37 protein-coding genes and 1 pseudogene are annotated in these 45,283 nt (G+C 68.5%); 21 read left to right on the forward strand and 17 right to left on the reverse strand.

Translation table 11 applies throughout. The features are described from left to right. Positions 1–606, reverse strand: a 606-nt coding sequence (locus tag ACFKCF_RS57345; RefSeq protein WP_394505402.1) for an ABC transporter permease, incomplete at its 3' end; no start/stop codon positions are given. Beyond that, entirely contained in the window at positions 607–1,662 is a 1,056-nt protein-coding gene (locus ACFKCF_RS57350) for a sugar ABC transporter ATP-binding protein (RefSeq protein WP_394505404.1), read from the reverse strand. A 299-nt stretch (positions 1,663–1,961) separates the two neighbouring features. Here ACFKCF_RS57350 and ACFKCF_RS57355 point away from each other — a divergent pair, with 299 nt between their 5' ends. From ACFKCF_RS57355 to ACFKCF_RS57385, 7 genes are read left to right on the forward strand one after another with little or no spacing between them, the layout of a single operon-like run. After that, positions 1,962–3,095 carry an inositol-3-phosphate synthase gene (locus ACFKCF_RS57355; RefSeq protein ID WP_394505406.1) on the forward strand — a complete coding sequence of 378 codons (1,134 nt, stop codon included), beginning with the start codon at positions 1,962–1,964 and terminating at the stop codon, positions 3,093–3,095. Continuing rightward, on the forward strand, positions 3,092–3,937 hold the full coding sequence (locus ACFKCF_RS57360) for an SCO3242 family prenyltransferase (RefSeq protein ID WP_394505408.1): 846 nt from the start codon (positions 3,092–3,094) through the stop codon (positions 3,935–3,937). Before ACFKCF_RS57355 ends, ACFKCF_RS57360 begins: the two co-directional genes overlap by 4 nt. Next, positions 3,934–4,800, forward strand: a complete 867-nt coding sequence (locus ACFKCF_RS57365) for a sugar phosphate isomerase/epimerase family protein (protein WP_394505410.1) — start codon at positions 3,934–3,936, stop codon at positions 4,798–4,800. Before ACFKCF_RS57360 ends, ACFKCF_RS57365 begins: the two co-directional genes overlap by 4 nt. Then, positions 4,745–5,251 carry an EboA domain-containing protein gene (locus ACFKCF_RS57370; RefSeq protein ID WP_394505412.1) on the forward strand — a complete coding sequence of 169 codons (507 nt, stop codon included), beginning with the start codon at positions 4,745–4,747 and terminating at the stop codon, positions 5,249–5,251. The genes ACFKCF_RS57365 and ACFKCF_RS57370 overlap by 56 nt, the downstream gene beginning before the upstream one ends. Next, positions 5,252–6,097: a TatD family hydrolase gene (locus tag ACFKCF_RS57375; protein ID WP_394505414.1), complete on the forward strand. Its 846-nt coding sequence runs from the start codon at positions 5,252–5,254 to the stop codon at positions 6,095–6,097. It begins immediately after the preceding gene. 2 nt (positions 6,098–6,099) lie between these two features. Next, positions 6,100–7,212 (forward strand): metabolite traffic protein EboE, encoded by a 1,113-nt coding sequence (gene eboE, locus ACFKCF_RS57380; protein WP_394505472.1) that lies wholly within the window; start codon positions 6,100–6,102, stop codon positions 7,210–7,212. After that, on the forward strand, positions 7,212–8,543 hold the full coding sequence (locus ACFKCF_RS57385; protein ID WP_394505416.1) for an alkaline phosphatase family protein: 1,332 nt from the start codon (positions 7,212–7,214) through the stop codon (positions 8,541–8,543). The genes eboE and ACFKCF_RS57385 overlap by 1 nt, the downstream gene beginning before the upstream one ends. A 35-nt stretch (positions 8,544–8,578) precedes the next feature. On the opposite strand, the gene ACFKCF_RS57390 is transcribed toward ACFKCF_RS57385, so the two are convergent. From ACFKCF_RS57390 to ACFKCF_RS57400, 3 genes are all read right to left on the reverse strand, one after another. Next, entirely contained in the window at positions 8,579–10,327 is a 1,749-nt protein-coding gene (locus ACFKCF_RS57390; RefSeq protein WP_394505418.1) for a ThuA domain-containing protein, read from the reverse strand. Positions 10,328–10,338: 11 nt separating this feature from the next. Then, positions 10,339–13,164, reverse strand: a complete 2,826-nt coding sequence (locus ACFKCF_RS57395) for a lectin (protein WP_394505420.1) — start codon at positions 13,162–13,164, stop codon at positions 10,339–10,341. 94 nt (positions 13,165–13,258) lie between these two features. Next, the gene (locus tag ACFKCF_RS57400; RefSeq protein ID WP_394505422.1) at positions 13,259–15,643 is read right to left on the reverse strand and encodes an RICIN domain-containing protein; all 2,385 of its coding nucleotides are present in this window, start codon (positions 15,641–15,643) and stop codon (positions 13,259–13,261) included. Between the two features lie 335 nt (positions 15,644–15,978). On the opposite strand from ACFKCF_RS57400, the gene ACFKCF_RS57405 reads away from it, so the two are divergent. Further along, positions 15,979–16,716 carry a FadR/GntR family transcriptional regulator gene (locus ACFKCF_RS57405; protein ID WP_394505424.1) on the forward strand — a complete coding sequence of 246 codons (738 nt, stop codon included), beginning with the start codon at positions 15,979–15,981 and terminating at the stop codon, positions 16,714–16,716. 302 nt (positions 16,717–17,018) lie between these two features. Beyond that, positions 17,019–18,521 carry an arabinofuranosidase catalytic domain-containing protein gene (locus tag ACFKCF_RS57410; protein ID WP_394505426.1) on the forward strand — a complete coding sequence of 501 codons (1,503 nt, stop codon included), beginning with the start codon at positions 17,019–17,021 and terminating at the stop codon, positions 18,519–18,521. Positions 18,522–18,574: 53 nt separating this feature from the next. Here ACFKCF_RS57410 and ACFKCF_RS57415 read toward each other — a convergent pair whose 3' ends face one another. The 4 genes from ACFKCF_RS57415 to ACFKCF_RS57430 form a co-directional block, all read right to left on the reverse strand. Continuing rightward, complete coding sequence (locus ACFKCF_RS57415) at positions 18,575–19,738, reverse strand: mandelate racemase/muconate lactonizing enzyme family protein (RefSeq protein ID WP_394505428.1); 1,164 nt, start codon at positions 19,736–19,738, stop codon at positions 18,575–18,577. 1 nt (position 19,739) lies between these two features. Then, positions 19,740–20,567 (reverse strand): carbohydrate ABC transporter permease, encoded by an 828-nt coding sequence (locus tag ACFKCF_RS57420; RefSeq protein WP_394505430.1) that lies wholly within the window; start codon positions 20,565–20,567, stop codon positions 19,740–19,742. Further along, complete coding sequence (locus ACFKCF_RS57425; RefSeq protein ID WP_394505432.1) at positions 20,567–21,394, reverse strand: carbohydrate ABC transporter permease; 828 nt, start codon at positions 21,392–21,394, stop codon at positions 20,567–20,569. Before ACFKCF_RS57425 ends, ACFKCF_RS57420 begins: the two co-directional genes overlap by 1 nt. A 139-nt stretch (positions 21,395–21,533) precedes the next feature. Further along, positions 21,534–22,811: an ABC transporter substrate-binding protein gene (locus ACFKCF_RS57430; protein WP_394505434.1), complete on the reverse strand. Its 1,278-nt coding sequence runs from the start codon at positions 22,809–22,811 to the stop codon at positions 21,534–21,536. Between the two features lie 208 nt (positions 22,812–23,019). Here ACFKCF_RS57430 and ACFKCF_RS57435 point away from each other — a divergent pair, with 208 nt between their 5' ends. The 3 genes from ACFKCF_RS57435 to ACFKCF_RS57445 all read left to right on the forward strand — a co-directional run bounded on the left by ACFKCF_RS57435 (position 23,020) and on the right by ACFKCF_RS57445 (position 28,419). Further along, on the forward strand, positions 23,020–23,709 hold the full coding sequence (locus tag ACFKCF_RS57435) for a FadR/GntR family transcriptional regulator (RefSeq protein WP_394505436.1): 690 nt from the start codon (positions 23,020–23,022) through the stop codon (positions 23,707–23,709). 368 nt (positions 23,710–24,077) lie between these two features. Next, positions 24,078–25,433 carry an RICIN domain-containing protein gene (locus tag ACFKCF_RS57440; protein ID WP_394505438.1) on the forward strand — a complete coding sequence of 452 codons (1,356 nt, stop codon included), beginning with the start codon at positions 24,078–24,080 and terminating at the stop codon, positions 25,431–25,433. Between the two features lie 199 nt (positions 25,434–25,632). Beyond that, positions 25,633–28,419 carry a glycosyl hydrolase family 95 catalytic domain-containing protein gene (locus tag ACFKCF_RS57445; RefSeq protein WP_394505440.1) on the forward strand — a complete coding sequence of 929 codons (2,787 nt, stop codon included), beginning with the start codon at positions 25,633–25,635 and terminating at the stop codon, positions 28,417–28,419. Between the two features lie 86 nt (positions 28,420–28,505). Here the strand turns inward: ACFKCF_RS57445 and ACFKCF_RS57450 are convergent, their stop codons facing one another. Continuing rightward, complete coding sequence (locus ACFKCF_RS57450; RefSeq protein WP_394505441.1) at positions 28,506–29,936, reverse strand: endo-1,4-beta-xylanase; 1,431 nt, start codon at positions 29,934–29,936, stop codon at positions 28,506–28,508. 291 nt (positions 29,937–30,227) lie between these two features. Beyond that, the gene (locus ACFKCF_RS57455; protein WP_394505443.1) at positions 30,228–31,238 is read right to left on the reverse strand and encodes a LacI family DNA-binding transcriptional regulator; all 1,011 of its coding nucleotides are present in this window, start codon (positions 31,236–31,238) and stop codon (positions 30,228–30,230) included. A gap of 216 nt (positions 31,239–31,454) precedes the next feature. Between ACFKCF_RS57455 and ACFKCF_RS57460 the strand changes: the two genes are divergently transcribed. The 5 genes and pseudogenes from ACFKCF_RS57460 to ACFKCF_RS57480 all read left to right on the forward strand — a co-directional run. After that, complete coding sequence (locus ACFKCF_RS57460) at positions 31,455–32,771, forward strand: ABC transporter substrate-binding protein (protein ID WP_394505445.1); 1,317 nt, start codon at positions 31,455–31,457, stop codon at positions 32,769–32,771. Positions 32,772–32,812: 41 nt separating this feature from the next. Further along, complete coding sequence (locus ACFKCF_RS57465) at positions 32,813–33,766, forward strand: carbohydrate ABC transporter permease (protein ID WP_394505447.1); 954 nt, start codon at positions 32,813–32,815, stop codon at positions 33,764–33,766. Positions 33,767–33,818: 52 nt separating this feature from the next. Then, positions 33,819–34,634, forward strand: a complete 816-nt coding sequence (locus ACFKCF_RS57470; RefSeq protein WP_394505449.1) for a carbohydrate ABC transporter permease — start codon at positions 33,819–33,821, stop codon at positions 34,632–34,634. 43 nt (positions 34,635–34,677) lie between these two features. Next, positions 34,678–36,294, forward strand: coding sequence for a beta-xylosidase (locus ACFKCF_RS57475; RefSeq protein ID WP_394505451.1), 1,617 nt, complete (start codon positions 34,678–34,680; stop codon positions 36,292–36,294). Between the two features lie 104 nt (positions 36,295–36,398). Beyond that, positions 36,399–36,494 (forward strand): annotated as a pseudogene (locus ACFKCF_RS57480) (hypothetical protein); the annotation flags it as partial. A gap of 60 nt (positions 36,495–36,554) precedes the next feature. On the opposite strand, the gene ACFKCF_RS57485 reads toward ACFKCF_RS57480, so the two are convergent. From ACFKCF_RS57485 to ACFKCF_RS57510, 6 genes are all read right to left on the reverse strand, one after another. Further along, entirely contained in the window at positions 36,555–38,135 is a 1,581-nt protein-coding gene (locus ACFKCF_RS57485; RefSeq protein WP_394505453.1) for a lectin, read from the reverse strand. A gap of 64 nt (positions 38,136–38,199) precedes the next feature. Continuing rightward, positions 38,200–39,264: a lectin gene (locus tag ACFKCF_RS57490; protein ID WP_394505455.1), complete on the reverse strand. Its 1,065-nt coding sequence runs from the start codon at positions 39,262–39,264 to the stop codon at positions 38,200–38,202. An 823-nt stretch (positions 39,265–40,087) separates the two neighbouring features. Next, positions 40,088–40,726, reverse strand: coding sequence for a hypothetical protein (locus ACFKCF_RS57495; protein WP_394505457.1), 639 nt, complete (start codon positions 40,724–40,726; stop codon positions 40,088–40,090). Between the two features lie 52 nt (positions 40,727–40,778). Then, entirely contained in the window at positions 40,779–41,030 is a 252-nt protein-coding gene (locus tag ACFKCF_RS57500; RefSeq protein ID WP_394505459.1) for a hypothetical protein, read from the reverse strand. Next, a complete protein-coding gene (locus ACFKCF_RS57505) occupies positions 41,030–41,296 on the reverse strand; it encodes a hypothetical protein (RefSeq protein WP_394505461.1) in 267 nt (88 codons plus the stop codon). The genes ACFKCF_RS57500 and ACFKCF_RS57505 overlap by 1 nt, the downstream gene beginning before the upstream one ends. Next, a complete protein-coding gene (locus tag ACFKCF_RS57510; RefSeq protein ID WP_394505462.1) occupies positions 41,296–41,814 on the reverse strand; it encodes a MauE/DoxX family redox-associated membrane protein in 519 nt (172 codons plus the stop codon). The genes ACFKCF_RS57505 and ACFKCF_RS57510 overlap by 1 nt, the downstream gene beginning before the upstream one ends. 79 nt (positions 41,815–41,893) lie before the next feature. Between ACFKCF_RS57510 and ACFKCF_RS57515 the strand changes: the two genes are divergently transcribed. The 4 genes from ACFKCF_RS57515 to ACFKCF_RS57530 all read left to right on the forward strand — a co-directional run. Further along, entirely contained in the window at positions 41,894–42,829 is a 936-nt protein-coding gene (locus tag ACFKCF_RS57515; protein WP_394505464.1) for a M36 family metallopeptidase, read from the forward strand. Between the two features lie 824 nt (positions 42,830–43,653). After that, positions 43,654–43,902 carry a hypothetical protein gene (locus ACFKCF_RS57520; RefSeq protein WP_394505466.1) on the forward strand — a complete coding sequence of 83 codons (249 nt, stop codon included), beginning with the start codon at positions 43,654–43,656 and terminating at the stop codon, positions 43,900–43,902. Positions 43,903–44,255: 353 nt separating this feature from the next. Next, on the forward strand, positions 44,256–44,504 hold the full coding sequence (locus ACFKCF_RS57525) for a hypothetical protein (RefSeq protein ID WP_394505468.1): 249 nt from the start codon (positions 44,256–44,258) through the stop codon (positions 44,502–44,504). Then, positions 44,501–45,283: recombinase family protein (locus tag ACFKCF_RS57530; RefSeq protein WP_394505470.1), on the forward strand; the 783-nt coding region annotated here is incomplete at its 3' end. The genes ACFKCF_RS57525 and ACFKCF_RS57530, both read left to right, overlap by 4 nt.

Consider the following 45,283-nt stretch of genomic DNA (forward strand, 5'->3'; position numbering starts at 1 on the left):
GGTCCTGCTCAGCAGGAACCAGGCCACGACCGCCACGCCCGCCCAGAGCAGGGCGGAGACGGGGATCGGCCCGATCCGGGAGTAGCCGAGGATCTGGAACGACTCGGGCACCTTGCCGGCCGGACCGTCGTACAGGTGGTCGACGATGCCCCTGATGATCAGGGCGACGCCGAGCGTGGCGATGAAGGCGTGGACCTGGAGCCTGGTGATGACCAGCCCATTGATCAGCCCCACCAGCGCGCTGACGCCCAGCACCGCCGCGACCGCCGGCAGGATGTTGCCGTCCTGGCCCGCCATGATCTCCGCCGCGATCAGCGAGGTCAGGCTGATCAGGTACGCCACGGACAGGTCGAGCGAGCCGGCCAGGATCGCCAGCGTCTGCCCGATCGCCACGATGCCGAGGGCCGCCGAACGCTGCTGGATGCCGACGACGCTCTCCGTGGTCAGGAACTGGCCGCCGTCGAGTGCGACGAGGACCCAGCCGGCAGCGATCAGGCCGAGCAGCGCGAGGAACACCACGTGCGTGGGCTCACGTAAACGGGCCGCCAGGCCGCCTCGTGCCTCGCTGCCGAGGGCGGGACGGCGACTGCGTGAGAGGGTGTCCATTCAGGCCACCTCTCCCGCGGCCAGGCGCATGATGGCTTCCTCCGTAGGCCCGGCCGGCAGCGCGCCCGCGATGCGGCCGTCCCGCAGGACGACGATGCGATCGCTCATGCCGATGAGCTCGGGCAGCTCGGAAGAGATCATCATGATGGCCATGCCGTCGTCGGCCAGCTCACGCATCAGGTCGTGGATGGCGGCCTTGGCGCCGACGTCGACACCCCGGGTCGGTTCGTCGAACAGCAGCACGCGCGGCGCCATGGTCATCCATTTCGCCAGCACGACCTTCTGCTGGTTGCCTCCGGACAGGTAGCGGACCTCCTGTTCCTGGCGCGGAGGCGAGAGGCGAACCCGTTCGAGCAGGTCACGGATGCCGTCCCGGCCCTTGACGCCCACCGCGCGGGCGACGAGCAGGGCGTTGTCGCGCACGGACTGGCGCAGCGCGAGCCCTTCGGCCTTGCGGTCCTCGGTCACCAGCCCGATGCCCATGGCCACGCCCTCCCGGACCGAGCGGGGGCGCGACGGGGTCATCTCACCCGTGGTAAACGGCTCCGCACCGAAGATCGCCTTGGCCAGTTCCGACCGGCCGGACCCCTGCAGGCCCGCGATGCCGACGATCTCCCCGGCCCGCAGCTCCAGATCGATGTCGCGGAGCTTGTGGTTACCCGCTCCGCGCAGGCTGAGCCGTACCTCGCCGGTCGCCGACGACCGTGCCGGAAAGTAGGTACCGAGATCACGGCCGACCATCAGGCGGATCAGCTCGTCGGACGACACCTCGCCGATCGGGAGCGTGGTGACGAGCTTGCCGTCCTTGAGCACGGTGACCCGGTCGGCCAGGTCGAACACCTCGCGTAATCGGTGGGAGATGTACACGACGGCGACGCCGCGTTCCCGTAGCCGCCCGATCAGCCGGTAGAGCAGCTCGACCTCGTGCTCGGCGAGCGCCGCGCTGGGCTCGTCCATGACGACGAGCCGGGCGTTCACCGACAGCGCCTTGACAATCTCGACGATCTCCCACGCCATGAGGGTAAGCCTGGGGCCGTTGGCAAGTTTCGGGCTCATGTCCCTCATGCTGCGGGATGCTAAGCGGGCTTATATCGATGGTCAAGCAAAAGTTGTCACCGGAGCGACATAATTGCGCGGAGATCGCGGTAGACGCCGGACGCTCCTGGGCGAGGGGAACGGTGCTCGAGGAGCCCGAGGCGGGGGAGCAGGCGGTGACGGCCACAAGCGGCGGATCATAAGACGACTATTAGCCCACTTATAGTTGACCATCGGCAAAAATAGCTCTTACCATCACGGAGACTTACATACCGGATGCCTTCCGCATGCGGGGGTAGTCCCGACACGATGGAGCCTTCATGGGCAAGCTCGGTGTGTGGCTTATCGGGGCACGAGGATCCGTGGCGACCACCGCCATCGTGGGCGCCTCGGCCATCAGGGCGGGGGCCGTGACCCCGCAAGGATGCGTGAGCGAGTCCCCCGGCTTTCCCGGGCACCTGGTTCCGCTGACCGACCTGGCCTTCGGCGGCCATGACATCACCGAGACCTCTTTACGCAAGCGCGCCGAGCAGCTGGCCAGAGCAGGGGTCATCTCCCCGGACCTCCCGAAGCTGCTCGCGTCCGATCTGGACGCCGCCGACGCCGAGATCCGGCCCGGCCACGTCCCCGGCGACGGCGGCCGGGCCGCGACCCGGCTGATCGACGACATCGCCGGCTTCCGCGCCCGGCACGGGCTGGCCCGGGTGGTCGTCGTCAACGTGTCGTCGACCGAGCCCCCGGTGGATTCGCGCCCGGAGTTCGAGAGGCTGGCCGATCTCGAGGAGCGGCTCGCCGCGGAGGACGACGTCCTGCCGCCGAGTTCGCTGTACGCCTATGCGGCCTTCCACGCCGGGTGCGGCTATGTGGAGTTCACGCCCTCCACCGGGCCGGCCCTGCCCGCCCTGGCGGAACTGGCCGCCCGGCGGGGCGTGCCGTACGCGGGACGCGACGGCAAGACCGGCGAGACCCTGGTCAAGAGCGCCCTGGCGCCCATGTTCGCCGACCGGGCGCTGCGGGTCCGCACCTGGTCCGGGCTCAACCTGCTCGGCGGCGGCGACGGGGCGACTCTCGCCGATCCGGCCGCCAGGTCCAGCAAGCAGCTCTCCAAGGACCAGGTCGTCGCGAAGGTCCTGGGAGGACCCGTCGAGGGTGAGACGCACATCGACTACGTCCCGGACCTCGGAGAGTGGAAGACCGCCTGGGACCACGTGAGCTTCGAAGGCTTTCTCGGCGTGCGGATGACGCTGCAGTTCACCTGGCAGGGCTGCGATTCGGCGCTGGCCGCTCCGCTCGTCCTGGACCTGGCCCGGCTGGTCGCCCGTGCGCACGAGAAGGGGCGGTACGGCGTCCTGCCCGAGCTCGCCTACTTCTTCAAGAGCCCTCTGGGGACGGACGAGCACGCCCTGGCCGCCCAGTACGCCCGGCTGCGCGCCTTCGCCGAGGAGCTGTCATGAGGGCGCTGCTCGAACTGGTACGCGCACCGGCCGCCCTGTCGGTGCCGGGGGACACCATGGCGGGGGCCGCCGCCGCGGGGCGGCGTCCGGCGCCCGGCCTGGCCCTGGCGTCGGTGCTCATGTACTGGTCGGGGATGGCGCTCAACGACTGGGCTGACCGTGAGGCGGACGCCGTCGAACGTCCTGAGCGCCCGATCCCGTCAGGCCGGGTCCGCCCCGGCGCCGCGCTCGGGCTCGCGGCCGCCCTGACCGGCGCGGGCCTGGCCACCGCCGCCCTCGCCGGGGGCCGTCGCGGTCTCACCGTCGCCGGCCTGCTGGCCGGCGCGGTGTGGGCCTACGACCTGGGTCTCAAACGGACTGCGGCGGGACCGGCGTCGATGGCGGCCTGCCGCGTGCTCGACGTGCTTCTCGGCGCGGGCGAGCAGGCCAGGGCCGCCGTGCCGACGGCACTGGCGATAGGCGCGCACACCTACGGGATCAGCGTCCTGGGCCGGGCCGAGGTCGCGGGGGCGGCACGCGGGACCGCCGAGCGCGCGCTCGTGGCGAGCACCGCGGCGGCCGGGCTGGCGGCCGCCTCCTGCGTGCGCAGCCGAGCCGCCGCCCGGGCCGGAGCGGGCGTCCTCATCGCCGGCTATCTCGCCTTCACCCTCCCGGTCCAGGCCGGGTTGCGGGCCCGTCCCGACCCCGAGAACGTACGGCAGGCCGTCCGCCTCAGCATCCTCGGCCTGATACCGCTCCAGGCGGCGTCGGTCGCCGGTGGCGGGCGGTTCGCGACGGCGGGCGCGCTGCTGTGTTCGCTGCCCCTGGGAAGGTGGCTCTCGTCCCGGCTGGCGACCTCGTGAAGTGGGCCTACTGCACCAACGGCTTCGCCGACCACCGGCTTCCCGAGGCGCTCGCGATCCTGGCCGACCTCGGGTACGCCGGTGCGGCGATCACGCTCGACCACGGTCATCTCGACCCCCACTCCCCCGGCCTGGCCGCGGAGGTGTCGCGGATCGCCGGGCTCCTCGAACGCCACGGCCTCGAGGCCGTGGTCGAGACGGGCGGGCGTTACACCCTCGATCCCCTGCGCAAACACCATCCGACCCTCATCAGCGACGACGCCGAGCGCAGAGTGGAGTTCCTGACCACCGCGATGCGGGTCGCCGCCGATCTGGGCGCTCCCGTGGTGCACCTGTGGAGCGGGGTCCGGCCCGACGGCGTGCCGGAGGCGGAGGCGTACACGCGGCTGGCCCGCCAGTGCGCACGGCTGCTGGACGAGGCCGACCAGGTGGGCGTCACGCTGGGATTCGAACCCGAACCCGGGATGCTCGTCGCCGGGCTGGACGGCTTCGAGCGGCTGCGTGCGATGCTCGGCGCCCATCCCCGGTTCGGTCTCACCCTCGACATCGGGCACTGCCACTGCGTGGAGCCGGACGACCTGGTCACCTGCGTCCGCCGGGCGCTGCCGTACACCGTGCACGTGCAGATCGAGGACATGCGCCGGGGAGTCCACGAGCACCTGGAGTTCGGCGAAGGCGAGATCGACTTCGTGCCGGTGCTCGCCGCCCTGCACGGCTACTCGGGTCTGGTGGCCGTGGAGCTGGCCCGGCACAGCCACGCGGCCCCGCAGGTCGCCCGCCGCTCGATCGACTTCTTGAGGAGGGCACATGAAGGAGCCGGCGCAGGAGTGGCTGGCACAGGCCGTCCGGCAGGTCGAGGCTGACCCGTACGCGATCCACCGGCTCTTCCCGCAGGCCGAACGGCGGGGCGGCCCCGGGGCCCGGCCCGCGCTGCTCGGCGCTCTGCACGGCGACCACGCGGTGGTCCGCGGCCTGTACGAGGCCGGCGACAGCGGCGAGCGGCTGGCGATCCTGACCGTCCTGCATGAGCTCGATGCGGAAGGCACGGCGGTCGGGCTGGTGGAGGACGCGCTGCGCACCAATGACGCGCGGCTGGTCGCCGCGGCCCTCGGCCCGTACGGCTCGGCGTGGCTGGACGACCACTCCTTCCGTCAAGGGGTGCTCAAGTGCGTCTTCATGTCGATCCCGCTGGCGGTGGTGGCCGAGCTGGACCGCCGCTTCGACGCCGAACTGGCCCGGATGCTGTCGGACTACGCGGCGGAGCTGCGGGCGGCCGGCCGGCCCGTCCCGAGCGACGTCCTGGAGAGGATCTGAATGCGCATCTTCGACCCCCACATCCACATGACCTCCCGCACCACCGACGACTACCAGCGCATGCATGCCGCGGGGGTCCGGGCCGTCGTCGAACCCGCCTTCTGGCTGGGGCAGCCGCGTACCAACGTGGGCAGCTTCCTGGACTACTTCGACGCGCTGCTGGGCTGGGAGCCGTACCGCGCCGCGCAGTACGGCATCCGCCACCACTGCGCGCTCGCGCTCAACCCGAAGGAGGCGAACGATCCGCGATGCGCGGGGGTGCTGGCCGAGTTGCCGCGATACCTGCTGAAGGACTCCGTCGTCGCGGTCGGCGAGGTCGGCTACGACTCGATGACGGCGGAGGAGGAACGGGCCTTCGAGGCCCAGCTCGCCCTCGCGCAGGCGAACGATCTCCCCGTGCTCGTGCACACTCCGCATCGGGACAAGGCCGCGGGCACCCGCCGGACCCTCCACGTGGTACGGGACACCGGGATACCCCCCGAACGGGTGCTCATCGACCACCTCAACGAGATGACCATCGGCATGGTCGCGGACTCGGGCTGCTGGATGGGGTTCTCGATCTACCCCGACACCAAGATGGACCCGGACCGGATGGTGGCCCTGCTCAAGGAGTACGGCACGGACAGGATGCTGGTGAACTCGGCCGCCGACTGGGGGCGGAGCGACCCGCTCAAGACGCGCGAGGTAGCGGACGCCATGCTCGCGGCCGGCTTCGGCGAGGACGAGGTGGATCGGGTGCTGTGGCGCAATCCGGTCGCCTTCTACGGGCAGAGCGGCCGCCTCGATCTCGAGACCGGCTCGCAAGCCGGTCCCGACCACGCCGGCAACACGATCAAGCGGGGGTGACCATGCGGCTGCGCCATCCGGACGGCTCGACGGTGCACCTGTCCTACTGCACCAACGTCCACGCCGCCGAGGATCTCCCCGGCATCCACGCTCAGCTGTCCGGCGTCGCCGCGCGGGTCAGGCGCCTGCTCGGCGTCGAACGGCTCGGGCTCGGGCTGTGGCTGTCCCATCACGCCGCGGCCGACCTCCTCGCCCGGCCCGGGGAGCTCGCCGGGCTGCGCGAGCGGCTGACCGCGCTCGGGCTGGAGGTCGTGACCCTCAACGGATTCCCCTACCGCGGCTTCCACGACGAGATCGTGAAGTACCGCGTCTACACCCCTGACTGGGCCGACGCGGAGCGGCTGCGCTACACGCTCGGGCTCGCCGAGATCCTCGCCGCACTGCTTCCGGACGACGTCACCGAGGGCACGATCTCGACCCTCCCCCTCGCCTGGCGGACCGGGTGGACGAAAGAGAAAGCGGCGGCTGTCATGGCCAATCTCGACGCGGTCGCCCAGGGCCTGCGCGCGCTGACCGGCCGTACCGGCAAGGTGATCCGGCTGGGCTTCGAGCCGGAGCCCGGTTGCATCGTCGAGACGACGCCTCAGGCGACCGCCCTGCTGAGCGACCTGGATCACGACCACCTCGGCCTCTGCCTGGACGCCTGCCACATGGCCGTGGGTTTCGAGGAGCCCGGGGCGGGCGCCCGCACCGGGCTGCCCATCGTGAAGCTCCAGGCGTCGTGCGCCTTGGTGGCCCCGCCGGGGGCACAACGGGCGCTGGCCGCGTTCGACGAGGCCCGTTTCCTCCACCAGACGCGCTCCGCCAACGGATACGTTGACGACCTGGGCGAGGCTCTGGCCGGCGGCCTGCCCGCGGACGAGAGCTGGCGCGTGCACTTCCACGTCCCGCTGCACGACGCGCCGCCCCCTCCGCTCGCCACCAGCGCCCCCTACCTGCGTGACCTGCTGAACGTGCTCCTCGGCGGGGAACGGCCGCTGACCAGGCACGTCGAGGTGGAGACCTACACGTGGAACGTGCTTCCCGGCGCGCCGGCCGACGTCGCGGAAGGCATCGCCGCCGAGCTCGACTGGATGCGGGGGCAGCTCACCGCCCTCGGGCTGAAGGAGACGTGATGGCACCGCTGATCGTGGTCAATGTCGTCGGGCTCACCCCGCGCCTGCTCGCGCACATGCCGAACGTGGCGAAGGCGGGCGCGGCGGCCGCGCTGCGGCCCGTGCTCCCGGCCGTCACCTGCTCGATGCAGGCCACCCTGCTGACCGGTTCGATGCCCCGCGCCCACGGCATCGTCGGCAACGGATGGTACTTCCGCGACCTCGGCGAGGTGCTGCTGTGGCGCCAGCACAACGCGCTCATCCAGGGCGAGCAGCTGTGGACCGCCGCGCCCGGCCTGCGCACCGCCAACGTCTGCTGGTGGTACGCGATGGGTGCGCCGACCGACCTGCTCGTCACCCCGCGCCCCGTCTACCACGCCGACGGCCGCAAGTCGCCCGACTGCTACACCCGCCCGCCCGCACTCCATGACGACCTCGAGGCCGCGCTGGGGCCGTTCCCCCTGTTCACCTACTGGGGCCCCAACGCGGGGATCGCCTCCTCCGCGTGGATCATCGCCGCGGCCCGCCGCATCCTGGCCCGCGAACGGCCGGATCTGCTGCTGGTCTACGTGCCACACCTCGACTACGACCTCCAGCGGTACGGCCCCGACGGGCCCGAGGCGATCGCAGCGGCCCGCGCCGTCGACGCCGCTCTGGCTCCGCTCCTCGCCGAGGACGCCCAGGTGGTCGTGCTCTCGGAATACGGCATCACCCCCGTGTCCCGTCCGGTGGACATCAACCGGGCGCTGCGCGCCGCGGGTCTCCTGGAGGTCCACACCCAGGCCGGGATGGAGTACCTAGACCCGTGGACGTCCCGGGCCTTCGCCGTCGCCGACCACCAGGTGGCCCACGTGTACGTGCGCGACCCCGCCGACCTCGACCGCGCCCGAGCCGTCATCGCCGAGCTGCCTGGCGTGGACGAGGTGCTCGACCAGGCGGGGAAGGCGAAGTACGGGCTCGACCACGAACGCGCCGGCGAGCTCGTCGCCGTTGCGGAGCCCGACGCCTGGTTCACCTACTACTACTGGCTCTCCGACGACCGCGCCCCGGATTTCGCCAGGCTCGTGGACATCCACCGCAAACCCGGCTACGACCCCGCCGAGCTGTTCATGGACCCGAGTGATCCGTTCGTCAAGCTCCGTGCGGCGGCCGCGCTGGCCAGGAAGAAGCTGGGCTTCCGCTACACGATGCGGGTGGTACCGCTCGACCCGGCGCCGGTGCGGGGCAGTCACGGCCGGCTGCCCGACCGCCCCGACGAGGGCCCGCTGATCATCGGCCCCTTCGACCGTGAATCCTACGAGGCGACCGAGGTCAAGGCGCTCCTGGCCGGCCTGGCCCGGCGAAGCCGCTGAGCGCGCGCCCTCGCCGGGGTGTGGACGGGTAGGCCTCAGACGCGGGTCCAGCGCTGGTTGGTTCCTCCGGTGCAGGTCCAGATGCGCGCCTTGGTGCCGTTGGCGGTGCCGCCGACGTCCAGGCACTTGTTCGCCCCCACCGCCGTGATCGTGCCGTCGGCGTTGAGGCGCCACTTCTGGTTGCCCTGTCCGTTGCAGTCCCAGATGATCACGCTGGTGCCGTCCGCCGTCCCGGCCCCGTTCACGTCCAGGCACTTGCCGCCGTAGACCCGCAGCTCGCCGGAATCGGTGGAGGTCCACTTCTGGTTGGCCTGACCGTTGCAGTCCCAGATCTGCGCCTGCGCGCCGTTGGCCTGCGAGGCTCCGCTGACGTCCAGGCACCGCCCGGACCCCGCACCCTTCAGCGCGCCCGTGCCGCCCGGTGTGCTGGTCGTCTCCTTGATGCGGATGTTGCGGAATGACACCACGTCGCCGGGGCCGTGGTTCTGGATGCCGAGGTAGCCCTGCTGGAGCGAGCGGACCGGATCGGTGTTGGTGAAATCATTGATTCTGGTGCCGTTCAGGAACACCTGCAGCCGCTCACCCTCCACCAGCAGCTCGTAGGTGTTCCACTGGCCCGGCGGGTTCAGCGCCGCGTCGCGGGCGGCGATGTCGGCGCTCTTGAACCCGTAGATCGCCCCGGTGGTCTTGTCCGGGGTGTCGGTCGCGTCGATCTGCACCTCATATCCGGTGTTGAGCGCCGCGTCCGGATCGCCCGTGGCCGGGAAACCGACGATGACGCCGGAGTTGGAGTCGCCGGTCATCTTCCAGTCGAGCTTGACGGAGTAGGAGCGCAGCTCCTTGGCGTTGTACCACAGCATGCCCATGCCCCCCTGGGAGGTCAGCGTGGCGTCGCTGTTGGCGAACGATCCCGGCCCGGCCTGCGACCAGCCCGTCGTCGAGCCGTTGTACAACGTCGTGTACCCGGTCTCCGGGCGGCAGTCGGCGTTGGTGGCCTTGGCCGCGTACCGGATTCCGCCGAGCAGCAGCGTGCGGAAGTTCGGATCGGCGTACGACTCCTTGGTGTGCCCCAGGCCGGTGTAGAACGAGCGGCCGGAGGACTGGGGGTGGCACCAGGTGATCGGGTGGTCGCCCATGCCACCGCCGCTGTAGCTGCCCTCGTCCAGGCTCTGCAGCACCCGGACGTTCGGCCGGGGGTTGGTGCGGTAGTTGTACCACTCGTCGGTGCGTGACCAGGCCGCCCCCAGGTGAGCGGTCGCGGCGTGCGCCCGGTCCTCGTTCCGCACGGTGGCCTGCTGGATCGCCGGGTGGTTGTTGAACCAGGCCCCCATCAGCTGCCCGTAGTACGGCCAGCTGTACTCGGTGTCCGCGGCCGAATGCACCCCGACGTAGCCGCCCCCGCCGTCCACGTACGTCTGGAAGGCGGCCTGCTGGTTGTCGTTCAGCACGTCACCGGTGGTGCTGAGGAACACCACCGCCTTGTACTGGGCCAGGTTGGCCGTGCTGAAGGCGTTCGAGTCCTCGGTGGCGTCGACGGCGAAGTCGTTGGCGGCCCCCAGGTCGCGGATGGCCTGGATCCCGTTGGGGATCGAGTCGTGCCGGAACCCGGCCGTCTTGGAGAACACCAGCACCTTGAAGGCGGCGGCCTGGGCGGGGATGGCGGGGATCACCGTCGCGGCGGCGGTGATCGCCGCCACCGTCACTGAGAGGCGTCGCAGCACGGATGTCCTCCGGTCGCTCCCCGCGATGCGCCCGAGCGCGGCGGGGGTGAGATGTCGCAGCATGGGGTGTCCTTTCAGACGCGGGTCCAGCGCTGGTTGGTTCCTCCGGTGCAGGTCCAGATGCGCATCTTGGTGCCGTTGGCGGTGCCGGAGCCAGTGACGTCCAGGCACTTGTTCGCGCCCACCGCGGTGATGGTGCCGTCGGCGTTGAGGCGCCACTTCTGGTTGTTCTGCCCGTTGCAGTCCCAGATGATCACGGCGGTGCCGTCCGCCGTCCCGGCCCCGCTCACGTCCAGGCACTTGCCGCCGTAGACCCGCAGCTCACCCGCGGCGGTCGACGTCCACTGCTGGTTCGACTGCCCGTTGCAGTCCCAGATCTGCGCCTGCGCGCCGTTGGCCTGCGAGCCGCCGCTGACGTCCAGGCACCGCCCCGACCCCACACCCTTGAACGCGCTCGTGCTCCCCGCGGGCGGGGTGCCGGTGTCGAAAGTGAAGGCGTCCACGTCGAACAGGTAACCCTGTCCGGTCGGGCCGCGGAAGACCAGATAGAGCGTCGTCGTGCCGGCGGGGGCGCCGCTGAGGTTGGCCGAGACGTCGGTGAAGGTGTCCCAGCTGCCGGTGCTCGCCACGTTCACCGTTCCCAGCAGTGTGCCCGTCGCCGAGCCCGCGCGCACCTCGATCCGGCCGCCCGCGCCCGCCGAGGACACCCGGGCGGTGATCCTCGTCGCGTTGCCCAGGTTGTACGGCTGGAAGGAGATCCAGTCGCCGTCGTCGGTGAAGCCGACCGTCTTGCCGCCTTCCGCCGTGGCGTGGTCGGCCGCCTGGATGCCCTGCTGGGCGCCGAAGTGCTCGGCCTGCCGGTGCCGCGGCTGGAGCGTACGGTCGCTTGTGGAGGTCAGACCGCCCTTGTCGGTGTAGGAGGCCTCGAAGACGCCGTAGATGTTGGCCGCGGTGTCATGCTCACCGTCGGCCGGCAGCGCGATGGAGCCCGAGCAGCCGGTCTGAGAGGTGATCTTGTGGCGGTGGCTGTCGTGGCCGAGGAAGTAGGCGACGGTGACCCCGGCGCAGTCGATCGTGCCGTCCTCCGGGTCGCTGACGGTGACCTGGAAGGGCACGGTGTCACCGAAGGAGAACAGCTGCCCGTCGGCAGGGGTGGTGAGGACGACCGTCGGCGCGGTGTTGCCGACGTTCACGATCACGTTAGCCGTGCCGGTGAGACCCTGCGGGTCCCGGACCGTGAGCGTCGCCGTGTAGGCGCCGTTCGTGCTGTAGGTCTTGCTCGGATTCGCCGCCGTGGAGGTGGTGCCGTCGCCGAAGTTCCACGAGTACGTCAGCGCGCCGCCCTCCGGGTCGGAGCTGCCCGCCGAGGAGAAGTTCACCGTCAGCGGAGCCGGTCCCGACGTCTTGTCGGCGGACGCCTTGGCGATCGGATTGCGGTTGGCGCTGCCGATGTACTCGATGCGGTACAGCGCCTGGTTGTTGTTCCCGGTGCCGTAGTCGAGGACGTACAGGGCCCCGTCAGGACCGAAGGCCATGTCCATCACCTGCGTCCCCGACCAGGGGAACGCCGAGATCTCCCCGTAGGCGCCGTCCGCCTTGACCTCGATCGCCTTGATCCAGCGCCGGCCGTACTCGCCCGCGAAATACCGCCCGTCGAGCGCCTGGGGGAACTTGACGGCCGAGTTCAGGTTGGGGTCGTAACGGTAGACCGGACCGCCCATCGGCGACTCCGACCCGGAGCCGAACTCCGGCGGGCTTCCGGCGTCCCCCGCGTACCTGATCCACGCCGGCTTCGCCGCAGGCAGCGTGGTCAGGCCGGTGTTGCGGAAGGAGTTGTTGGTCGGGCCGCCCGCGCAGTTGTACTTCGGACCGGTGCTGTTGGTGGCGAAGTTCCATTCGTTGTAGGTCTCGCTGGTGGTGTTCGTGCCCGTGCAGTACGGCCATCCGTAGTTGCCCGGACCGGTGATGCGGTCGAACTCCACCTGCCCGCTCGGCCCCCGGTTGGCGTTGGTGACGCCCGCGTCCGGCCCGTAGTCGCCGAGGTAGACGGTGCCGGTCGCCTTGTCCACGCTCATCCGGAACGGGTTGCGGAAGCCCATCGCGTAGATCTCCGGCCGGGTCTTCGCCGTCCCCGGCGCGAACAGGTTGCCGCTGGGAATCGTGTAGGTGCCGTCGGGCTGCGGCTTGATGCGCAGGAGCTTGCCGCGCAGATCGTTGGTGTTGCCGGCCGAGCGCTGGGCGTCGAACTGCGGGTTGCGGTCGGTCCGCTCGTCCAGCGGGGAGTAGCCGCTCGACTCGAAGGGGTTGCTGTCGTCGCCGGTGGTCAGATAGAGGTTTCCGGCGGCGTCGAAGTCGATGTCGCCGCCCACGTGACAGCACTGGCCGCGGTCGTTCTGGACCCGCAGGACCACCTTCTCGCTGGCCATGTCGAGCGTGTCGTCCGACTTGAGAACGAACCGGGACAGATACAGCTCGCCCTTCCACTGGTCGAACTGCGCCTGCGTGCCGTTGGTCGGCGCATCACCGTTCGGCGTGCTCAGCCGCGGCGAGTAGTAGAGCCAGATGTACCGGTTGGACGCGAAGCCGGGGTCCACCGCCACACCCTGCAGGCCCTCCTCGTCGTGACTGTAGACGTTGAGCTTGCCGGCCACCTTCGTGTTGCCGTTGACATCGGTGATGCGCACCGTGCCGTCGCGTGCCGTGTGCACCACCGACCGGTTCGGCATCACGGCCAGCGACATCGCCTCACCCAGCTCGGCGCCTCCCGACGCGAGAGACACCTGCTGGTAGTCGGACGCCGGGATGGCGAGGGCGTTCGCCGGGGAGGCGTCGAGCGCGAGTACTCCGGGAGTGATCAGCGCCATCGTGGTCAGCAAGGTGAGCCACGGACGTCGGGACATGAGCGTTCCTCTACTATCGAACGATTCGAGCGAAGGGGAGGCCCCGCTTCCCGTCCCCGAGAGCGGGGCGCCAAGGGCGCGTCGCCGGACGGTGTCAGGCGCGGGCCCACTTCTGGTTGGTGGCGCCGGTGCAGCTCCAGATCTGCACCTTGGTGCCGTTGGCGGTGCCGTATCCGGACACGTCCAGGCACTTGTTCGCGCCCACCGCGGTGACGGTGCCGTCGGCGTTGAGACGCCACTTCTGGTTGTTCTGGCCGTTGCAGTCCCAGATGATCACGGCGGTGCCGTCCGCCGTCCCGGCCCCGCTCACATCCAGACACTTACCGCCATAAACCCGCAGCTCACCCGCAGCGGTCGACGTCCACTGCTGGTTGGTCTGGCTGTTGCAGTCCCAGATCTGCGCCTGCGCGCCGTTGGCCTGCGAGGCTCCGCTGATGTCCAGGCATCGACCGGACCCCGCGCCCTTGAACGCACTTGTGCTCCCCGAAGGCTGGCCCTGGGGGCCGGCGGACGCGATCACGGCCTGGGCGCCCGCGGGCCAGGCGCCGTTGGCGACGGTGACATTGTTGTTCACCACATTGCCGCGGTCGCCGTTGGTCACGTTGGTGCTGCCGTTGGTCGACCAGTTGCCGGTGACGGTGAAGTTCCCCATGTTCTCGCCGCCCCAGTAGTTGGCGGTGGCCCAGGTGCCGGTGTTCGACAGCACGTTGCCGGTGACGCTGTAGTACTTGGAGCCCTCGTCGAAGTAGATCCCGAACCAGCCGTTGGTCCGCAGGCAGTGGTTGCCGCTGATCACCGCGTTCGGGTTCCACGACAGCGTGTAGATACAGCCCCCATCGGTCATCTGCTGCATGACGTCATGCACATAGTTGCCGACGAGCTTGTTGCCGGACGCGGTGGTGGGAGTGGTGTAGCGCGGCTGGTAGTTGTACAGGCCGCGGTTGGCGTAGTTGTTGCTGCCGCCCGGCTCGTTGGCGCCCCAGCCGTAACCGATCGACATGCCGGTGTACGGCAGGTTGTAGACCTCGTTGTGTGACACGTCGGTGTTGGTGACGTAGGTGGTCAGGACCGAGACGATGCCCCGGTAGTCCAGGCCGAGGTCGTGGATGCGGTTGTTGCTGACGGTGATGTTCCGGTTGACCATCCGCTGGTCGCTGGGGTGGTGCGCGTCGGCGCGCACGCCGCCCACCACGATGCCGCCGGCCGAGCTCTGGGCGATCTCGGACCGGGTGACCGTGATGTCGGCGGCGCCCAGGCCGACACCGCTGGCGTGCGCGTTGGCGTCGTTGCCGATGCCCACGGCCGTCTGGCCGAGGTTGACGAACCGGGAGTCGGTGAAGGTGATGTTGCCGGCCGCGGACACCTGCACGGCTGCCGGCATCTGGGACCAGTTCGGCCGCGCGGCCTCGAACTGCTGGCACCCCTCCTGGCAGGAGGTCAGCCTGTCGGCGGGCCAGTTCCAGTTGCCCGAGATGTAGGCGCCCGTCTGCTGGTCCGCGTAGCCCTGGTTGCCGCTGGCCCCGAGCCAGGTCGTGCCGGAGAAGGTGATCCCGCTGAACGTGATGTGGTGCGCGGGCGCGTCGTAGGTGCCCCCGACGTTCACCAGGGACTGGAGAATCGGGAGCTCGACACTGACGTTGCTCATGTTCTGCCCGGCAGCCGGGATGTAGTACAGGACGCCGGTGCCGGGGTTGATGTACCACTCCCCCGGCGCGTCCAGGAACTCGTAGGCGTTCTCCAGGTACAGCGGACCCGCCCGGTGCGGCTGCGTGAAGGTGTCGTACCCGAAGGTGTTGTTGTTCCAGCCGGGCTGCTGCATCGTGATGAAGTTCCCGCTGATGCTCTGCACCGTCACGTAGCGGTCCGTGAACGAGCCCACGCTCTCCATCTGGACCCGGTTCTGGTTGGCGAGGTTGTTCAGATAGCTCAGGGCGCTGTTACTGAACCTCAGACCGGTGGTGGTGGCGGTGAAGTCGGACCGGTTCGCGGTCGTACGCGCCCGGGTGGCGAGGGCGCCGTTGACGTACAGCTGCCGGGTGTCGATCCCCGGGCCGACGGTGGGGAGCCAGATGTTCTTCCCCGAATCGGCCACGGTCCATCCGGTGACCGCCTTGGCTCCGCTGATGGCGGGACGGGCACCCGCCGCGGCCTGCCATTTGACGGTGTAGCCGTTGTTCCCCGAATCGGCGGCGGTCAGCCGGAGCGGCGCGGAGAGCCGGTACACCCCGTCGGCCAGTTCCACGACGATGTCACCGGACATCGTGCCGTTCAGCGAACGTACCGCCGCCTGCGCCGCGGACAGCGAGCACGGCTGGGTGGACGTGCACGTGGTGCCGGTGCCGGTGGGTGACGCGTACAGGGTCGTGGTGGCCGCGACGGCCGGGGTGGCGAGGGCGACGAGGGCGAACGTCGCGGCCAGCGCCGCGACGATGCCGATCAGGAACGGTCTCAGCGCCGTGACGGGCGAAGATGACTGCACAGTGGTTCCTTTGGGGGGTACGGGTGTGGCCAGGTCACGCCCTGCTGCTCAGGCAGGTGACGCCCTTCTGAGGGTCTTCGCTTCTAATTACGTTGTGAGTATTGATACCCGTCAAGACCTTAAGCCCGCTTATTTCACCATTTGCACACCGCGGATCCGGCCATGGTTAGCCGTTTTGCGCCATTTACCAGCGGAAATTCCTGAACTTCGTATGCTCGCGCCAATCGCCCTCGCATGAACCGTTCAGATGTGTCGTACTCATGGCCCCAGCCTCTGAAACCTGGGAGGGCGCCCTCATCAGTCATACTTTGCAGGGACGGCGAGGAGGAAGCACGGTGACCGACACCCCGCGCGAGAGCGGATACCGGCCGGGCTACGAGGTGGCGGCCGAGCAGGTACTGGAATTGATCGTCCGGCTCGGCCTGCGTCCGGGTGACCGCATGCCGACCGAGAACGAGCTGGCCCGGCAGCTGGGCACCAGCCGCACGGTGGTACGCGAGGCGGTGAAGATACTCTCCGCCCTCGGCCGGGTACGCGCCCAGAAGGGTCGCGGCCTGTACGTGGCCGACGACGAGGGGATGTTCGGTACCGGGCGCTGGGCCTCCTTCTTCCTCCCGACCGACCTCGACCACGTCTACATGCTGTTCGAGTTCCGCCGGGCGCAGGAGATGGAGACCAGCAGGCTGGCCGCCCGCCGCGCCACCCCCGCGGAGCTGAGGGCCATCGAGGAGGCGGCCGGCCTGTGCCGCCACGGCTTCGATACCGGGCGGGAAGAGCTGTTCAACGAGGGCGACGACACCTTTCACGCCGCCATCGCCACGGCCTCGCACAACATGTTCCTCCAGGTGGCGGTGCGGGAGGCCCGCAGGCTGCAGGCGCAGTCCAACCTCATCGGGCTGAGCGGCTCGGTGGGCGGGCACGCCGCCAAGGCCGTCGAGGAGCACGACGCCATCTACCGGGCCATCCGCGCCGGCGACCCGGAAGCGGCCGCGCAGGCCGCGGCCACGCACATCGACAACACCCTCGACGACTACCGGAGAGAGATCCAGCAGCGCCTCTTCTCCTCCCACTGATCCGGCCCTCCGAACCGGCCCTCCGAACCGGCCCTCCGAACCGGTTCGCCCAGCCGAGCCGGCGGCGGATGAACGTTTCATCGAGCCCGGCCACGAGCGTCGCCGATGAGTGCCCCCGGGCAGGGCCTCCGGCAGGCAGCCGGGCAGGACGGAGCCTTGACAGGCGGTCCGCCCGTCGTATGTGCTTCGCTGTACACCGCTGCCTCCCCCTCCTCACTGAGCTCAGCACGTTGGCGAATCGATTCGCATCCGCTCTCCGAGCGCGGCTGTCTCCGTCTCGCCCTACCTCCAAGGAGTACGACATGCAGCCTTCATCCGTTCCCTTACCGGGCTCCCGGGCGGCCGTCGTCGCAGCTGTGGTGGCGGCGCTGGCGATGCTCTTGGCCACCGCCCTGACCTGGTCGGCACCGGCCTCGGCGGCGACCACGCCACTGGTGGGCGTGGGGTCGGGGCGGTGCCTGGACGTCAGCGGTGCCTCGCAGACGAACGGCGCGCAGACGCAGATCTGGGACTGCAACGGCCAGGCCAACCAGCAGTGGACCTCCACCAGCGCCGGTGAGCTGCGAGTGCACGGCACCAAGTGCCTGGACGTTTACGGCGCCGGCACCGCCGACGGCACCAGCGTGATCATCTGGGACTGCAACGGCCAGAACAACCAGAAATGGCGCCTCAACGCCGACGGCACCATCACCGCGGTCGGCGCGAACAAGTGCCTGGACGTGTCCGCGTACGGCACCGCCAACGGCACCAAGGTCCAGATCTGGGCGTGCCACGGCGGCACCAACCAGAAATGGACCACCGGAGCCGAGCCCACCCCGACGCCGACCCCGCCGCCACCCGGCGCGCGCCCGTGTGACATCTACGCCTCCGGCGGCACGCCGTGCGTGGCCGCGCACAGCACGACCCGGGCGCTCTACGGCTCGTACAACGGCAACCTGTACCAGGTCAGGCGCTCCTCCGACAGCACGACCAGGAACATCGGCGTGCTGACCGCGGGCGGTGTCGCCGACGCCGCGGCCCAGGACTCGTTCTGCGCCGGCACCACGTGCGTCATGACCGTCGTGTACGACCAGTCCGGGCGGGGCAACGACCTGTGGTACCAGGGATCCAGCGTGGTCCCCGGCTCCCCTCAGAGCAGGCCCGCGATCGCGACCACCGAGTCGCTCACCGTCCGCGGCGGCAAGGCGTACTCGCTCTACATCAATCCCGGCAACAGCTACTGGCGGGACGGCCACCTGACCGGCGTGCCCACCGGCAGCGCACCCGAGGGCATGTACATGGTCACCAGCGGCACCCACGTCAACGGCGGCTGCTGCTTCGACTACGGCAACAGCGAGACGACCAGGAAGGCCGACGCCGCCGGCGCCATGGACGCCATCAACTTCAGCACCCAGTGCTGGTTCGGCGGCTGCCAGGGAAGCGGCCCCTGGGTCCAGGCCGACCTCGAATGGGGGCTCTACCCCGGCGGCAGCCAGTCCTGGAACCCCAACCAGCGGGCCTTCCCCCACAAGTTCGTCACCGCCACGCTGAAGAACAACGGCACCAGCCGGTTCGCCATCAAGGGCAGCAACGCGCAGTCCGGCAGCCTGTACACCCTGTACGACGGGCCGCTCCCCAACGGCTACAGCCCGATGAAGAAGCAAGGGGCCATCATCCTGGGCAGCGGCGGCGACTGCTGCAAGCCCGACGGCGGCGCCAACCTCAGCGCCGGAACCTTCTACGAAGGAGCCATGGTCGCCGGTTATCCCACCGACGCCACCGAGAACGCCGTCCAGGCCGACATCATCGCCGCCGGCTATCGCTGACCCGGTCTCACGAACCTCCGGCGAACCCGGACGCCGGCGAGGGGCGCACGACGCTAGGTCTGATGGAAGCCGCCGGTGACCGCCAGCAGCCGTCGCCCGGCGTGTTCCGGCCGGATGTTGGGGCCCTGCGCGGCCCCGGCGTCCGGCCGGCGGGTGAACGCGTTGATCGCGTACTCGTCGATCGTGATGCCGAGGCCCGGCGAGTCGCCGAGGATGAACGCGCCGTCCTCGACGTACAGGTCGAGCGACAGTCCGAGCGGCGGGCGCAGGTCCTGCAACTCGCTGGCCAGGTGGTTGGGCACCGACGTCGCGGCGTGCAGCAGCGCGACCGGCGTGGCGCCGATCGGGCTGACCGGCAGGTCATGGGCGTGCGCCAGCGCGGAGACCCGGAGGAAGTGGGACACCCCCCAGACCACGGCCGTCTGGACGATGTCGACGCCCCCCGCGGCCAGCAGCGGACGGAACTGCTCGAGCCCGGTGAGGTTCTCCCCCGTGGCGACGGAGGCGCGGATCCCGCGACCGACCATGGCCAGGCCTTCGGCGTCCCACCGCCGGACCGGCTCTTCGATCCACGTGAGATCGAGGCTGCGTTCGAGCTCGCCGACGTGACGGACCGCCTGCTTGCGGGTCCAGGCCTCGTTCACGTCGAGCATCAGGCCCGGCCGCGATCCGTGCCCGGCCTCGGTCAGGACGTCCCGTACCAGGGTCAGGCGGTGCCTGTCGCGTTCGATGTCGAGGCCGCCCTTGATCTTGGCCGCGCGCAGACCGTGCTGGGCGTAGACCTGGTAGATCGAGACGAGTTCGTCGTCGGTCACGCCGATGTCGAGGCCTGAGGCATAGGCGGGCACCCGCCGGTCGCGCCCGCCCAGCAGCCGCCAGAGCGGCTCACCGGCCAACTGTGCCTTGATGTCCCACAGGGCGGTGTCGAGTGCGCCGATCGTGCCGAACACGGCGCCGGCGTGGCCCGCCTTGAAGGTCTGCCGCAGCATGCGGTCGTAGAGCGCCGTCACGCCGCGCGGATCCTCGCCCTCGATCGCCGCGAAAATGGTCTCGATCTCCACGTGCGGCCCGAGGCCGATGCCGGTGATCCCCTCGTCGGTGTCCACCATGACGAGCGGCACCGGGACGACTCCGTCGGCGAAGACGCCGTTGGCGTCACCGACGGGACGGCCCCATTGCTGGACCGTGGTCGTGGTCCGATATCCCGTGATCCGCATGTCAGCCCTTCGTGGAACCGGCCGTGACGCCGTCGGCGATCTGGCGCTGGAGGAACAGATAGATCATCAGTACGGGCACGGCGGCGATCAGGACTCCCGAGGCGAAGGTGGGGATGTCGTCGGAGTACTGTCCGCGCAGCGCGTTTACGCCGATCATGAGGGTGCGATGCTCGGGCGACGGCATCATGAGCAGGGGGATGAGCACGTCGTTCCAGCAGAACAGGGCGTCGAGAATACCGACCGACAGCAGCGCGGGAACGCCCAGCGGGAGCATGATCCGCCGGTACACCCCGTACACCGTGTTCCCGTCGATCCTGGCCGCGTCGACGATCTCCGCCGGAATGGTCCTGTAATGGCTCGTCATCAGGAAGACGGTGAACGGGAGGAACTGCGCGACGTAGGCCAGGATCAGTCCCGGGTAGGTGTCGATGAGCCCGCTGTCGGCCATGACCCTGGTGAGCGGGACCATGATCACCTGGAACGGGATGAAGAGCCCGGCGAGACAGCCCAGGAAGATCACCGAAGATCCGCGAAACCGCAGCTGGCTCAGCGCGAAGCCCGCCATCGACCCCAGCAGCAGCAGCAGGGCCACGGCCAATGCCACGACGATGAACGAGTTGACGAAGTATCGCGCCATTCCGGCGCCGGCCCACGCCTCGGCGAGGTTGTCCCAGCGCAGGGAGCCCGCCGGGGCAAACCGGTCGAGGACGTAGTCGCGGCGGGTCTTCATCGCGACGTTGGCGGTGAACACGAGAGGATAGATCGTCGCCAGCGCGAGGACGGCCATGGGGACAGCGGCCACCCACCTGGCCAGACGCCTGCCGGGCATCAGTCCTGCCTCCCCGCGCGGCGCAGCAGGGTGATCTGCAGGAGCCCCACCACGAGCATGACGACGAAGAGGACCGTCGAGGCGGCCGAGGCGAGCGCCGGCTGGTTCATCTGTCCCTGCTGGTGCCAGATGTAGAACTCCGGCAGGTAGGTCGCCCCCTCCGGGCCTCCGCCGGTCATGACGAAGAGCAGGCCGAACATGGACGTCAGCATCCCGATCATCGTGGTCACGAAGACGAACTGAATGGTGCGGGTCAGGCTCGGGATGATCACGTGCCAGATGATCTGGCGAAGCGACGCGCCGTCCACCCGGGCGGCGTCCAGCAGCGAGGCGTCCAGGGTGCTGAATCCGGCGAGGAACACCACCAGGGCCATCCCGAACGTCGCCCAGATGTGCACGCCGACGACCGTGAACATGGCGATGCCCGGATCGCCGAGCCAGTCGACCGGGCCGACGCCGACCGTCCCGAGGACGGCGTTCAACGGGCCGTCGTACCCGAGCATCAGGTTGAAGATCGCACCGACGATGACCGGCGAGAGCACGGCCGGGAAGAAATAGACGCTGCGGTAGACCCGGTGACCCGGCACGCGCAGATAGATGAAGGTCGCGAGCAGACCCGGAATCGCCACCGCCACGGGAAGCAGCAGCACCAGCAGCCCGACGTTGCGCAGCGAGGTGTGGAACAGCGGGTCGCCGGCCAGCTCCAGGTAGTTGCTCAGGCCGACGGGGCTTCCGTTGAGCTCGCCGTCACCCGTGAAGGAGAAGTTGACGCCCAGGACCAGCGGCCACAGCCGCAGGACCATGATGATCAGTACGGCCGGGGCCACCAGGACGTAGGGGGCGAGGCGCTCCGCTCGTGCCCTACGGGCGTCCCGGCGGCGTCCCCGGTGCGTGACGGCCGCTGCGCCGGCCCGCCCGGAGCCGGCCGGGCGGACCAACGGTGACGGACTTCCGACAGGCACGCGGTCAGCCCGCCCGGTCGGAGGCGGCCAGCTGCTCCACAGCCTTGTCCACGGTGGTCGAACCGCTCAGGAGCTGCTGGGACAGTCTTCCCATCAGGTCTAGGGTCTTGGAGGACAGCGCCACGTGCAGGGCGGGCCTGCCGGTCTTGATCTCGGACGCGATCGTGGCGACGGCCGGGCCGGCCTGCGAGAAGTCGATCGTCGTGTCGGACGCGATCGCGCCGGCCTTCGAGTAGAACGCCGTCAAGGCCTCGGTCGAGGTCAGGGATCGCACCAGATCGGCGGCCAGCGCGGGGGCCTTCGTCCACTTGGCGACCGCGTAGCCGATGCCGCCGTCGTACGGGAGGCTGGGGGTGGCTCCACCGGTGACGACGGGGGCCCGCATGACGCCGATCTTGTCGGGCGGCAGGAACTCGCCGAAATCCTTCCAGTGCCCGATGTCCGACATCAGCCCGATGATGTGCGCGGCCTTCCCGGTCTCGAAGACCCTGAAGATGTCGGTGAACATCGCGGTGGAGTTGGCGCCGTCGTTGTTCAGCCCCTTGTCGCCGGCCTCCTTCCACAGCTCGAAGATCCGCCTCACGTGAGGAGAGGTCCAGTCGCGCTTCCCGGCGATCCAGCCGTCGTACTCCTGAGGCGTCAGGACGCCGGACCCGAGGCCCGACAGGAAGAACTGGATTCCGGCGCCTTCCTTGTTGCCGAGCGCGAAGCAGGTGGCCCCGGTCGCCTTCTTGACGGCGGCGCAGCCGCTGACGAACTCGTTCCACGTCTTGGGCGGGTTGGCCGGGTCGAGGCCGGCCTTCTCGTAGAGCGTCTTGTTGTAGTAGATCGGGTGCCCCTGCAGGGTCACCGGCGCGGCGTAGATCTTGCCGTCCTTGCTGAAGGCGTCCCAGCCCGCCAGCCGGCTCTTGTCCTCGGCCACGTACTGGTCCAGCGGAAGGAGCGCGTCGACCCGGTCGCGGATCTGCCCTCCCCCGTTGAAGAGCATGACGTCGGGCCCCTTGCTGGACTGGATCGCCGTGCCGAGCAGGGTGTAGTACTGGTCGAACGGCTGGGCGACGAACTCGACGGTGACCCCCGGATGCCGCTTGGCGAAGTCGGCCCTGGCCTTGTCGATGTAGGCGGCGGCGGCCGGTTCACCGGACTTCCAGTCCCAGACCACGAGCTTCTGCTGCTTCTGCGTGGAGTCTCCGGAGGGTGACGGGGTCCGGGCCGCGCTCCCGCAACCGGCCAGGACCAGTGCGGCGACCATCAAGGCCGACCACAACATTCGCTGCTTCATTGCTGCCCGCTTTCCGGGAGGACCGCTGGACCAGGCGCAAACATAATTCGTATGACGTATAACGTCAATAGGGCTCACGTATACTGAGGCGGTGGCGCCGCCACGTGCCAGGCCACCGGAGGGGTATATGACGGCATCGCAGGAAACGCCTGGCAGCGTCCCGGCGCCACCGGCCTGGGTACGACGTCCTGCCAGTCTCGCCAGAGCGGTGACAGCCGAGCTGGTGGAGCGCATCGTTCGCGGCGTGCACCCGCCGGGGACATCGCTGCCCCCCGAACCCGCGCTCTGCGAAGCCTTCTCCGTGAGCCGCACGGTCGTGCGCGAAGCGGTGAAGATCCTGCAGGAAAAGGGGCTGGTACAGGTCCGCCAGGGCGCCGGCACCATGGTGACCCCGCCGTCGATGTGGGACATGCTCGACGAGCTCGTTCTGGCCGCGACCATCGCCGCGGAAGAGGGCCTGGCGATTCTCGACGACCTCGTCGTCACCCGGCGCGTGCTGGAGTCCGACATGGCCAACGTCGCCGCCCGCCTGGCCGGGCCGGACACCGTGGAGCAGCTGCGGGCGCTGGTGGATCGGATGGACGAGCTCGTGGACGACCCGGTCACGTACGCCGACAGCGACCGTGCCTTCCACGACACGATCATGCAGGCGTCGGGCAACCGCATCGCCCGTGGCGTCGTACGGGCGCTGGAAAGCCAGGTCGTCAGCACCGCCCGATACCTGGGCCGGACCGAGCGGGCGCTGTGCGTGGCGTCGAACCTCGGCCACCGCCGCATCTACGAACGCATCGCCGCCCACGATCCCGGGGGCGCCGCCGAGGCGATGTTCAATCACATCACCGAGGCCTGGATCGTCCGCCGCAGCGGAACGGCCGACCCCGTACGGCTGCGGCGTTAGCGCCCGTTCGCGTCCTCGGAACCGATTCGATCGAGGGCTGTGAAAGTTTCATCGCGACCCGTCAGCGGTGGCCACGGCCGCTTCTCCTGGTCAGACGCCGGAGCGATGGGGTCGTCTCAGGCGCAGGCTCTCGACGTCGAGAAGGCCGAGCCTTGACAGGTCTTGTCACGGTCATATTTGCTCCGCTGCACCATCGCCTCCAGCCACCAGGAAGAAAGGGGATCCCATTACGGCGGCGTTGAGTGAGCGCTAACACTTCAAGAACTCGACCGGCCGGCCACCCATGCCTGCAACCCCGGAAAAGGCGGTGGAAGGTGGCTTCCCTTTTGCGTGTTTCACCCCCCGAGAACGGCAAAGGAATTCGCGTGATGTCGAGGCTCAGATACCTCTTCACCGCTATCGCGTCCGCTGTACTGCTCGTCGTCCTGGCCACGGTGCACACGGCCCTGGGCGAAAGCGCGCCCCCGCGCCTCGCGCAACAGAGCGCCCTCGCGGGCACCGCGGGATGCGGCAGGACCCCGACGCTGAGAAGCGGTCCGCAGTCGATAACGACCAGCGGGAAAAACCGTAACTTTATCCTGAGAATTCCGGACAACTACAACAACAACACTCCCTATCGGTTGATTTTCGGATTCCACTGGAATGGCGGCACCGCCAACGATGTCGACGGCGGCGGAACCAGCGGATACCCCTGGTCCTACTACGGGCTCAGGGCGTTGTCGAACAACACCGCCATCTTCGTCGCGCCTCAGGGCTTCAACAACGGCTGGGCCAACTCGGGCGGTGAGGACGTCACCTTCGTCGACGACATGATCCGGCGGATCGAGGCGGACCTCTGTGTGGACACCTCCCAGCGCTTCGCCATGGGCTTCAGCTACGGCGGCGGCATGAGCTACGCGCTCGCGTGCGCCCGGGCGACGGTCTTCCGCGCCGTGGCGGTCTACTCCGGCGGGCAGCTCAGCGGGTGCAGCGGCGGCAACGAGCCCATCGCGTACATCGGGCTGCACGGCCTCAGGGATCCGGTGCTCAACATCTCCGCGGGCCGGTCGCTGCGTGACAGGTTCGTCAGGAACAACGGCTGCACCCCCCAGAACCCGCCGGAGCCGGCCCAGGGCAGCCTGACCCACATCGTCACCAACTACTCGGGATGCCGGGCGGGGTATCCGGTCGCATGGGCGGCGTTCGACGCCGGCCACACCCCCGGTCCCGTGGACGGGAAGCCCGGCGACCTCGAGCCCGGCGAGAAGTCCTGGACCAGGCCGGTGGTGTGGAACTTCTTCGCGCAGTTCGGAGGTAGCGACCCGAATCCGACACCGACCCCCACGGTCGATCCGCCGGTGACCGGCGCGCTCAAGGGTGCGGGGTCGGGCCGGTGCCTGGACGTCAGCGGCGCCTCGCAGGCCAACGGCGCGCAGACGCAGATCTGGGACTGCAACGGCCAGGCCAACCAGCAATGGGCCGCCACCGGCTCCGGTGAGCTGCGGGTCTACGGCGGCAAGTGCCTGGACGTGAGTGGCGCCGGGACCGCCGACGGCACCGCCGTGATCATCTGGGACTGCAACGGCCAGAACAACCAGAAGTGGCGTCTCAACGCCGACGGCACCGTCACCGCGGTCGGCGCGAACAAGTGCCTGGACGTGTCCGGATACGGCACCGCCAACGGCACCAAGGTGCAGATCTGGAGCTGCACCGGCGCCACCAACCAGAAGTGGGCCCGCGCCTGACAGCCCGTGACAGCTGACCACGCGCCATCGCCGGGACGAGTCATCGCCCCGGCGATGGCCACGAGCACGCAGGCACGTCCACGGTGCACGGCTCGTGCTCGTACCCGACGGAGGCCGACCCCCCGAGGCTTGGAGAACCGAGATGGCTGATTTATCGCGAAGACAAGTGCTGAGATTCGGCGCGGCTGGAGCCGCGCTGTTGCCCTTGCAATGGACGGCCGCGGCCCGGGCCGCGTCGGTGGCGCCCGCGGAGGTGCGCGCCGCGAACGATCTGGCCCTGTGGTACGACGAAAGCGCCGGCACGGAGTGGCTGCGTGCGCTTCCGATCGGAAACGGCCGCCTGGGCGCCATGGTGTTCGGCAACGTCGACACCGAGCGGCTGCAGCTCAACGAGGACACCATCTGGGCCGGCGGGCCGTACGACCAGAGCAACCCGAAGGGCGCGGCGGCGCTGGGGCAGATCCGGCAGCTGGTCTTCCAGAACCAGTGGAGCCAGGCCCAGACGCTTGTCGACCAGAACATGCTGGGCAACCCTTCGGCTCAGCTGGCCTACCAGCCCGTGGGCGATCTGCGACTGACCTTCGGCAGCACCGCCGGGGTTTCGGAGTACAACCGTTTCCTGGACCTGACCACGGCCACCACGACGGTGACGTACCTGCAGAACGGCGTACGGTACCGGCGCGAGGTGCTCGCGAGCGCGCCGGATCAGGTGATCGCCCTCCGACTGACCGCCGACAAGCCCGGCTCGATCACGTTCTCCGCGACGTTCGGCAGCCCGCAGCGGACGACGCGGTCCAGCCCGGACGGCATGACGGTGGCGCTCGACGGCGTCTCCGGCGACCAGAGGGGCCTGGCCGGCAAGGTCAGGTTCCTGGCACTGGCCCGGGCCGTCGCCGAAGGCGGCAGTGTCAGCAGCTCCGGCGGCACGCTGCAGGTGAGGTCCGCCAACAGCGTGACGGTGCTGATCTCCATCGGCTCCAGCTACGTGAACTACAAGGACGTCAGCGGCGACTACCAGGGCATCGCCCGGCGCCATCTCGACGCCGCCGCCGGCAGGACCTACGACGACCTGCGTGGCCGGCACACCGCCGATTACCAGCGGCTGTTCGGGCGCACGACGCTCGACGTCGGCCGCACCCCGGCCGCCGACCAGCCGACCGACGTACGGATCGCGCAGCACGCGAACAGCAACGACCCGCAGTTCTCGGCGCTGCTGTTCCAGTACGGCCGTTACCTGCTGATCTCCTCCTCGCGCCCGGGAACCCAGCCCGCCAACCTGCAGGGCATCTGGAACGACTCGCTGACCCCGTCCTGGGACTCGAAGTACACCCTCAACGCCAACCTGCCCATGAACTACTGGCCGACCGACACGACCAACCTGTCGGAGTGCTACGAGCCGGTGTTCAGGATGATCAACGACCTCACGGTCAGCGGCGCCCGCACGGCCCGGGTGCAGTACAACGCCGGCGGCTGGGTGACCCACCACAACACCGACGGGTGGCGGGGCAGTTCGGTCGTCGACGGCGCGACCTGGGGCATGTGGCAGACCGGCGGCGCATGGCTGGCCACCATGATCTGGGACCACTACCTCTTCACCGGCGACCTCGACTTCCTCCGGCAGTACTACCCGGCCATGAAGGGGGCCGCGCAGTTCTTCCTGGAGACCCTCGTGGAAGAACCGAGCCTCAAATATCTGGTCACGAACCCGTCGAACTCCCCCGAACTGACCCACCACGCGGGCGTCAGCGTCTGCGCCGGACCCACGATGGACAACCAGATCCTGCGGGACCTGTTCAACGGCTGCGCCAAGGCGAGCGAGCTCCTGGGCACGGACGCGAGCTTCCGGGCGCAGGTCCTGGCCACCCGGGACCGGCTCCCGCCGATGCGGACCGGCTCACGCGGCAACATCCAGGAGTGGCTCTACGACTGGGTCGAGACCGAGCAGCGCCACCGGCACATCTCCCACCTCTACGGCCTGCATCCCAGCAACCAGATCACCAAGCGCGGCACCCCCGCGCTGTACACCGCCGCGCGGCGGACCCTCGAACTGCGCGGTGACGACGGTACGGGCTGGTCGCTGGCATGGAAGATCAACTACTGGGCGCGGATGGAGGAGGGCACGCGGGCGCACGACCTGATCCGCGCCCTCGTGACGACGGCCCGGCTGGCGCCCAACATGTTCGACCTGCACCCGCCGTTCCAGATCGACGGCAACTTCGGCGCCACGTCCGGCATCGCCGAGATGCTGCTGCACAGCCACAACGGCGAGCTGCACGTGCTGCCGGCGCTCCCGGCGGCCTGGCCCAGCGGGAAGGTGCAGGGCCTTCGAGGGCGCGGTGGCTACACGGTGGACGCGACGTGGAGCTCCGGCGGGGCCACCGAGATCCTCATCAAGTTCGACCGTGACGGGACGGTGAACGTGCGCAGCCGCATCTTCGCCGGAACCTATCAGGTGGTCGACACCACGACCGGCGACACCGTCAGCGTCACCAAACCCGAGTCCGACGTCGTCAGGCTGACCGGCCAAGCCGGCCGTACGTACCGCATGACCGGGTCCGGTGGCCCCCCGCCGGCGACCTACGTGCGGATCACGAACGCGACCACCGGCCTGGCGCTGGACAGCGGCGGCAATGTCGCCTCCGGGGCGAACCTCAAGCAGTGGAACTGGGACGGCAGCACCAACCTGCAGTGGCAGCTCGTGGACCTGGGCGGCGGCTGGTACCGCATCGTCAACCGTACCAACGGCATGGTCGTCGACAGCTGGGGCAACAACGCCAACGGAGCCAACGCCAGGCAGGCGGCGTGGGACGGCGGCAACAACCAGCAGTGGCGCCTCAACAGCACGGGCAACGGCCGCCAGCAGATCATCAACCGCGCCACCGGCACGGCCCTCGACGGCATGGGCAACAGCACGGCCGGCTCCACCGTGGCCATGTGGACGCCGAACAACAGCACCAACAACCAATGGACCATCACGGGCGTGTGAACCCGACGACGCTCGCGGACCTTCGCATGCGCTTCGCCGCAACCGGCCCCCGGTTGCGGCGAAGCCACGGGCCTATCGACGCGGCTTCAGGAACGCCCGCTCCAGGTCCACTTCTGGTTGCTGCCGCCTGAGCAGTCGTACAGCTGGATCTGGGTGCCGTTGGCAGTGCCTGTGCCGACGGCGTCCAAGCAGCGTCCCGACTGCACGCCGACGATGGTCCCGTCGGAGTTGACGCGCCACTTCTGGTTGTCGCCGCCCCAGCAGCCGTAGATCTGCACCTTCGCGCCGTTCCCGCTGCCGCCGGCGTCCAGGCACTTGTTGCCGTACACCTTGATCTCACCTGCGGAGGTCGAGCTCCACTGCTGGTTGGACTGGCCGTTGCAGTCCCACAACTGCACCTGAGTGCCATCCGTGGTGCTGGCGCCGGGCACGTCCAGGCAGCGACCGGAGGCCACCCCCTTGATCTGGCCATTGTCGCCGGGCGGCGTCGGGGTCACCGTGGGCGTGGGGCCGGGGTTGGCGGCGTTCAGGGCGTTGAGGACCGCGTCGTAGGCGGGTTTCTTGTTGCCGCCGTTGAACAGCAGCGGGCTGGCGTTGGCGCCGAGCCAGGAGTCCTGGTCGCGCACCCCCCACACCGTGATGCCGGCGCAACGGGGCACTGCCAGGCAGTCGTTGGTCACGGCGGCGTAGGTCTGCGGAGAGCCGCCCTGGATGTCCAGCTCGGTGATCTGCACGTCCACCCCGAGGGCGGCGAAGCTGGAGATGGTGGTGCGGTAGTTGCTGTTGTACGGACTGTTGCCGTTGAAGTGCGACTGCAGGCCGACGCAGTCGATCGGCACGCCGCGCTGCTTGAAGTCGCGGACCATGTTGTAGACGCCCTGGGTCTTGGCCCAGGTCCAGTTGTCGATGTTGTAGTCGTTGTAGCAGAGCTTGGCGGCCGGGTCGGCGGCGCGCGCGGTGCGGAAGGCGACCTCGATCCAGTCGTTGCCGGTGCGCTGCAGGTTGGAGTCGCGCCGGCCGCCGGAGTTGCCGTCGGCGAAGGCCTCGTTGACCACGTCCCAGGCGTAGATCTTGCCCTTGTAGTGGGCCATGACGCCGTTGATGTGGTCGATCATCGCCTGACGCAGCGAGCTGCCGGACAGGGACTGCATCCAGCCGGGCTGCTGGGAGTGCCAGGCCAGGGTGTGGCCGCGCACCCGCTTGCCGTTCTGCACGGCCCAGTTGTAGACGCGGTCGCCGTTGGTGAAGTTGAACTGGCCCCGGTTCGGCTCGGTGGCGTCGATCTTCATCTCGTTCTCGGCCGTCACCATGTTGAACTCGCGGCCAGCGATCGTGGTGTACTGCGAGTCGCCGAGCCTGCCCGCGCTGATGGCGGTGCCGAAGTAGCGCCCGCTCTGCGCGGCGGCCGCGCCGAGCGTACTCGCCGCCGCATCGGCGCGGAGCGGCGCCATCAGCGCCATGATCACGGCGAGCACTCCGAGAGCACCGACGATCAGGGACCAGCGTAAGCCGCTCAAGGGCCGCCTGGTTTCAGACGAGGGTATGGCGTTTGCGCCCATGCCTGAGCCTCCATGTCTGAGATACGGAAACGGGAACACGCGGGGACACACCATCAAGGCGTCGCTTGGTGCCTCAGTGTGGGAAATGCTTCCGAAACATGTCAAGGCAGATCTGAAAAGTTTCAGACACATTCGCCTGCCCGCTTCGGCACTACAGGGCCTCAGCCACCCATGATGCGCACCGAAACTTTCGCCTGTTCTTCCTGCGAGGGATGGCAGGCCATGAAAGTTTCATATTTTTTGCCGTGATCAGGACGAAGGGACGGGGCCCGTCGAGTCGCGGACGCTGAGGGTCGTCGCGAGCTGGAGGTGCCGGGAGGCGGGCTGGACGCCGTCCGCCATGCCGAGGACGGTCTCGACCGCCATCCGGCCCATGCCGACGAGAGGCTGCCGGACGGAGGTGAGCCGTGGCGTGGTCCACTGGGTCTGTGGCGTGTCGTCGAACCCGGTGACCGACAGCTCGCCCGGGACCGAGATGCCAAGCCCCTTGGCCGCGGCGAGGACCCCGACGGCGATCTCGTCGTTGCCCGCGACGATCGCGGTCGGCCGCTCGTCGAGCGCGAGCAGGTCATGGCCGTGCCGCAGCCCCGCCTCGACGGAGAATGCCTCGTGGCGGATCAGTGCCCGGTCCGGCGTGACGCCGGCCGAGTCGAGCGCGGCCTGGTACCCGTGGAAGCGTTCCAGCGAGGGGGCGGAGCCCAGCGGGCCGCCGATCCAGGCGATCCTGCGGTGGCCGAGCTTGATGACGTGCTCGGTCGCCGAACGACCGCCCGCCCAGTTGGTGGAGCCGATGCTGACGAGACGCGATTCGGTCGTGTCGATGGGGTCGATCGTCACGATGGGCACCTCGAGCTCCTCCGCGGCGAGGAGCACCGAGCCGGGCACGGCGACGGCGAGCGCGATGACACCGACGACGCCGGACGCCTTCTGCTCCTCCATCCAGGCCCGGGCCGCCGTACGGCTCGCGCTGATCGGCTCGGCGGGCGGCAGGCGAAGGAGGAGCTCGGCCTGCGCGGAGGTCGCTGCCAGGAGTATCCCTTGGAGCACCGTCCCGGCATAACGGGACTCCACGATGTCGACCACCGCGACGAGGGTCCGGTCGCGGGTTCGCTCACGTCGTGCCGCCGTCGGCATGTAGCCGAGCTCGGCCATGACCTCGAGGACATGCTCACGCGTGCCCGCCCCGACATCGCTCCGCCCGTTGAGGACCTTCGAGGCGGTCGCCGGCGAGACGCCGGCCAGCCGGGCGACGTCCGCCAAGGTGGCTCGCTCAGAACGACCTCGCCGTGACATCCGGGCCCCTTTCGCGCTTCGAAACTATTTCGAATCTACCACGGCCCCTTCCCTCCATTGCCGCTCGACATCCTCGCTGCTCCTCCCGTTGACACGAAACAGACACACCACCTAGTGTCCTGGCAGCACCGAACAAGTTGCGAAATAGTTTCGTACCATCTCCAGGACGAGAGGAGAGGCTCGATGCGGCTCTCCCAGAAGACAAGGCTCCTTTCCGCGGTACTCGTGCCGATGCTCGCGCTGACGGCTTGCTCGGGCGGCTCCGGCGGCGGAAGCGCGACCGGCGGCGGCGGTGACCAACAGGTGAAGCTCACGGTCTGGAGCTGGGACGGCACCGTCGCAGGGGCTGTCCCGGGCTTCCAGGCCGCGAACCCGAACATCAAGGTCGAGGTCGTCAACGCGGGCTCGTCCCAGGACGAGTACAAGGCGCTCGACAACGCCATCCAGGCCGGTTCCGGTGTACCTGACGTCGTGATGTTCGAGTACTTCGCCGTGCCCTACTTCGCCATTCCCGGCAAGCTCGCCGATCTCGGCAAGTACGGCGTCGAGAACTTCAAGAAGGACTACGTCCCGGGCGCGTGGAGCGACGTGACGGTCAACGGCAAGGTCTACGCGCTGCCGTCCGACTACGGTCCCTCGGCGCTGTTCTACAACTCGGCCACCCTCAAGAAGGCCGGCATCGACAAGCCCCCGGCGACGTGGGACGAGTACTACGAGGCCGCCAAGAAGGTCCGCGCGCTCGGCGGCGACCACTACATCGCCCAGGACACGGGGGACATCTTCTTCCTGCTCTCGCTCATCTGGCAGGCCGGTGGTCGCCCGTTCAAGGTGAACGGCAACAAGGTGCACATCGACTTCACCGACGAGGGCACGACCAGGGCCGTGGCCTTCTGGCAGAAGATGCTCGACGAGGGCCTGATCAACACCAAGATCACAGGATGGTCTGACGACTGGAACCGGACGCTCAACGACGGAAGCCTCGCCACCCAGACCATGGGCGGCTGGCTGACCTCCACGCTGCCGGAGCGCGCGCCGAAGGCCGCCGGTGACTTCAGAGTCGCCTTGATGCCCCAGTGGAAGCAGGGAGAAAAGGTCGGAGCGGCGAACGGCGGAAGCTCCTTCGGCATCCCGGCCGCGGCCGAGCACCAGGACGCGGCTTTCAAGTTCCTCGAGTACTTCACGCACGGCGCCGGTCTGTCGTCCCGCGTCGACGCGGGTGCCTTCGTGCCGAACACGTCGGTCCTGGACAGCGAGGCGTTCCAGAGCAAGGCCAACCAGTACTTCGGCGACCAGAAGGTCGGCGCGGTGCTGGCCGAGGCCTCGGAGATCGTCGGGAGCGGCTGGCAGTACCCGCCGTTCTTCGAGTGGGCACGCTCGGTCTACGGCGACCTCGCATCGCCGTTCTACACGACGGGCAAGGGCTCGCTCGCCGAGATCCTCGAGCAGTGGAAGCAGCGCTGCATCCAGTACGGCAACGAGCAGGGCTTCGAAGTGGACTAGCGAGCCCTGGGCCACCTCAACGAATCGGAAGGAACACGGACATGGGCCTGGCACGTCGGGTCGACGTCACCACTTCGGCCATGGCGTCGACGGATGCCGCGCGGCATCCGGCGCCGGCTCGCAAGCGCCGCAAGTCACAGATCGGGCTGGCGTTCATAGCGCCTTTCGGGGCGCTGTTCGCCCTGGTGTTCATCGTGCCCATCCTGTACGCCGTCTACCTCAGCCTCTTCCAGGACAAGCTCATCGGGGGCAACACGTTCGTCGGATTCGCCAACTACGGCAAGCTGTTCCACGATCCCCAGTTCTGGGACGGGGTGGGGCGCGTCTTCCGGTTCACGCTCGTCCAGGTGCCGATCATGCTGATCTTCGCCATGGCGCTGGCGCTGGCGCTGGACTCCATGCGGGTGCACGGCACCAGGTTCATGCGGATGACGATCTTCCTTCCCTACGCGGTGCCGGCGATCGTGGCGACCCTCATGTGGGGATTCCTGCTGGGCGTCAAGTACGGCCTGTTCGGCAGCCTCAACGACGCTCTGGGCACGGACCTCGATCCCTTCGCCCCTGACACCACGCTCATCTCCATCGGGCTGATGGTGACATGGGCGTTCACCGGCTTCAACATGCTCATCTTCTACGCCGCGCTCAAGGCCGTCCCCCGCGAACTGTACGAGGCTGCCGCGATCGACGGGGCGAACGAGCTCCAGATCGTCCGCGCGATCAAGCTGCCGGCACTTCGCGGATCCCTGGTCGTCACGATCATCTTCTCGATCATCGGCACGTTCCAGATGTTCAACGAACCGCAGATCCTGCCCTCGATGGTGGCCAACAGCGGCGTCACCACGTTCTACACGCCGAATCTGTACGCGTACAACCTGGCGTTCACCGGGTCCCAGCAGGGCTATGCGGCAGCACTCGCGCTCGTCATGGCAGCGATCACGATCGCCGTCGCCTACGCCGTCCAGATCAGAGGGTTGAGGAATGCACCCGAGCAGTAGCCGCCGGCTGTACACGGTGGAGAATCCCAGGAAGAGCACGACTCTCACCGTGATGACAGCTCTGTTCATGTTGTACTGCCTGCTGCCGCTCGTGTGGCTGGTCATCAACGCGACGAAGTCGCAGGCCGACTTCGTGTCATCGTTCGGGCTCGCCCCCGGTCGCGAGTTCGCCCTGTGGGACAACATCGTGGAGGTCTTCAGCTACCAGGACGGGATCTTCTCCCGGTGGCTGCTCAACACCGTTCTCTACGTCGTCGTGGGTGCGAGCGTGTCGACCTTCCTGGCCGCCCTCGGCGGGTACGCCCTGGCGAAACTCGATTTCAGGGGCAAGCGGGTGTTCCTCTTCGTCGTCCTGGGATCGATCTCGGTCCCCGGCATCGCCCTGGCGATCCCGCAGTTCCTGCTCTTCGCGCACGTCGGCTTGACCAACACCCCGTGGGCGATTCTCATCCCGTCCTTCATCAACCCCTTCGGGTTGTACCTGATGTGGGTGTTCACGGCCGAAGCCGTGCCGAACGGCCTGCTGGAGGCCGCGAAGATCGACGGTGCCGGGGAGTTCAGGACCTTTCTCCAGATCGCGCTCCCGCTGCTCGCACCGGCGAGCGTGACGGTCCTGCTCTTCTCGTTCGTGTCGATCTGGAACAACTACTTCCTGCCGTTGATCATGCTCAAGGATCCCGCCTGGTATCCGCTGACCGTCGGCATCAACCAGTGGAACAAGCTGGGCTCGACGGCGGGGAACGGCGCCCTCATCCAGAATCTCGTGATCACGTCCGCGCTGCTGACCATCGTCCCGTTGATCATCGCATTCCTCAGTCTGCAGCGGTACTGGCAGTCGGGCCTGTCACTGGGCGCCGTCAAGGGCTAGCAGCACTCCATCCGCCAACGTTTTCCTGAAGAGAAGTGAGACCATGACCCGATTGCTGATCGACGGCAGGCTGTGCGACGAGAGTGCGCTCCCGCACGCCTGGAGCAGGTGCATCGGCGCCGGACGGGCGAACGAGGCGCTGCGCGCGGACTGGCGGCAGCAATTCGCCGACGTCGTGTCCGCGTGCGGATTCCAGTACATCCGCTTTCACGGCGTCTTTCACGACGACATGTTCGTGTACCGGGAGAGCTACGGCAGCGGTTTCGGGCCGAACACGCCCCTTGCCGCGCCCGCGTACACGTTCAGCTATGTGGACAAGGTGTTCGACTTCATTGTCGACAGCGGGGTCCGCCCATTCGTCGAGCTGGGCTTCATGCCGCGCGAGCTGGCGACGGTAACAGAGACGGTGTTCTGGTGGGGCGCTCACTGCAGTCCGCCCAAGGACATGGCGCGCTGGGTCGAGCTGGTCACGAGGTCGGTCGAGCACTGGATCGATCGGTACGGCCTCGCCGAGGTGCGGGAGTGGCGGTTCGAGGTGTGGAACGAGCCGAACCTGGTTCCCCACTTCTGGACCGGCACGAAGACCGAGTACTTCGAGCTTTACGAGCAGACCGTGAGGGCGATCAAGAAGATCGATCCCGCGTTGAAGGTGGGCGGGCCCGCGACGAGCGTCTTCGTGCCCGACGACCGCTACAAGGGCGAGGGCGAGGACCGCTCCGCGATGCTCGAGACGGCCGCCGCGGCCGACGTGGACTCGCTCGACTGGCGCCCGGTGTGGATCGAGGACTTCATCGCCTGGTGCGCGGAGCGCGACCTCCCCGTCGACTTCATCTCCACCCACCTGTACCCCACCGACTTCGCGTACGGCGCCAACGGCGAGGCTGTGCAGATCACCCGGTACGCCGATGCCACGTTCGACGACCTCACCCTCCTTCGCGAGCTCGTGAACAACAGCGCCTATCCCGATGCGGAGATCCACATCACGGAGTGGTCGACGTCGCCGTCGGCCCGCGACTTCATCCACGACACGCTGTTCGCGGCGACCTCCATCACGCGGTCGTATCTGAAGTGCGCCACCCTCGCCGACTCGATCGCCTACTGGACCTTCACGGACGTGTTCGAGGAGGGCGGCGCCGGGATGGGACCCTTCCACGGCGGCTTCGGCATGGTGAACGAGGGCGGCATTCACAAGCCCACGTTCCACGCTTTCACGATGCTGGAGCGGCTCGGCGACCGGCTGCTCCTCGCGACGTCCGACGGGGTCGTGACCCGCGACAGCCGGACGTCCGCCGTGTCGGCGGTGTTCTTCAACTACCCCGAGGACATGGCCACGAGGGGTGTCGGCTCGCAGAACTCCTACCCGGCGGCACGCGCGCTGGCCGAGATGGGGCCGAGCCGCAGGATCCGCCACTCGATCGGCGGGCTGGAGCCCGGCACCACCTTCCTCGTCGAGGTCATGGACTGGGAGCACGGGAACGCCGCCGAGGCCTGGTACCGGCTCGGTTCTCCCCTCAACCCGTCCCGAGCCGAGAGCGAGCACCTGAGCCTGGTCGCCGACTCGCTCCTCAGGTTCACGCTGACGGTGCCCGACAGCGGCGTGCTGGACCTCGATGCCGAGCTCGCGCCATGGGCCGTGATGTCGTTGAGGCAGTCGGCATGACCGCATCGCAGCCCGCCGAAGCACGCCCCACTACCGATCGGCAGCTCGCCGGCCGGCAAAGCTGACGCGGCGGCGCAGGTCAGGGACGCAGGCCAACTGGAACCGCCGTCACCTTCGGCTTCCAGGCCACCTACAGCGGCACGAACGCCGTACCCACGCAATTCGCCCTCAACGGCACGGCCTGCACCCTCGCCACGTAGTGTCGTACGTCTGACACATGGGTGCACCGCCGCAGCGGTGCACCCATGCGGCGCGCAACGTCAGGTGCGGGTCCAGCGCTGGTTGGCGCCGCCGTTGCACGACCAGATGGTCAGCTTGGTGCCGTTGGCGGTGGCGTTGTCCGGCACGTCCAGGCACTTGTTCGCCCCCACGGCGGTGATGGTGCCGTCGGAGTTCAGGCGCCACCGCTGGTTGTCCTGGCCGTTGCAGTCCCAGATGATGACGTTGGTGCCGTCGGCGGTGCCCCGGCCGTACACATCCAGGCACTTGCCGCCGTAGACCCGCAGCTCACCGCTCGCGGTCACCGTCCACTGCTGGCCGGGCCGGCCGTCGCAGTCCCAGATCTGCGCCTGCGCGCCGTTCGCCTGCGAGGCGCCGGAGACGTCAAGGCACCTGCCCGATCCCACGCCCCTGATCGCACCCGTGGGCGGAGGAGTGACGATGCCCCCGCCGGTCACGACGTACATGGCCGCACCGTGTCCGGGGACCGACGCGCTGATCGTCCCGGACGAGGAGGACGTCGTGTGCGCCCACAGGTCGCGCACCGAGTAGGAGGAGGCGGGCCCCAGCCCCAGGGCGGAGGCGGTGGTGGAGACCGTCGAGGTGGAGGTGCCCCGGTTGAGCAGTACGACCGCGACCGAGCCGTTCGACATCGGCTTGCGCCAGACCTCCAGGTTGCCGTTGTCACTGATCTTGTGGCCCTGCCTGCCACCCCAGTCCTGGTTGACCGCGATGACCTCGGTGTTGGTGAGGATCGTGCGCGTGTCGGCGCTCATCGTGCGCAGGTCGTTTCCGGCGATGAGCGGCGCGTTCAGCAGCGACCACAGGCTGAAGTGCGCGCGTCCCTCCGTCCCCGTCACGCCGCCGACGCCCACCTCCAGCATGTCCGGGTCGTTCCACCCGCCGGGGCCCGAGTACGCGTCGAGCCCGACCTGCCGGTCCAGGATGCCCGTGATCGAGTTCCAGTTCGCCGCGATGTCGCCGGTGTTGCGCCAGGAGTTGCCCACCGGCATCCCCCACGTCCACACGTTCTCCTGCCCCCAGTTGCACAGGCTGTACACGATCGGACGCCCGGTGGCGGCCAGCGCGTCCCGCATGGCCGTGTACCGCTGCTGCCCGTTCAGGCCCCGGTGGTCACCGCAGTTGTCGTACTTCAGGTAGTCGATCCCCCAGGACGCCCACAGCGCCGCGTCCCGCCGCTCGTTGCCCAGGCTGGCCGGGTAGCCCGCGCACGTCGTGGTTCCGGCCGAGGAGTAGATGCCGAGCTTGAGCCCCTTGGAGTGGACGTAGTCGGCCAGGGCCTTGATCCCGTTGGGGAACTTCTGCGGATCCGGCACCAGGTCACCGTTGGAGTTGCGGCTTTTGGTGGACCAGCAGTCGTCGATGTTGACGTAGGTGTAGCCCGCCGCCGCCATGCCGCTGGAGACCATGGCGTCGGCCGTCTGACGGATCAGCGAGTCGTTGACGTTGCAGCCGAAGCTGTTCCAGTCGTTCCAGCCCATCTGGGGCGTGCGGGCCAGGCCGTTGTCCAGCGCGGCGACCGGCGACGTCCCGCCGCCGATCGCGACGACGGAGCCGGCTGCGAGTACCGCCGCCACCGCCAAGCCGAGAATTCTGCGCATCTGATTCCGCTTCCTACCAGGGTGTCGGGGAGATCTCCGGGGGACGGGTGCCCCTGGAGGGATGTCATGCGTTGAGGCGGGTCCAGCGCTGGTTGGCGGCGCCGCCGCAGGACCAGATCTGGAGTTTGACGCCGTTGGCGGTGGAGTAGTTCGGCACGTCAAGGCACTTGTTCGCCCCGACGGCGGTGATGGTGCCGTCGGCGTTGAGGCGCCACTTCTGGTTGTTCTGGCCGTTGCAGTCCCAGATGATCACGGTGGTGCCGTCCGCCGTCCCGGCCCCGTTCACATCCAGGCACTTGCCGCCGTAGACCCGCAGCTCACCGCTCGCCGTCGCCGTCCACTGCTGGTTGGCCTGGCCGTTGCAGTCCCAGATCTGCGCCTGCGCGCCGTTCGCCTGCGAGGCGCCGGAGACATCAAGGCACCTGCCCGACCCCACACCCCTGATCGCGCCCGCACCAGGGGTTGGGCTGGGGGTGCCGCCCCCCGGCTGGCCGATGCTGCCCGGTACCGACTGAAGCGCCTCGTACCAGGCGGCGGCCATCTTGTCGTAGCCGCCGGCGGTGGGGTGGATGCCGTCGATCAGGTCGGAGGTGGTCAACTTGCTGTGCATGTCGACCAGGTGGACACGTTTGCCGCTGTTCACCTTGCTCTGGACGATGCCGGGGATCGCCGCGTTGAAGGTGCGGGCGGCCGACTCCTGGCCGGAGTTGGACAGCGGGATGATGGTGGCGACGAAGACGTCCGCGTTGGGCACGGCCGTGGTGATGTGGTCGATCAGCGTGGACACCCGTTGCGGGGCACCGGCCACGTTGTAGTTCTGCAGGACGTCGTTGGTGCCGATGTGCAGCAACACCGTGCGCGGTGTGTACGTACGCAGCCAGCCGGTGATGTTCGCGTCGATCTGGTCGATCCGCCACCCGGGATGGCCCTCATGATCGTGGTCGCCCAGGCTGCCCGGCCCGTTGAATTGCGACCCGACGAAGTCGACCGTGTAGCGGCCGGCGGCCAGGCGCTGCCACAACCCGATCCGGTACCCGCCCGGCACCTGCGTGCCCTCGGTGATCGAGTCGCCCAGCGGCATGACCCGCACCCCGCCGTTGGACTCCGCGCCGGCTACTCCCTCCCCCATCGCCGTACCCGCTATCACCAAGGCCACGGCCATCAGCGCGGCGGCGCACCATCGTCCCCACGTACGCCTGCTCAAGCCCTCGCGGCGGTCAGGGCGTAAGTCGAATCGAGTAGCAATGTTCGCGTTAACACACTTTCGCTCCGGTCCGCCTGTTGTGGGCACGAGGACCTCCTTCGGTGAGGATCAGCGACCTGGGATCGTGCTGAGTGGCTGCCGTAACGGACCCGCGGTGGGCCCGGTCGGGCGCTGCCCGATTCGGCATGCCGGCGGCGGCTCCCGAGCTCGTTGTTAGCGTTAACATCGCCACGGTCAACTCGGTACTCCTTCCGCGCAAGCCGGCTCAGGTGGTGGTGTGGCGGAGCAAACATGACGCGAGAAGATCCGTCAAGGGCCCGCCCTCTTGCGTCGCGGTTCCGCCGCGGGCCGAAGTGGGCCGATCGGAGCTGACCGGGCGCAGTCGCACTGTCGCGGCGGGCGAGGCGATGAAACGTTCATCCGGCGGCGCGGCAGGACCAGGACGTACCGGCGCACCGGCCTCCCAGGTACCGACCACCCAATCGAACCGAACGGCAGGAGTCCTCGACTGTGACGCGTCCGGCGCGCAACCGGGCACCCGGATTCCCGCGGCAGGGAGCCCTTTTCATCCTGAGCGACGGCCCTCTTCCACGAGCGGCCGACGTCCGCGGGCCGAGCGTGCCCCGGTCCGCCGCGGCATGGTCAGTCCGCGCGCATGGCGCGCGGCGTGCTCTCCCTGAGTCGCACGGCGGTCGGAATCGTTATCACGGATTCCTGCTGACCGTCAGCGAGCGCGAGTCGCATGGCTTCAGCGCCGACCTCCACGAGTGGCACCGCGACGCTGGTGAGCGTCGGCGCGGCCGGAGCCGGCGGAGATGACGGCCCAGATCAGCCCGCCGCCCGCGACCGCGGCGCCCAGCAGCGTCAGCAGGCCCTCAACGGACAGTTCCTTGATGTCCATCCGGCGGCGTGCGGCGTTGGACGTGCGCAACTCGGTCATCATGCGGCCTCGCAGGAAACGGCCGCTGTTGAATAGCCGGATCTCCTTTGCCGCCGCAATCGTGGTGAGCAGATCGCCGTAGAACATCTGGCGTCGCTCCGCCGGGCCGATGTCCCATATCATCGCGGCGCGACGATGCGACAGCCGCAACTGGTCGTGGAAGTTGGGGTCCTCGAACCGTCGCAACCCGGCGAACCGCAGCGTCGCGGAGAACAGCTGTGTGGTGGTCTGAGCGGTGAACAACCTGCCCATTTCGCTGTTGAGGTACTGCATGAGCTGAGGCAGCACCGTTACCAGGATGCCCGCGGCGGCCAACCCCACCGCGAGGGTGCTCAGCTCGGCCGCCGATCCCTGTCCTGCCAGGGAGTCGACCACCAGTTTGGTCAGCCACGCCACCGCGATCGGCGCGATGGCCTCGACGATCATTACCAGGACATAGACCGCCATCAATCCCGGGGCCGCGCGCAGGGCGACCCCGCGGCGGCCTTCGCCGTTCCGATCATGCGCCGACCGTGGCGGGCAACACGGGATCGTTGTCGGTGACCCTGCCGTCCGCACCGATTTCGAAGACGGTCGGATATCCGGTGACCCGGAAGGCGCTCTGAATGGCGGCATGAGGTGCCTCGACCACGACACGTGCCACCTCAGCGAGGCGTTCGACGTCAGCGACGGCCTCCTTGTCACTGTCGGTGACGACGACGGCGAGCACGGCAGCCGGGGTTCGGCGGGCATGGTCGATGAAGCGCGGCATCAGTTCCCTGCAGGGCTGGCAGGACGGGGAGAAGAACCGATCAGGGCGGGCCCTTCGATCAGCTCATCGGAGATCGGCTCGCCGCCGGTGGTGGTGGCGGCGAACTCCGGGATCTTCTCCCCGATGGCGAGCCCTTCCTCCATGGGTGGCAAGGATGCCGCTGACGCCGCCTGCTTCCGCAGCCGGCGGATCACTCCGACCGTCAACAGGAGATTCAGCAGGCACAGCACGCCGACCAGGACGACGGCAACGATCAGATACGGCATCACGCACCCCCCGCGACTTCCATGAACAAATCGGCGATATCGTCGAAGACGATCAAGAGGATGGCGCCGACCAACCCAACCGGCACTGCCAGGGCGAGGCCGACCATGGTTACCGGGCCGCCGGGAAACATCAGCGCCACCGAACCCAGCGCGGCAACGAGCAGCAGAAGCCCGTTGCGGACCAGATGCACCGGGCCGAGCGGGGTCACGGACGCGCCGAAGCACTGGCATGGCTCGCGCTGCCCCCAGCGAAGAGAAACAGCGATCCACGTGGAGAACGCGACCAACAGCATCCCGCCGGCGGCCAGCCCCGCATGTGGAAGCACGATCAAGGTGGCGGCAGTGACAACTTCCACGGCCACCGTTGCCATGGCAGCCGGGAAACGGGCCGGGCCGGGCAGCAATCGCAGGGTGGCGGCGAAAGACTGTAGTGCGGCACGACTGCGCAGTTTCGAGTACGCGGAGACAACGAAGACCGTGGTGAGCAGGACTTGACTCGCCACCAGCACGTGAACCATGACCCAGATGCTCTTCCGGCCCCTTAGCCCGGCGCTGGCACGCCGGTAGCGCGGTTGGCGGCATGGGCTGGTTGTGCGCTTGTGCGGTCGGCTTACCGTCTTCTACCCCAACCCGGTCCAGACCACGGGCGACCAATCCCTCGCCGACGACCACGACCACGACAGCGCGGCCTTCACCCCGGCGTACCACACCGTCACCCTCACCGACCTGGACAGCTCCGGCACCCTCACCGGACGCTACATCACGGCCAAGAGCGAGACCGGCAAGCCCGCCCAAGCGGTGAACGGAGCCTTCCCGGCCTGGCATCGCGACAGCGACCAGTTCGAACAAATCATGGGCTACTACTGGGTCACCACCGCCCAGCACTACATCCAATCACTCGGCTTCGGCACCCGGCTACGCCCGGTGAACCAACACCAGATCGAACTGCGAATCAACCAGTACGGCAGCGACAACTCCTTCTACAGGGACGACAAGACCACCATCACCCTCGGCAAGGAAGGCGTGGACGACGCCGAGGACGGCGAGGTCATCATCCACGAGTACCGCCACTCCGCACAGGACGGCCAAGTGACCGGCTTCGGCACGACCCTGGAATCGGGCGCGATCGGTGAAGCCCTCGGCGACTACCTCGCCATAGCCGTCAGCAGCTGGAAGACCGGCCCACCCACGCGGACACCCGAAACATGCGTGGCCGACTGGGACTCGGTCTCCTACACATCAAAGACCCCACACTGCCTACGCCGACTGGACGGCACCAAGCACTACCCCCAGGACCTGGTCGGCGAGGTGCACGCGGACGGCGAAATCTGGTCCTCAGCCCTATACGACATCCGCACCAGGCTCGGTGACACACTGGGCAGCACGGTCATCATCGACGCGCAGTTCGACTTCACCAAGGACACCACCTTCAAGGCGGCGGCCGAAACCACGATGAACGCCGCACAGCGGCACGGCGGCGACACCGCCACGACAACCGTACGTGCCGCGTTCACCTCCAGAGGGCTCGTCTAACTCTGCCGGAACACGGGCATCGAGATCGGGATGGAGCAGGCGGTGGCACCTCTCTCGACGCTCACGTAATTCCCCCAGCGGTGGTCTCTTGAGCGGTGGTCGAGGCGTTGCGGACTCGCTGTCGACGAGGTCAGCCTGCAGTTGTTCGATGGCAAGGGGACCCGGACCGCAGGCGCTTCGGCGCCGAGGACCGGGAGCACCCCGGCGTGCGCCACGAGGCGCTGTTTGACCGTGCGGAGATGAAAAAGCTCCGCCGACGGCCTGTCGTAGCAGGTCGTGTGAAGTGGGAGGCAGCCTGATCCCGGAGGCGTGGGTGAGGGTGGGAGCAGCCTCGACAACGTCAGGACGTGCTGGTACTGCCAGACGGCGCGGGCCTGGTTCACGAGCGGGAAAGGTGTGCGTGAGGAACCAGTGGCGTAACGCCCTTCAAGGCTTCCACCAGCTCGAATCTGGCGCATACGGGCTGGGTTGCGGTGCGTACCCGCCGGGCGGAGGTGCTTGGCGGGGAACTCCTGGGCCGGTTGTCGCGCTTGGCCGGGAGGCTCTGGTGAAGGTCTACGGCGTAGCCGGAGCGATACCGCAGGGGCATAGCTGGGCACCTCCTCTCGCGAGAGGTCAGCAGTGAACGTGGGAACCATCTCGTGTCACTCCCCGAGCTCGGTCTCCTCCAGGACGGGTTCGGGGATAGGTGCGTCGCCTGCCGAAGGCACGGGGTGGGGCGGAGCCTGCGTAGTACTCCGAGCGCGGGAAAGCCGCGCACATGGGGAAGGCAGGCAGCAGTTTCGGGCAGGTAGGGACGTCAGGTCAGGAGGCCGTTCGTGAATATGGGCGCGCTGCTGCTGGAGCCGGAGACGGCCAAGTGGCGGGTACCGATTATTCAGACCAAACTGCACCGCTGGGCCGGCGAGGATCGTGCTCGCCGGTTCGATGACCCGTTCAACCTGGTCGCTGACCCGGCGTTCCTCGTGGTTGCGTGGCGTCAGGTCCGGGGCAACACAGGGTCCCGGACGGCGGGCGTCGACGGGCTGACGCCCGCGATATCCCTGCTGTGTGGGGCGAATAGGCGTTCCTGAAAAATCCGGGAGCAGCTACGCGCTCGGATGTTCCAACCGCTGCCGGTACGAGAGCGGTTGATCCCCAAGCCCGGCACTTCCAAGAAGCGCCGTCTGGGGATTCCCACGTGCCTCGCGGACTGCGCGTTCACGCAGAAGGAGCGAGGTTTCGGAATCGTTTGTAACGATCACTCACCCATTCCACCCGCTGCGCGGGAAGTGTCTGCATTCGTCGCACCATCCGTAACGGATTGTAATCGTTGCGCGTGGTGTTGGTCCTTCGTCTTGTCTGTCATGGTGCGAGTAGTCATTGCCGGGACCGGATGGTCTTTTCGGGGAAGAAGGGCCAATCCCGGTTCAAGTGGTGATGAATCATGACGATCGAGGCTGGCGGGTTCAGCGCCGTTGACAGCGCCGGCGAGAAGAAGCATTTGGACCCACCGGGACCGGGTGGCTTGACCGCATGCGCCGAGGTGATCGCGGTGCTGGCGAACATGCTGGAATCCGCCCTGGCCGGCGGCCCGCAGACGGTGCCGCCGCGCCGGAATGGCGAGGCGACGCCCGGCGGCGACGACCAGCCGAGTGGACAGGGCGACGGAGCGAGCACCGATGAATCGAGGTGATCCACTGCGATCTGGGGCTGTCGGGACGCAGCGCCGCCCGCCGGGACGGGTTCAAACAGCTGGTCGCCCGCATCTGCCTGGGCGAGGTCGGAGCGGTGTTCGGGCTGGAGGTCTCTCGGCTGGCCCGCTCCAACGCGGACGTGGCCCGCCTGCTGGAGCCGGCACGCTTCACCGACACCCTGGTGATCGACACAGACGGAATCTATGACCTGTCCGACATCAACGACCGGTTGCTGCTGGGGTTGAAAGGCCAGATGGGCGAGGCCGAGCCGCCCTGGCCGACCAGCCGGATGAACGAGGCCAAAGGCGCCGCGGCCGCCCGCGGCGAGCTGCGGCTGCCGCTGCCGGCCGGGTTCGTCTACGACGAAGACCAGAACGTGGTCATCGATCCGGACGAGGAGATCGCCACCGCGATCGCGGACGTGTTCGCCGCGTTCACCGCGACCGGGTCGGCCTACGGAGTGGCCGGTGCGTTCGCCGGACGCCGCTTCCCGCGCCGCGCCTACGGCGGGGTCTGGGCCGGCCAGGTCCGCTGGGGACGGCTTACCCACGCCCGGGCCGCCGCGATCTTGCGCAACCCTGACCTTTCAACCTCTTTCCGCACCCAAAAGGCCACAACCACCACGCTCGCGTTAACGGGTTGGGTAGCCGGTGTGGGCGTGCGCCGCCGTACTCATACCTCCACCTCGGGCAGCACACCGGCCTCCCCGGTCGATCGAACACCCCGAAGCATAGGGGCGGCGGGCATGCGTGAAGGCCCCGGCAGATACCGGGGCCTT

The organism is Nonomuraea sp. JJY05, assembly GCF_043496855.1.
GTDB lineage: Bacteria > Actinomycetota > Actinomycetes > Streptosporangiales > Streptosporangiaceae > Nonomuraea.

Coding starts and splice junctions, on each gene's coding strand:
- ACFKCF_RS57390 (WP_394505418.1), bottom strand. CDS start 10,327: ATGCTGCGACATCTCACCCCCGCCGCGCTCGGGCGCATCGCGGGGAGC.
- ACFKCF_RS57485 (WP_394505453.1), bottom strand. CDS start 38,135: ATGCGCAGAATTCTCGGCTTGGCGGTGGCGGCGGTACTCGCAGCCGGC.
- ACFKCF_RS57470 (WP_394505449.1), top strand. CDS start 33,819: ATGACAGCTCTGTTCATGTTGTACTGCCTGCTGCCGCTCGTGTGGCTG.
- ACFKCF_RS57500 (WP_394505459.1), bottom strand. CDS start 41,030: ATGCCGCGCTTCATCGACCATGCCCGCCGAACCCCGGCTGCCGTGCTC.
- ACFKCF_RS57370 (WP_394505412.1), top strand. CDS start 4,745: ATGAAGGAGCCGGCGCAGGAGTGGCTGGCACAGGCCGTCCGGCAGGTC.
- ACFKCF_RS57395 (WP_394505420.1), bottom strand. CDS start 13,164: ATGTCCCGACGTCCGTGGCTCACCTTGCTGACCACGATGGCGCTGATC.
- ACFKCF_RS57440 (WP_394505438.1), top strand. CDS start 24,078: ATGTCGAGGCTCAGATACCTCTTCACCGCTATCGCGTCCGCTGTACTG.
- ACFKCF_RS57375 (WP_394505414.1), top strand. CDS start 5,252: ATGCGCATCTTCGACCCCCACATCCACATGACCTCCCGCACCACCGAC.
- ACFKCF_RS57510 (WP_394505462.1), bottom strand. CDS start 41,814: ATGGTTCACGTGCTGGTGGCGAGTCAAGTCCTGCTCACCACGGTCTTC.
- eboE (WP_394505472.1), top strand. CDS start 6,100: ATGCGGCTGCGCCATCCGGACGGCTCGACGGTGCACCTGTCCTACTGC.
- ACFKCF_RS57410 (WP_394505426.1), top strand. CDS start 17,019: ATGCAGCCTTCATCCGTTCCCTTACCGGGCTCCCGGGCGGCCGTCGTC.
- ACFKCF_RS57420 (WP_394505430.1), bottom strand. CDS start 20,567: ATGCCCGGCAGGCGTCTGGCCAGGTGGGTGGCCGCTGTCCCCATGGCC.
- ACFKCF_RS57465 (WP_394505447.1), top strand. CDS start 32,813: ATGGGCCTGGCACGTCGGGTCGACGTCACCACTTCGGCCATGGCGTCG.
- ACFKCF_RS57505 (WP_394505461.1), bottom strand. CDS start 41,296: ATGCCGTATCTGATCGTTGCCGTCGTCCTGGTCGGCGTGCTGTGCCTG.
- ACFKCF_RS57385 (WP_394505416.1), top strand. CDS start 7,212: ATGGCACCGCTGATCGTGGTCAATGTCGTCGGGCTCACCCCGCGCCTG.
- ACFKCF_RS57525 (WP_394505468.1), top strand. CDS start 44,256: ATGACGATCGAGGCTGGCGGGTTCAGCGCCGTTGACAGCGCCGGCGAG.
- ACFKCF_RS57460 (WP_394505445.1), top strand. CDS start 31,455: ATGCGGCTCTCCCAGAAGACAAGGCTCCTTTCCGCGGTACTCGTGCCG.
- ACFKCF_RS57430 (WP_394505434.1), bottom strand. CDS start 22,811: ATGAAGCAGCGAATGTTGTGGTCGGCCTTGATGGTCGCCGCACTGGTC.
- ACFKCF_RS57360 (WP_394505408.1), top strand. CDS start 3,092: ATGAGGGCGCTGCTCGAACTGGTACGCGCACCGGCCGCCCTGTCGGTG.
- ACFKCF_RS57495 (WP_394505457.1), bottom strand. CDS start 40,726: ATGGCGGTCTATGTCCTGGTAATGATCGTCGAGGCCATCGCGCCGATC.
- ACFKCF_RS57350 (WP_394505404.1), bottom strand. CDS start 1,662: ATGAGCCCGAAACTTGCCAACGGCCCCAGGCTTACCCTCATGGCGTGG.
- ACFKCF_RS57490 (WP_394505455.1), bottom strand. CDS start 39,264: ATGGGGGAGGGAGTAGCCGGCGCGGAGTCCAACGGCGGGGTGCGGGTC.
- ACFKCF_RS57415 (WP_394505428.1), bottom strand. CDS start 19,738: ATGCGGATCACGGGATATCGGACCACGACCACGGTCCAGCAATGGGGC.
- ACFKCF_RS57475 (WP_394505451.1), top strand. CDS start 34,678: ATGACCCGATTGCTGATCGACGGCAGGCTGTGCGACGAGAGTGCGCTC.
- ACFKCF_RS57355 (WP_394505406.1), top strand. CDS start 1,962: ATGGGCAAGCTCGGTGTGTGGCTTATCGGGGCACGAGGATCCGTGGCG.
- ACFKCF_RS57520 (WP_394505466.1), top strand. CDS start 43,654: ATGGGCGCGCTGCTGCTGGAGCCGGAGACGGCCAAGTGGCGGGTACCG.